The organism is Neobacillus rhizosphaerae, assembly GCF_050477885.1.
GTDB classification, from domain to species: domain Bacteria; phylum Bacillota; class Bacilli; order Bacillales; family Cytobacillaceae; genus Neobacillus; species Neobacillus rhizosphaerae_A.
Map to the genome: position 1 here is coordinate 1 of NZ_JBCNAC010000091.1, position 48781 is coordinate 48781.

Here is a 48781-nt window from a genome sequence, read left to right on the forward strand (position 1 = left end):
AAAGTCGCTCTTTGACTTTAATTGCAGTAGGTTATTTGACCCGAGGTGCTAGGCGCAGAGCTGGGCAATTCTCGAAGTCGAAGTCGAATTCATGCTTATCATGTAAGGAGAAATGCGGAGTCCATGGAAACTTTTAATCAAACGTTTGATTAGTTTTTTCAACCTTCGCGCACACTGGCCTCCAGCTTTTCAATTAAGCTCTTTTCATATACATTGTTGCTCACTATCAATTTTGTTCCTAATTTAAAAGTACTTCTGACAAAGTTGATGAATTTTAAGTCCACTCTGTCAGAACATGAATCTACTTCTGACAGGGTTATTGAATTTTAGGTCAACTCTGTCAGAACATGGGCTAACTTCTGACAGGGCTGATGAATTTTAGGTTAACTCTGTCAGAACATGGGCTAACTTCTGACAGGGTTGATAGATTCAAGAGAAACATGTCCGAAAATGTGCGACTACAATAAAAACTATAATGTGAATACCAACAAACTTTGCGAATATGGCCTTTTAATTAACGTTTGATTAGTTTTTCGACCCTTGTGTACATGGCCTATAGCATTTTTAATCAAACGTTTGATTAGTTTTTTCAACCCTTGTGTCCCAAGGTCTCTAGCTTTTTTAATCAAACGTTTGATTAGTTTTTCAACCCTTGTTCACATGGCCTCTAGCTTTTTTAATCAAACGTTTGATTAGTTTTTTCAGCCCTTGTGTACCAAGGACTCCAGCATTATAATCAAACGTTTGATTAGTTTTTCAACCCTTGTTCACATGGCCTCTAGCTTTTTTAATCAAACGTTTGATTAGTTTTTTCAACCCTTGTGTCCCAAGGTCTCCAGCGTTTTAATCAAACGTTTGATTAGTTTTTCAACCCTTGTTCACATGGCCTCTAGCTTTTTTAATCAAACGTTTGATTAGTTTTTTTACCGAATCTTTAATGGGTCTCCGAAGACAGATACCCAAAAGTTAGGAAGCAAAGAAATGAAACAATGCGGCTGTACTTTACGTCTTAATTAAGAAGCCATTTTTATATACGAGAGGAATATAGTTTTGAAGTTAAAACGAATAGGAAGTTTATTGTTTATCATTTCTTTTGCTCTTATTATCATCCTTCTCTTTATGGAAGAAAATCCTATATCCGATTTGAATACAAAGCAGTCTGTTTCTTTTCCAACTGAACTCCATCCAATTGTGAAGGAACGCAGCGATCAATTAATCCAACAATCCGCAAGTAAAGGAATTAGGGTCATGATTACGGATGGCTTCCGCAGTGCGGAAGATCAGGATCGGCTATATGAGAAAGGTCGATCGACTGAAGGAACGATTGTAACGTATGCAAAAGGAGGAGAGTCTTATCACAATTTTGGTCTTGCCGTTGATTTTGCGCTAAAGGATCCTTCAGGAAATGTCATTTGGGATATGAACTTTGATGGAAATAAAAATGGGAAATCCGATTGGACTGAGGTTGTAGTAATGGCAAAAGCTTTAGGGTTTGAATGGGGCGGTGATTGGGCTCAATTTAAAGATTATCCTCATTTACAAATGGATTTTGGCTTGACTGTTGCCGACTTACAGAATGGAGAGAGACCTGCTGACTCATCCATGACAGTAGATACAAATCTCGGCAAACCATGATTAACCTAATACAATGCACCCCTAACGAAAGAGGTACGAATACGATTCTTATAAGCTTCCATTCGAAAAAACAATAAACGCTCAGAGAAAAATATTGCTCTGAGCGTTTCGTTTGTTAAATGGATATAAGGCTAAAAGTGTCAATTACACTGAATGAGAATCTTTACCGGAAAGCTCGTTAATTTTACCAATCCAATCCTTAAAGCTTCCGAATTCATGTGGATCGAAGCCGAAGTACTCCTTAATGATGCGGACAGATTCACTTTCTTGTTCATGAAATACTCCATCTGAATAAATCAATTGCAGGAGTTCTGTTAAAACGATGTTTTTAGCGCGTTCAGATTGAAATATCGCTAAAATATCCTCTATTGCCTGACCTTTTATCTGATAATCCTCTAGCTCAACTTCCTTTTTAAACTTTTTTAAAACAGTATGTTCATATATAGATAATTTGCCATCAATGGTTGATATCAGCGTAGCAAGTTCAAGAAACGCCTTTTTCTCCTCAGGCTGCAGTTCTTCTAAGAACAAAATTCCACAACTCCCTTTAATCTTTGTACTATTTATACGAATGAAAACAAAATAAGTTCCAACTTGGCCCAAAGAAGGTGCCTGTCCCCCAGCATATTAATGCGGTAACGCAGCGGGGGTCAGGCACCCTAAAATGGATGCTCCCATAATCCTAGTTTTCCCTTTGTCGGGATCCACTCATCCAGTAATTTCATATCTTTCACTTCCCACGCATATCCACCTACTCGAAAGTCCCCTAGAAAAAAGTCATTTCCTTCTACGATTCGTCCATCCTCTAGGACTGCCCAGGTTTGGTTATGTTCCGTTACTTTTATGCAATTGACAAGTTCACAAACAGCAATAATTTTCCCGGTTGGCAAATTTTCAGTTGTGTATCCATGTTTACCTAGCAACTTCTGAATGGCAATATGATTGGAGACAGCCTTATCAATTTTCAAACTAGTGTGAATGGCCATTGGGCCACGATAATTTGTCTTCCACGACCTGGTTTCGTATTGGTTCTCTCTAAGAACAAAGAGACTTGCCCATGGTTGGATCATCGATAAAACCTTCATACTTATTAGCCCCTAACAGTTGAATGTTGTTTTCTTTAGCGTATCCCTTTCAAAAGTTACTATGACTAGTTACTTTAACCTAATGGGATCTGTAGAGATTTATACACCAAAAGCAGTGGCTTATTTGAGAAAGCTTTAAAAATATATTAGCGGCTATGCTGTAAACAAGTTCTCTAACAAGCTTTCAAATGAATATAAATGGGTATATAGAGATAAAAACTTTCACTTGAAAGGAGATATGCCGATGGATATGGATGTTTGTATTTCATGTGGAAAGGAATTGTCTAAATTTGAGAGGAACAGATGTGAATGTTGGGAATGCATGGACACGACCACTGAAGCCTATACAGAAGATGATTAAATATGACAAAAGGTGCCTGACCCCCAGCGTGGTAATGCGTTAACGCGGCGGGGGTCAGGCACCTTTTTTATTTCAGCGGTTGTCCTTCGAATGCTTTTACATCTAGTGGTGCAGTGAGAAATTTTTTTGCCGTTGCTACAAATGTGGTGAACGGCTCACTTGCGTTGTGGCTTGCAACAGCATCTTTATCCCGCCAAATTTCCACCATGGTAAAGATGTTTTCACTTTCTACATCCTTTTGAAGACGGTAGGAGATGTTTCCCTCTTCTGCTCTTGATGCAGCAATCAAGGGTTGAATACCTTCTAAAAATTGATCCTGCATGGTTGGATTAATATGAAATGTAGCATGAATAATAATCATCGTTAAGTCATCCTCTCTCATTTATCAATGATTTAGGCTCTTTCCTTACTTCCATTGTGCGACTTGAGCAACTGGGAGACGTACAGATGGATACCCACTATCCGCTGATTTTCCGATGGAAATAAGCATAATTGGAACATATCGATCTTTATCTAAACCGAATGCTTCTGCAATTTGGTCTTTTTCATAACCGCCAATAGGGTTTGTATCATATCCAAACGCACGAGCTGCCAGCATTAATTGCATAGACACAAGTCCACCATCGACTAACACCACGTCTTTCATTTCCTCACGTGAAATGTTCTCGTAGTAGCCTGCGAAAGAAGTGAGGATTCGCTCCTTAACATCTTGAGGCATATAACCTTTCTCTACGGCAGAACCATAGATTTCTTCCGCTTTCTCAAAATTGTTCAAATCACCAAATACCGCAATAACTGCAGATGAAGTATCCACTTGGTTTTGGTTAAATTTAGCAAGTGGCGCCAGTGTCGCTTTTGCTTCAGGACTTTCAATAACAAGAAAACGCCATGGCTGCATGTTAACGGATGATGGCGCCAGTGTCGCTAACGTTAGGATTTCAGTCATTTCCTCACGGCTGATTTTTACAGATTTATCATAATTTTTAATAGACCGGCGACCTTTAAGAATTTGATTAAAGTCATTTATGAGTTGTCTTGATGATGTAGCTGTTGTCATAGGTGTATTCTCCTCTTCTCTTCTTGTGAATGTAATGTAATCTATTCTTATTTTGCCCAAGCTCTCTAACTTCATGGGGTTAAAGTGTATTACTGATTTTATTTTAGACAAAATAATCATATAATGTCCAAAGTGTTAACAATGGATTACTTTACTCCTCTTTTTCATCTTTGTAAACTAAAAAAACTTGGCGTTGATGTAAAGAAATTCCCAATTGGTTTATGTTATAATTTTTGATGGAAAGAGAGTGTGGACTATGAGAAAAATATCAACTGAAGATCGATTACTGATGAGACAATCCCATATTAAGAAGATCATAAAAGTGATTCGGACTCAGGGATTCTTGTCTTTATCTATCCAAGAAATTGCTCAGTTAATGAACATGAGTCGAGCCTCTCTGTATAACTATTTCTCTTCAAAAGAAGACATCCTTATGGAGTTAAATGATTTTTGCATTTCCTATATTTATGAAGCAGGTCAAATGATTTCCAATACAGAGCTTTCCTATTCCCAACGTCTTCAAAAGGTCTTCGAACATGCCGTTTTTTCGGCTGCCTATTCCTCTGAAGTTTTCTTAAAAGACCTTCAAATCAGCTGCTTATCACTTTATGAAAAAAAGAAGCAGGCACGAAAAGAACAAATGGCAGCCATTCATTCGTTTTATCAAACTGGAATGGAATCAGGCTCCTTTAATGAATTAAATCCGGCACTTCTCATAATGCAAGACGAAGCCGTCTTAAATAAACTAATCAATACCTCTTTTTTAATGGATGAGGAACTGACATTAGAACGTGCTCTATATGATTACTACTTGGCTAAATGCTTCCAAGTGCTACGACCCGAATTACTACCAAATTTAGACTACGATGAAATTAAATCCATGGTAAAAGAAATATTTCAAAAACTCTCACCCATACTATAAAAAGGTGCCTGTCCCCCAACGCTTTAAAGCGTTGGGGGACAGGCACCTTTTTATTTGCTTAACGGAAAGACAATTGTAACGGTTGTACCTTTGCTGATTTCACTTTTGTACTCAATGGAGCCATTCATTTCACGGATCAGTTTGTTGGTTACCATACTACCTAGTCCTGTTCCCTTCGACTTAGTTGTGTAAAAAGGGAGACCGATGTTTCTTAACTCTTCAGGGGTCATTCCTCTTCCATTATCTTGGATGCTAATTTCCACCTGTCGTTTTATGTAGTCTGCTTGCAGCTCAATCTTGATCTTCCCATGATAAACTATGGACTCAATCCCATTTTTCATAACATTCATGAGTGCTTGCTTTAAATGTGGCTCATCCCCATTGATATAGTATGGTTGGGTATTATCATATTCGATGACAACATTCGAATATGTCGCAAGCGGTCTCAATAGTTGGACACAATCACTTAAGACATCATGTAAGGAGACAACAGTTAATTGAAATGGTTCGGGCTTCGCCACTTTCAAATAATTAGTAATAATACTGTTCGTCCGGTCTAGTTCTTCAAGAATTAATGGGGAGTATTTCTTCAATTGCTCATCCTTTGTATCTGTACTTAAAAATTGAATAAAGCCTCTAACGGTTGCCAGTGGATTTCGAATTTCGTGCGCAATCGAAGCCGTAAGCTGCCCAACCATTGTCAGCTTATCCATATACACCATTTCTTCAAACTGCTTATTAATTTTTATCAAACTTTCAATCACAAAGATTAGGGCTATGGTGGTTAAATAAAAAGCAATAAAGTAAGTTAAATAAAAGTGTAATTCTAAAAAACGAACTCTAAAATACAGAATGGTAATATAAAGAACAAGATAGCAACCAACGACAATTGATCCCGCCGCAAGCCTAGCGTTTGCTTTTAAAAATGGCCGCCTCCATGCTAACGCACATAAAAAAGCGACAACGCAAACTAGGATACCCGTTAAAAGAAACTTTCCACCAATGAAATATCGAATTAAACATGTGCTAACTAAAATAATGCTACCGGGGATCCAGCCACCATACAAAGTAAGGATGATGATAGCAACCATCCTTAAATCAAAATGCGTCTCTCCTAAGGTCCGAATAGGATAAATCATGCAGAAAAGTGCACCTAGAGCTCCTACTAACCCATAAATGACTTTTTGTTTTAATAATATAGGAGCTTTAGATTGAAACGGTAAAAACAAATTCATATTAAAAGTAAAAGATAATAATATCGTAATATTTACAATCAGTGGTTTGATGAGAGTAATCAAGAAAAATCCTCCACATAAAATAGGGTGTACTCATATTTATCCTTGCCTTAGGCACAGACAAACTTGCATCATTATTGCGTCTATGTAAAATCATATCATAAAAAAAGGGGACAGTCCCCCACTGCGGTAACGCAGCGGGGGACTGTCCCCAAAATGCTCCAAAATGCTTATTACCAAACGAATAATCCAACAATCATTGCGCTTAGTAAGGATACTCCTACACCGCTTACTAGTAGCTTCCACACATTCTTCCCGATGATATTTGATTTATCTTCACCCAAAATAGAGTTAAACGTACCATAAATCATACCGACTGTGCTAAAGTTAGCAAATGAGGTTAGGAACGTGACCGCCACCGCAACCGTATGCGGAGCCAACCCACTGAGCTTACCTTTTAAGTCCATCATTGCAACAAACTCATTGGTGGCAAGCTTGATTCCCATTAACTGTGCCACATACATCGCATCATCTCCCCCTAAGCCAAGCAAAAAGGCAAATGGACTAAAGATAACAGAGAAAATCTTTTGAATGGTTAAGCCTTTCACAATGAATCCTAAGATTCCGTTTACACCAGCAGTTAAAGCTACATATCCAATGACCATCGCCATAATAACAATGACCATTTTGATTCCGACAAGCATACTGTTAGATATCGTTGAAAAGAAATCTTTTCTTTCTTCCTTAGAAGGAACATACACGATGTCTTCCTCTTTACTCACCTCAACAGGATTTAGCATGTTTGCTATCAAGAGGGCATTAAAACAATTCAACGGAATCGCCACAAATACATACGTCGCTGGTACCATCGTTAAGTACGCCCCAATAATAGAGCCGCTGATACTGCTCATACTCATGATTCCAAACGTTAACAGTCGATGTTCTTTTAGAACGATCATTTGCTGACGGATAACAGCGAGTGCTTCCGTATTGCCAAGAAACATCATCTGAATAGAGAAGAAACTCTCCAGCTTTGGCAAGCCGGATAATTTTGAAATGACCCAGCCCACCTTATCAATAATCCAGGTTAAAATTCCAAAATAGGTTAAGATATCGAAGAACGTAATAATGAAAATAATCGGCATTAGCGCACTAAAAAAGAAATCTACATGTTCATTCGCCATGACAGATGGGAAAACAAATGAAATCCCTTCGTTGGCACAGGCAATTAACCAGGTAAAGAAAGAAGCTATTTTATTAATAATCCATGACCCAATTTTCGTCGATAACATAAACCAAGTAATCCCAAACTCAGCTACCAACAATGTCAAAATGGACTTCCATTTTACGTTTCTTTTATTAGGTGAGCATAAATAAACGAGGCCCATAACAACTAGTACTCCAACTACATTCAACAAAAAATACACGCTACTCACTCCTTTTGTTTATCATTTCCTAAAACGTTTATTTCAAATAGAAAAAGTCCTTCCCTTTTCAGACCTTCCGCCACCAGACAGAAAGCATGAAAAAGTAAGGACTGTTTTTTTAAAACAGAATTAATTCATCTAAGTCAACCTGACAAAAGACTACGTTTCTTCATACTTCCTTGTAGTCCGGCATTTTACGGCTGCCAGGTAGAAACTATCAGACCAACGACACTGATATTATACAAGGATAATAATGTTATAAATATTTAAGGAATAGATACCATTCTAATTCAGGTTGTGCTTTGCTTCAATAGGTTTTATTAATGTTGTAATTATTATACTTATAACAATCTTAAGGCAACTTTATCTACTCTAAAATGATAACAAACAATTCCTAAAAGTATACAAGCCTCTTTTTGGTGTTCTAATAAACAAGCACTTCATGTCACGCATATTATATTGTTGAACAACCATGACAGGAGGTGAATCTCTATGGGACAGGATCATGGTAAATGTCATTCTCACTGTAGTATTTTTGGTGTTTTCCTTGGATTTTTAACTGGTGTGATATGGTTGCTACTTGCAGTTTTAGGGGTCATTTCTGATTTCTTCAACTTACTTGAACTAGGATATCTTGGTCATATTTTAAATATTCTTATTGCGTTAATCGGCTTCCTAGCTTTTCTTCTCTTTGGGTTATGCGTATTTAAGAAAGCTGCGCGCTATTGCCGGTAAAAAACAGGTAAAACCTTACCTACTTTGAAAGAGTTCACCGTAATGCATCAGTATGATGTTCTTTTAATACGCACTCCCTTTTAAATAAGATGCCTTGTCCTGAATCGAGGATCCAGCAAGAGTAAAATAAGCGGAGATTTTCCGGTTAAATGCAGAATGGAGCTCATTTTTGGGTTATATAAGCGGAATTTTTCCGGTTATGCAAAGGAAAATCTCCCATTTTCGCATTTTTCGAGTCAATAGGCGGAATTTCTCCGTCTATTTTAGCTTTTTTTACTAAAATTTATTAAATAAGCGGAATTTTTCCGTCTATTTATCAGATTGGGTAAAGTGAATGAAGTTTCGTAGAAAAATAAATGAAGAAAAAGACAGACGTCAATTCTTGGGCCTTTAAATTAAGAAAGCACTCGAAAACGGAATCCTTTAGAATTCAAGCACACTGCTTTTCTAGTTTTTAATATTCACTTTTTCCTTTGCGAATCTATCCCCTCACCTTTTCATAATCCGGCTCTACATGGACATGAACATCATAGACACCATAGTCTCTCATCAATACTTTTTCTACACGGGTGGCAATGTCATGCGCAGCTCGGACATCTAATGTGGAATGAACGAGAATCACCACATCGATGACTTCATTATTTCCGTAGTTTCTCCCTTTCAATTCTTTAATGCCTTTCACACCATCTAGCATTGTAATGACCTCTTGGTAGAGCTGAATCTTATGTTCATCGAATCCATCTGAAAGTTCATGAGAAGTTTCCAAAAAGATATCCCAAGCTGTTTTACAGATCAAAACTCCTACGATAATTGCCGTTAATGTATCAAGCCAAGGCATATGTAATTGTGATCCAATGATTCCCACAGCCGTTCCTATACTTACCCATGCATCAGAAAGATTATCTTTGGCAGCGGCCATCACGGCTTTGCTATTAATTTTTATCGCTAATTTTTTGTTATAAAGATAAACACCTATCATAACGACCGCTGAAGCTATCCCTACATAGGCAGCAAGCATATCAGGAGACTCATTCCTCCCCCGAAACATAGCGGGAATGGCATCCGTCAACACCTGGATACCAACGGCAATCATAATAAACGAAGCCACCATAGAGGCGATGGTTTCACTCTTCCAATGGCCATACCCATGATCGTTATCAGGCGGTCGTTGCGATATTTTTAACCCGATAAGGACAGCAATCGATGCAATAATGTCTGTTGTATTATTTAGTCCATCAGCTCTTAAGGCAGCTGAATCACTCATATATCCGATAACTAGTTTTACAGCTGATAAAATAAGATAGGCAACAATACTTATCATTGCGCCTCGTTCCCCTAATCTAAGGTCTTTATATTTCTGGTCATCCATTCTCCTGACCTCCCCACAAATTCCTTCCATATCATAACAACCAACAGTCGGGTGGGTCTAGAGCAACCTTTTTGCGCCGCTTTATATAAGTAGGCTTTAGATAATAATGTTTCACAAGGGAAAGATTTCTAGTGAGGTTCGAACAATCTCTTCTTTTTGCTATAATTGAAAGAAATCTCTTCAAGAAAGGTCTTTTTAATGAAAAAAAGAAGAATAATACTTATAATAACGTTGATTATACTTGTTTTGTTTTTACTTTTCGGTACCTATAAATTAATGAATATGCGAACATTCCAATTGTTTGGCGGACTTACGGATAAAGTGGAGACCAACCAAAAGGTAGTTGCTTTAACCTTTGACGATGGACCGTCTAAAAATGTAAATTCTATTCTTCCATTATTAGAACAATACAAGGCAAAGGCTACTTTTTTCCTCATTGGTCACGATATGGAACAGTACCCTGTGGAAGCGGGGAAAATAGCTACAGCTGGTCACCAGCTAGGAAATCACACATATTCGCATAATCGAATGGTATTCAAAACACCGTCATATATAAAGAAAGAAATAGAAAAAACGGATCAGCTAATCCGTGAAGCAGGCTATAAGGGTGAAATTGATGTCCGTCCACCTAATGGTAAAAAACTAATCGGATTCCCATATTACCTCTATACACATCATCGAGATACAATTATGTGGAGTTTGGAACCCGATAGCTATTACTCATCCACAACTGATAAAATTAATTATGTGAAGAAAAATATAAAACCTGGATCAATTATCTTGATGCATCCGATGTATGACCAAACTGGCGAAGAGCTAAAAGCGATTGAAGGGATACTAAAGGCACTAACGGAGCAGGGATATACATTTGTTACTGTAAACGAGTTACAAGAACATTAATTCCATTTTGATAATTTTCATTAAAAAGATCTTCTATTCTTTGTTTGAAATAGAAGATCTTTTTTAAAGTTAATTTTCTTAATACTACTTACTTTACAACGTTGCGTTTAACTCAATCATCTTTCTTGCTTCCGCCTGAAGGACTGAATAGACTTCCAAAAGAGGTACATTGAATGCAATTGCTGCTTCTTTTATTTCTTCATATTCGGGTGTTATTTTATAAATCTTGCCACCCTCGTATCCAATTTTAACTGTTAAATTTCCATAAATAGTTTCTATCTTTTCAAATCGACGTGATAGGATTCTTCGTGACCATTCAGACTTACGAACACCAAAAGTACTGGTTTCTTTAAGCAATAGATCTTCCATTGCTAGACTATCCTGTGGCTTTGTATGAACAGTAATAAGAGAACCTGGTCTACTTTTTTTCATTGTTATTGGAGTAAAAAAAACATCTAGTGCTCCGTTTTTTATAACCTTTTCCATGACATAACCCAAGGTTTCCCCTGTTATATCATCTAACTGACATTCTAATATAGATATAGTTTCCCTTTGAGGTTCATCCTTTGCCTGAAAAAGAAGAACCCGCAATACATTCGGGTGTTCGAAATTCTTTTTTCCAGCCCCATATCCAATACGCTCTATAGACATGGCAGGCATATGGCCATAGTCATCAACTAGAGCTTTTAAAAATCCAGCTCCTGTTGGGGTCGTTAATTCTCCCTTTACATGAAAATCGGCTAAAGGAACACCTCGTAGAATTTCAGCAGTAGCTGGCGCAGGAATAGGGTATAGACCATGTGCCATCATGACTTTTCCATATCCAGTTGGAACTGGTGAAGCAATAATCTTATTAATATCTAAATTCTCTAGGGCCAAACATACCCCAATTACATCTATAATCGAGTCCATTGCCCCTACCTCATGAAAGTGGACATCTCTTGGATCCATGCCATGTATTTTTCCCTCTGCCTCAGCTATCACTTGAAAAACAGCACTGCTTCTCTCCTTAACTCTAAGAGGTAACTCGCTTTCGTTTATCATATTTAGAATGGTTGAAGCTTTTCTATGTGAATGATGATGGTGCTCACTATGTGAGTGTTCATGTCCTCCGTGATGGTGATGGTGTTCGCCATGTGTGTGACTATGGTCTACATGATGATGATGGTGCCCGCTATGTGAATGGCTATGATCTTCATGATGGTGATGGTGTCCATGGTCATGCAAATGCGCATCATGAACATGTACTTCTTCTTTAAAGTGAAGGTCAAGCTGTTTTGCAGACATTCCTTTCTTGTCTACTTGCTTCACATTTAAAGAAAAAGGATCGATTGGCAGCTTCATCAATTGTTCTCTAATATAAGTTATATCCGCTCCTAAATCGATCAATGCTGATAATGTCATATCTCCAGAAATTCCAGATTGGCAATCAAGATATAGTATGTTCATTGTTTACCCCCTCTGAAGCGAGCTGAAGGATGAGTGCTGCCTGATATGCTGCTCCGAATCCATTATCAATATTTACCACACTCATTCCTGAAGCACAGGATGTCAACATCCCCAAAAGAGGAGTTAATCCTTGGAGGTGTGCTCCATATCCAACAGAAGTAGGTACAGCAATAACTGGGCGCTTGACCAATCCACCCACAACACTAGGCAATGCGCCTTCCATCCCTGCAACCACAATTAGAACACTAGCTTTGGTAATCTCATCGCGATAGGCTAGTAAACGATCAATACCTGCTACACCGACATCATAAAGTCGTTTTACTTTACATCCCATCCACTCTGCAGTAATCGCGGCTTCTTCTGCAACAGGTAAATCAGAAGTACCTGCACACATTACCATCACTTCACCGTGATATTGCCTGGAAGCTGAACCGTAAAGCAAGATTCGAGATACTGCATCATAGTGTGCGGAAGGATAATTATCTAACAGTAAAGCGGCCTTCTCTTCTGATAAACGTGTAACCATTACTTTACCGTGAGATTCAATCAGCTTCTCCATGATAAGATTAATTTGTTCCGCGGTTTTCCCTTCTCCATAAATCACTTCAGGATATCCGGTACGTCTTTCTCGATCAATATCTACTTTACTAAATCCTAAATCTTCAAATTTCCTCATGATTTCACCTGCTGTCTTAAAGTTTCGTATTAAATAAAGAAGCCTTCTTGATATCCCATTAAATAGATATAGTAAATTCCGTAACAAATACTAATGATTGCTGCAGAACCTGTTAATATACGGTCCAGCTTTTGCGTTTTGCCTGAAAAAACAAATGGTAGGCTGATAACAAAGGTAAACAGAAGCATCCCAAGTATGGTACCAGCACCGAACACCCCAATATAAAGAACCGCACTTCTAATGGAATCAACTGCCGATACAACTAGCAATGTCATTGCAGCACTTCCTGCTAGTCCATGGATTTGACCAATGAACATAGATTTTAAGAAAAATTGTTTGTTTTCTTTAGTAGGTTTCTTTATATGATTCTTTTTTAACGTTAGAAAAGAAAGAATTCCTAGGTAAATGAGCATAACACCTACGCCCATTTCGAATGCCATGCCCCACTTTTGAGGGATACTTCCTTTTGTAAGTGCTAAAATAAGAAATACGCCTAGTAAGGTCAAGGTATGTCCTAGCCCCCAAAAAACACCTAAAAAACTGGAATGAAAAAGTGATTTCTGCTTGCCTGCTATTGTAGATACCGCAATAATATGGTCAGGTTCTAAAGCATGCTTAAGTCCCAATAAAAATCCTATTCCTAAAACTCCCAAAAGACTTCCCATCTCGTTTTCTACCTCTCAACCTCTTGCAAAACTTTGTTCATACTGCCACTTTTATAACCAATAAGATCCATCGTGACATACGTATATCCAAATTCTTGAAGTTTCGTTGTGATTTCTTGATGATGTTCCATTAAGTGTTGCATTTCTTGTGGTTCTACTTCAATTCTAGCAATCTCACCATGGGTACGTACCCGCACTTGCCGAATTCCAAGGGCTCGAATAGCTTGTTCAGATTTATCTATCTTTTTTAATTTTTCTATCGTAATGTGCTCTCCATAAGCAATCCTTGATGATAGGCAAGCAAAGGAAGGCTTATCCCAGGTAGGTAGACTCATTTGTTGTGACAGCTCACGAATTTCACTTTTATAGAGATCTGCTTCTTGAAGTGGTCCCCTTACATTGTATTCTCTCGCCGCCTTTGTTCCTGGCCTATGTTCCCCAAGATCGTCTGCGATTAGCCCGAAAGCTACATTATTGTAGTTATTTTCTACCATAATTGGTACAAGATGCTCAAACAAGCTTTTTTTACAAAAATAACAGCGGTTTGATGTATTCTCAGAATAACCTGGAATATTTAATTCCGATGTCTGAATTACCTCATGTTTTGCCCCCAGCTGTTCGGCAAGTTTAATAGCTTCTTGTAATTCCTCAAAAGGGTAGGTCTCACTATCTGCTGTTACAGCCAATACGTTTTCCCGGCCAAGAGTATCGAGTGCTGCCTTCAATAAAAAGGTACTGTCTACCCCGCCAGAAAAGGCGATGACTACTGTTTTCATTTCTCTTAATATTCCTTGAAGTTTGTTATATTTCATTTCTAGCAATTTAATCACCCTTTATCCATGTTTTGGGGCAAGCTCAACTGCCTGTCTTATTGCCTCCACTAGACTCTCTTCGCTTGCAATACCTTTACCCGCAATATCAAATGCTGTACCGTGATCCACACTTGTTCGAATGATTGGCAGTCCTACTGTAATATTGACGCCTGATTCCAGGCCTAATACTTTTATCGGCCCATGGCCTTGATCATGATACATGGCGACAATCATGTCAAAATCGCCTCGAGTTGCCCTAAAGAAAAGTGTATCAGCCGGAAGTGGTCCTACTACTTCAATCCCTTCCAATACTGCCTTTTGCACAGCAGGAGTAATTTTTTCCTCCTCTTCCCCATTTCCAAATAATCCATTCTCACCCGCATGTGGATTGATTCCACAAACGGCGATTTTAGGAGAAGGAATTCCAGCTTTTTTCAACGTCTGGTCCGCTAGTTGAATAACATTATAAACCCGTGTCGGATTAATCATTTCCACTGCTTTTATTAAACCAACATGAGTTGTTACATGAATGACTCTTAATTTAGGTGCGGTTAGCATCATGGCAAAGTCTTCTGTTCCAGTCAATTCGGCCAGAATTTCTGTATGTCCTGGAAAAAGATGACCTGCAAGATGAAGTGCCTCTTTATTTAAAGGTGCCGTACATATGGCATCAATTTTTTGTTCCTTTGCTAGAGAAATGGCTTTTTCTAGGTATCGAAATGAGGCATTCCCTGCCTCTTTGGATACCTTTCCTACAGGCAGTTGGTCACTTAAAAGCTTTAAGTCAAGGCATTCCACCGTCCCTTGCTCATACCTTGCTTCTTCCGTTTCTGAAATAGAATTGATTTTAAGCTCAGACCCTACAAAATTTACTGCCCGGGTTAATATGGTGCTATCACCTATTACCACAGGGTTACACATGTCAAAAATAGCTTGATTTTCTAGTGCTTTAATTATTATTTCTGGGCCAACGCCGGCTGCATCACCCATTGTAATAGCAATAATTGGTTTCATTGATTACCTTCTCCTTTTAATTGTTGTAACGCGTTGTAAAGGGACATCTCCGATCCGAATGCACCAGCTTTTGTTACCGTAAGTAAACGGGGGCCACCAATCATTCGCGATAAGGGCAAGCCCCTCTCGACTTCATCAATTAACTCTATCCCCGTCACACCAAGTTCTCTAGAGATTGATTTTGCCGTATCTCCTCCAGTTAAAATGATTCCTTGAAGTTGAAATTGACTAACAGCTTTTTTAACTATTTTCCCTAATGCTTCGACAATTACATAGGGGAGGTTTGGGTGTTTTGATAAAGAAGTACGCTGTACCTTTTCGACATTAACAACGACATCCTGTTTATTTTTCAAATGGACTATCAATTCCTCTTGGCACTTTACTATTTCTAATTCTCTCTCCTCTTTTTCTAAGAGATTATCAGGAATTAAGCTTACTATATTTACAGATGACAATTCCTGTAACGTTTCAACCTGGCGTTTGGCCACACTAGAGCGACTACCAGAAACAATCAATACCGGTTGCTTATTATTAACTACTTCTCTCCCTACTGGTCTTTTATGTTCTCCATTATTTTTGGGTACAAGAAACTCTGCTAATCCTGCAGAGCCGACCCACAAAACTCTAAATGGTAAATCCTTAAAACCAGTAACAATTTGTTGAAGATCTCGTTTGTTTTCTGCATCAATAACAAATAAGGTCTTTTCTTCGTTAATAAGCTCTTTCGCTTTTTGATAGATTACCTGAATATCTTGATTTAATAAATCCTTTGGAAATAAAGATGCCTCTCTTTTGGACTGATTTGATAGTAGTCTGATTATATTTGATTCTGTAACGGGTGTCTTAGGATCCTGAGCAATTTCCGTTTTTTCTATCGGCTCTCCATTTAAATAATGGATTCCATTTTTTGTGATTCTGCCCATAGAAGGTAAGGCCGGTACGATAATTGCGACATCAAACGAAAGCCTATCCATCAATCCATCTATCTCACTACCAATATTTCCGCGTAAAGTCGAATCTATTTTTTTATATATCATACCGACAACTTCTTCACTCAAGGTTGCAGCCACACGATCAACTGCTTGATAAGCTTCCTGCTGACTCAAAGCTCTACTGTCCGTATCATAAATGATGACATCAGCTTCAACATCTCCTACAGCAGGCTCATCAAAGAAGACAGCCGCTTTTAAACCTTTTTGGGTAAATTGAACTCCGGAGTCACATGCACCTGTTATATCATCTGCAATTAAAATGATTTTTTCCATTGTCCATCAGCCTCACTTACTCTTCGACGTAAGGAATGGTTAGTGGACCTAGCGGTAAAACAGCAATCGACATATTTTCACCGTAAGTTTGTTTTAATTCCTCCAACGTTTGTTCAATATTATGGCTCGGTTTTAGCATGGTACCAAGCACTTGTTCATCAGATAGCTGAGAGAAAACATGGATATCTGCCCAAACTTGAGTGACGGCTTGCTTTTGAACTTGCCATTGATCAAACATCTTAAAATTCGGATCATTAATAAGATCCAATAAAGCCTGTGGGCTTTCAGCTAATTCGAATATTTTCGAATAATTACCATGACTCGGAAGTCCATCAGAACATTCTGAAGCCACAATAATCGCTCCACCCTTTTTTACGATTTTATGTGCAGCGCTCATTCCTTTAACAGCTTGATAAAGATTTTGATCAAGCGGGTATCCGGAATTGGATGTAATTACGACATCAAATCGCTCCTCACATCTAATCATTGCATGTTGTTTCACAAATGCACACCCTTTGTCATGTGCTTCATACAATTCACCAGCGAATACAGCCGTAATTTCTTTTTCACGATTTAACGTTACATTTAACATAAAACTTGGTTTACACATCCGATTGATTTCACGAGTCATGTCTTGAACGGGATTATCCACCATATTGCCCCAAGTTGAACGTGCATCCCCTATCATTCTAGCGTTATGAAAGGTCATAATCGTTTCAATTCCGGCTATCCCTGGCATAATTCCTTTTGGGCCCCCTGAGAATCCAGCAAAAAAATGCGGCTCAATAAAACCTGTGACAATTCGAAAGTCAGCTTCTACATATTCCTTATTTAAATATACATCACACCCAAACCTACTCTTACCAATATTAACTAATGTTTCTTTATCATGACATTGATTGTTAATGATGCGTACATTATCTACTACCCATTCCCCTAGCATCTGTACAAATTCTTCTTTTGTTTGGTCACGGTGAGTACCTGTTCCATTAATAATGACAAAGTTTTCCAAAGGGACATGATCAAGCGCTTGAATCAATAGCGGCACTAGCTTGTGATTCGGTGTAGGTCGGGTAATGTCACTAATTACAATAGCCACTGTATCTGTAGACTTTACCATTTCCCTTAAAGGTGGTGTACCAATAGGATCGTTTAAAGCAGCTTTTATCGCTTCCTCATCATGATCTAATCCTGGCAAGTGATTCGGTTCTACAATAAAGGCATGATCAGGTATATTAACGGTTAAACCGTTTTTTCCATATAGTAAGGTTGTTTCCATAACTAAATCCCTCTCTTTTTGTTATTTGTGCAGGTCTATTTTGAAATGATCTTATAGAGAAGTATTACATTTTTTCAATTTATTGAAAATTTATTCGATAAAATAATCTCACCCCTGAAAGAGTACTCAGGGGTGAAATTTTTATTTTGCAATTGATTGAGGAGTAGCTTGGCTGGTTGCAACAACCTCAACTTTACCATCAATCCCTTTTCTCTTTTGATACTTATCAACAAGGATAACAGCAATCGGACATAAAATAGCTGTTGTTAAAACAGAAATTGATATTTGAGCTGTTGCTAGGTTAGCAATTTCCGCATAGCTAGCTGCCTCAGCCTTACTCATCATCCCTGCCCCAGCTGCAACTGCTGCTGCAGCTGCAATTGCTGCTGGAGTACCAACCGCGTTACCAGCAGTAGAAGCTTCTGAGACTGGTGCAATCATACTTTTTTCTCTAAATAATTTAAATACTAATATTCCAGTAGTTGCTGTAAGACCAGTAGTAAGAATTCCTAGTGTTAGGCCTGCTGCTACAACAGAAGGATTAAAGAAACTAGCAAAGTTCATTCCTGCACCTAAAGCAAAGGCAAAGAACGGTACCGGTAAAATTTCTCCTGGCTTTAAAAAATCACGAATTTCAGGGTCTAAATTTCCTAGAATCATTCCAATTGCAATAGGTAATAAAACGGCTATAAATGCTATAACTGGAAATTTGGAACCTAATAAACCTAAAGACATTAGAGTAAAGAAAGGACCGTCATTAAGTGATAAAACCGCAACTGCTCCTACATCTGAACGGTTTCCATATTGACCAGTTAATGCCGCATACATTCCACCATTACCATTTGTCATTGCTGCAATAATAGCCACTGTTGAAAGACCAAAAAGTCCTGCCATTGGATCAAATAGATATCCGAATAAAACCCCAATCCCTAATCCTGTTAAATATTTAGAAGTAGTAAGTAAGACACCCTTTTTTAAGGCAGATCCCCCCACTCTTACATTCATTTGGCTTCCTGCACTAAATAGAAATAATGCAATTAAGACAAGTGCGCCATTTTTAAAAAGGGCTTCCGAGAATCCTCCTATTCTTAGAAACTCATAATTCCCTTCTGGTGTTTGAGAAACTCCTAGAGATTTTAAAAAGTCCATTACAACCGGTATATGCAATTGGTCAACAGTATTTAGTAGTGCCCCTAGCATTAACGGGACAACCATGAGACCTCCAGGAACTTTTTCGATCGTTTGTTTAATTTTCATTTACGTGGCCACCTTTCCAGATTTTAATGTTTGAGAGTAAAAAAAGGATCTTACAACTTGTTCTGCACATTGTACTAGTAAATCTGCCGCATTCTCGATGGCTTCACTCAACGTCATAGGCTTGTTTAAAATACTATTAACGCTTACAATTCCATGTTGATATAAAACATCTATACCTGTCCCGATAGATCCGGCAAGAATAACTGTAGGAATATTCTGTAATTTCGCAGCCTGAGCTACCCCCATCGGAGTCTTTCCTGAGGCCGTTTGAAAATCTACTTGTCCCTCTCCAGTAATGACAAGGTCTGCTCCCTCGAGGGCCGCTTGAAGTCCTGTATGTTCAATAACAACATCAATACCTCGTTTCATACTAGAAGGAAAAAATGCTTGAAATGCCCCTCCAATTCCACCTGCAGCACCTGCTCCCGGTAAATCATGAAGATGGATACCGGTTACTTTTTCGACTTCATCTGCCCAATGAGCTAGACAACTATCTAACAATTGAACCATGTCGGGAGTTGCTCCTTTTTGTGGACCAAACACATGGGATGCTCCATGTAGGCCAATTAAAGGATTTTCTACATCTGAGGCAATCAGAAACCTACATTCTTGAATTCTCTCGTCAAAATTGCTTAAATCAATACAATCGATTTTTTCAAGCTCAATACCACCAGGTGAAATGCTGTCACCCTTTTCATCTAATAGGGCCAAACCTAAGGCCTGGAGCATTCCCGCTCCCCCATCATTGGTTGCTGATCCTCCTATTGCTAGAATAAATGACTTAAAGCCATCATCTAAAGCCCGTTTAATAAGTTCTCCCGTTCCAAAGGTAGTGGATTTTAAAGGATTAAGTTCTTCTCGAGGTACTAAGGAAAGGCCAGAGGCCTTAGCCATTTCAATGATACAGGTTTTTCCATCACCTAATATACCGTATTCAGCTTCAACCTTTTGACCTAGAGGTCCGGTAACATAGACTGGTACTTTTTGTCCATTAGTGGCAGCAACTAAAGTATCTAGAGTTCCTTCTCCACCGTCAGCAACAGGAAGACATAGACTAACGGAATCTGGAAATGCCTTGCGAATGCCTTTTTCTATTGCTTTAGCTGCTTCAACTGCCGTTAAACTCCCCTTAAATGAGTCTGGGGCTATGACAATTTTCATATCACCGCTCCTTTCGAAAACGCTTTCATTATTGATTTTCATTATACTAAGCTTGATTATAGAAAACATCGGGTGTACCATATAAAAAAAAGAGTTTATTTTTAGAATTTTTCGTATAGTTTAACTAAATTTCCGGAGGAAAAAGATGTTAACAAGAGAAATTGCAAAAACTATTGTACTAGAAACCTCTCTTCGCCTAAATCGAAATATCAATATTATGGATGAAAAAGGGATTATAATTGCCTCGGGCGATACTTCTAGAATCGACGATATTCATGAGGGAGCACTGGAAGTTTTAAAAAGCGGTAAAACACTTATCATTCATTCCAATGAAAAAGGAGTTTGGAGAGGAGCTCAACCTGGCATTAACCTTCCTATTCTTTTTCAGGATAGAATTGTGGGAGTGATTGGGATTACGGGAAATCCTGAGGACATTAAAGAGCTTGGTGGTATCGTAAAAATGACTACTGAGCTCATGATTAAAGAGAAGTTTATTGCTTCTCAATTAGAATGGAAACAACGCACAAAAGAAATGATTATTGAAGAATTATTGAAAGGTTCTCCTTCCTATAGCAATATCGAACGTGGACTTAATCTAATTGGATTAAACCTTACGTCACCATTTATCACACATATCATTCAATTAACAGAACGGAACATAACGAATCAATCATTAACTGATAAAATTGAAGGAATCATTGGCGAAAAGCACGGGCTTGTTGGATTCATTAGTATTAATCGAATGTTTGTTGCATTTTCAGGATTAACCCAGCAAGAATCAGACAAAAAGCTTCGGAGTATTTACCTTGAGTTGAAGAAACTCCGGTTGAAATTCCGGCTCGCCTACTGTACTCCTTTCCAATCAATGAGTAAATTCAACCAATCCTATATTGATTGTGACCTCGCCCTTAAAATTACTGATGTTGAAGAAGATTTGATTTCATTCGCTGAAGTGGAAGCAAAAGCGTTAATTTATAAAATAGATCATGCCTGGGGTGAAAGGTTCTCCAATAGAATCGTGAATAAAACGTTAATTAAATTTGCAGATACTCTTGAAGCTTATTTTAAAAACAACTTAAATATCCAAAAGACTGCTAATGACCTATATCTTCACAGAAACACACTCATTTATCGCCTTAATAAAATAGAAGAAGAAACAGGTTACGACCCCAAAGTGTTCAAAGATGCTTTAACTATACAACTTGCCCTTTGGACAGATAAAAAATTAAAAAGCGAGGAATTCATTAAATAAGAATCACAATATATTAATTATGATAATATTGAAACTTTCTTTGGGCTTATACGTATATGATCTTAGATAGAGGTAAAAAATTTGATTATCTAAAAAAATAATAGATGGGTGATTTATAGTGGGTTCTACGATTTTACTTATAGGAAGTTATGCTTTTGAAGCATATTATTGGCTTATTCTCATATCGATCTTTGGTTCCTGGTTTCCTCAATTTCAAACTTCAAAAATTGGTGGATGGGTTTACAAGCTAGTTGAACCATATTTAGGTCTTTTCAGACGATTTATCCCGCCTCTAGGACCAATTGACTTTTCACCGATCATTGCCTTATTTGTTTATCGCTATATCGGGGGCTTTGCGATGGAGGGGCTACGCCTTTCCTTGGATACGATTGGAATATAAGACATTTGGCGAACAGTGCGGTACTGTTCGCTATTTTTTTGATTATATATCCTACGCAACCATTCTCTCATTCCATCTATCACTTTCATGCTCATAAATGATTGAAAAATAAAATAGACCTTCAGTTATTGAAGGTCTATCACACTACTTTAACCTTGTTTTTGTGTCTTTACTCCGCTTTTGCGTTTATACATATTTCGATCCGCAATAATCAACAGTTCCTTCATTTCACAAGCATCACTAGGATAGACAGCTGTTCCGATGGAAACAGAAATATCCATTCCCATTTCATTTGACAACTGATATAAACCTGATTCAATCTTTTTCGTGATGGCTCTCGTTCTTTTCTGGTCAGAGTATGGTGAGACAATCAGGAACTCATCCCCACCCCATCTAGCTACAATATCTTGCTCACTCGTGCTCGTTAAAAGCACCTCTGTAATCTTCGTTAGTACCAAATCCCCTAGTTTATGGCCATACTTGTCATTTATTTGTTTAAAGTTATCGCAATCTATGACTGAGATCGTTAATTCCCCTATTTTTTTATCCATTTTTGCTAAAAGTTTTGGCGCACTCTGTGAAATAAAACGCCGGTTATACAGCCCCGTCAAAGCGTCTTTTTGCGAAAGAAACTTTGCTTTATCATATTGCAATCCTAACCACCAGAAAAACGGAGAAAGCAACGGAATAAATAGTAAGTCCCATTTATATTGACCATTCTCAATCATAAAGACGTATGAACCTTCATAGTCTATTAAAAAATAAAAAGAATGCCAGCCCAAAACTATGGTTATGTAAATAATAACTATACTAATTCTACCTAAATAGCTCATCTGACACCCCCATTTTTCATATGCTAATTTTACTATAAAACAGGAAATTTGTTACACATTTTACAAAATTAAAGAAAAAATAATTCTACCTAAACCGACAAAAATGGACAGGGTAACCCTGCTGTGTAAAACTTATACATAAGAAAATCTTATACTAAAACATAAAAAAATGTAAATTTTATTAAACGACCATACAGGTTATGATTAAGACGAATTAGGAATGAAAAAAAAGAAGGTTTTCACATGAGAGACAGTAAGTACTGGAATATAATGATTTCTTCCACTCTATCCTCACTTGGCAGCTCCATGTATTTTATCGCCGTTGCCTGGATTTTATATAAGATGACGTCCAACGCGACCTATACAGGATTGATGGTCGGCATGGGGTTCCTTCCCGGAGTGGTGCTCAATTTAGCTTTCGGAGTAATAGTAGATAAACAAAATCGTAAGAAGTTGACGGTGATTTCACTTGGGTTTGTCACACTAGCCATGATCATGCTTCTACTAGCTATGACTAGCAACATCCTCAAGCCTTGGATGATTATTCTTGTTCACATGATTGTTCAGACCTTTTCATCCCTGTTTAGAACGGCTCAACAAGCCTTTATCACGGAGCTTTATAAGAAAGAGGACATCCCTCGTATTTTCAGCGAAACCGGTTCGGCTGTATCTGTGGGCGGTTTAATCGGAACCTCATTATGCGGCGGTATGTTAACTATTTTTCCAACAAGTATTGTGATGTTATTTGTTTGTCTTACTTTTGCCATTGGCACGGTTTGTATGATGCTAATTAAATATGTTCCTAGAGTACGAACTTCAAACAGTAGTTTAAAATCAGGGATACTCGATTTAAAGGACTGTTTTGTATATGTTCATAAAAATCGGCTCATGTATTCGTTATTATTAATTATGTTTGTTGGCCAGTTGGTCGTTCATACTAGTGCTGGTATGTTATCCGTGTACACGAGTTCTTACTTACACGGCACAAGTACCTTATATGGAATTTTAGAATGTGCGACTTCCGTTGGAGCCATTATTGCAGGTGTAACAGCAACCTCCATTTTGTACAAAAGCAAAAACTATGTTTCTGGCTTGTCTTTCGGTATCACATCTATTGGTTTGTTGTTAATGACGTTGACCCGAAATAATATTGCTGCTTTTATCGCGATTCTCTTGATTGGATTAGGTACCACTTGGGTTCGAGTATTAATGCAATCTGTTCAACAGGTGTATACCGAACCTGGCTATTACGGACGGATGGCTGCCATGAGACAAACCATTAATCAAGGGGCCGTTACCATCGGAGCCCCCGTTCTAGGATGGATTGCAGAACATCATGGGGTTAATAATGCTTACGGTTCTCTATTAATTCCAGTGTTAGCCTTAATGGGATTCTCTCTGTTTTTTGCCACCCAGCAGACATTTAAAAATGTCATAGGGTCGATGATTCCACAAAGTCAGAGCATGAAATAGACTTTTTTCTTCAAGAGTATCGATCGTCGGATTTTTTTAATTCGCTGATAACCTGCTCAATTTCGCCGATAAACCATAAAATTAAAAGAGACAGTCGGGATCGAACCTCCCTGCTGCCTCTAATTTTTATGAAGGAATGATAATCTCCAGTTTCCCTTCTTTATTGGTCACCTCGACCACCTTGTCCACAAACAAATAAGGCGTATCGAACCTATCTTGCTTTTTGATATCTGCATAGCTATTATTAGCAGTCATCACGGGGAAAACGGCGTTAGTCTTTTTAAATAGATTTTGAGTAACCTCGATTTCAGCCATTAGAATGACTTGTTTATTGGAAATCGCAAAAAATAGTTTGCCAATCTCTCGTTCATTTTCATCCATAATAGATATCTGTTGCAGTATCGAAATCAAACAAGTAAGAAAATCATTTATTTTATCATTAGACAATCCCTCAAACTGACAATCTGCTAAAACTTTATTCAATCCCGCTTTGATCTCCTTGAAGGAAAACACATCTTCGATCCTTAGCGCAGCTTTCGTCCTACCAAGACTTTCAAACTTTTTCCTCGTCTCATAAAGGTATTCCTTTATAACCCCATTATACTTGCCACGGGTTAAAACAAAATCCGTAACCTCATTAACCCAGCGCAACTCCTTGCCTTGATTTCGGAGCAAAGGTAAAAATCCATAGATATCTTTCTCATCAAACGTACCTTCTGTCAGTTTTCCATAGTAATAATTCAGTAATGATTGCTCTTTCATATCCATTTCGTATTCTCCTAGATGTCTTGATACTAACTATTGTACATCAGTTTGAATAACAAACAATGAATTTCATAGATAAAAGATTTTGTACCCCAAAAATCGTTTGGCCATCCAATAAATGGGGTATCGAGAGCAGTAGGTAGATAGCTTTTACATAGGAGGGAAACGTATGGAAAATAAGAAGATGGCGCAATTACAGCAATCAATCATAGACAACGGGCAAAAGGCTGGTTTAACTACTAACCAAGGATTGAAAATGGCGGAAGATGAGTTTTCTTTAAAAGCTGGACTACGGGGTCCTACTCTTATGGAGGATTTTCACTTTCGAGAAAAAATGACGCATTTTGACCACGAACGGATTCCTGAACGTATTGTTCATGCACGCGGCACAGGGGCACATGGTGTTTTTCAGCTCTATGAATCTTTACAGGAATATACAAAAGCTGATTTTCTAACTGACACCACAAAAACAACACCAGTATTTGCCCGCTTCTCCACCGTACAAGGTTCGCGAGGATCAAGTGATACCGTTCGCGATGTCCGAGGATTTGCGACCAAATTTTATACAGATGAAGGAAACTTCGATTTAGTTGGAAACAATATGCCTGTATTCTTTATCCAGGATGCGATTAAATTCCCTGATTTTGTTCATGCTTTGAAACCTGAACCACATAATGAAATTCCACAAGGAGCCAGCGCTCACGATACATTCTGGGATTTTATCGGCCAAAATCCTGAATCAGCCCATATGATCATGTGGGTCATGAGTGACCGTGCGATTCCTCGAAGTCTACGTATGATGGAGGGCTTTGGTGTACATACCTTCCGTCTTGTCAATGCACATGGTAAAGCACATTTTGTAAAATTCCACTGGAAACCTGTCCTTGGTATTCATTCTCTTGTTTGGGATGAAGCACAAAGGGCTGCAGGTAAAAATCCTGACTACCATCGTCAAGATTTATATGAAGCGATCGAAAAAGGTGATTATCCTGAATGGGAACTGGGTGTACAGTTAATTTCCGAAGAGGACGAATTTAAGTTTGATTTTGATGTTTTAGACCCAACTAAATTATGGCCTGAAGAAGTGGTACCTGTAAAAATCATCGGTAAAATGACTTTGAATCGCAATGTTGACAACTTCTTTGCCGAAACAGAACAAGTTGCTTTTCACCCTGGCCATGTGGTACCAGGAATAGATTTTTCCAATGACCCACTTTTACAAGGACGATTATTTTCCTATACAGATACCCAACTTTCTCGATTAGGCGGTCCTAACTTCCATCAAATACCGATTAATAAACCGGTGTGTCCTTTCCATAACAATCAGCGTGATGGCATGCACCAAATGGCGATTCACCGCGGTCAGACAAGCTATCATCCCAACGGTCTCAATGCCAATCAACCAGAGCCGGTGCCAGTCGAACAAGGAGGATTTGAGCATTATCAAGAAAAGGTGGATGGACGTAAAATTAGAGGGCGGAGTGAAAGTTTCTTAGACTTTTACTCTCAGGCGAAATTATTTTATAACAGTCAGGCTCCTTATGAACAGCAGCATATAATGGACGCTCTTAGCTTTGAACTTGGCAAGTGTTATTCCGATCTGGTTAAAAATAATGCGGTTACGCTTCTTAACCATATTGATCGAAACATGGCCCAAGAAGTGGCTGAGAAAATAGGGGCGGTCCTGCCAGAAGAGAATCTCGAAGTCAAATCTGATAAAAAATCTCCTGCACTAAGCATGGCCAACACCATCAAGAAAACAGATACAAGAAGTGTAGCTATTCTAGTGACTGGCAATCCTGATACCTACCAATTAACAGAATGGATTAAAACGTTAGCCCAGAATAACTTGAATTATAGTATCGTCGCTAACAAGATTCAGCCGTTAAATGCTGTCTTAAAAGTGACGGATACCTTTGATACCGTTGATTCCAGTCTATTCGATGCAGCCATCTTAATAAGCAACGAAGCAAAACTTTCAGCACCTGCTTTGGAGTTTATTGAGACGACCTACAAACACTTTAAACCATTAGCAATTGCGGTAAGCGAACGTAATGCATTAGATTATAGCCGTGTACAGTTAGAAGAAGCCGGTGTCTTTGATTTAACCAAAACTGAGATCCAATCCTTTATTGAAGGGATTGCACAGGCTCGTTTCTGGGAACGTAAAATTTAATTTTTAGACTCTGTTATAACTGAATGATAATTTCACTGTATTTGAAAAATAAACGGAAAAATTCCGCTTAAATTGGGAAATACCCTTATTTCCTTAAAAATAAGGGAAGTTTTTCCGCTTATTTGATCAAAATCGTTGGATTTTGTCTTATTTAGAGCAGTTAACCGGAATATTTCCGCTTATTTCTGCTTCTTAGGCTTCCTCTTTATACAATAGCCGGAAATTCTCCGCTTATGAATTCTCATACCTATACGAAAATTAGCAAAGAATGATAACAGAACCAATTTAGCCCTAACCTTTTACTGGTTAGGGCTTTTCCTATTCTTTTGAATAGGACTCCGTCTTAAAGATAAAGCTAAAACTAATATATATCCGTTAAAACGAGGTCTTTATGATAACCGTTTCACTATTCTTTTCTGTCACCTTAATCGTGATTATTTCATTTTTTTCTATCAAAAAAGCAAATCACGCACTCACGCTTATTTTTCTATTGATGGTGATTGAGTTCTTCTTCACCAGTTTTATCTCTGTTATTGTCGACAATGCTAAGTTATGGACTGTCACTAAGAGTACAAGATACTTTATTATGTTCCGTGTCACAGAAGTAGTTGTTTTTCCCTTATTACTTCTTTTTTACATAGAAACTGTTAAAAGAATGACCACCCCCTTAAAGAAGCTGATTATAAGTATGCTTTGGGTTGGTATTCTAGTGGGAGTGGAGACGATTTTAATACATATTCATATCTTCACTTATGAAAAATGGAAGATATGGGGTTCCATCATAGTATGGTCCACATTTCTGCTGTTCCTCTATATACTGCGAGGTATATTTACCAAAATCCTTTATAAAGAAGGGATTAGGAAATGACGATTCTGCCTTTGCCACAAAAGTTCGATCAAAATGAATGGTTTATTCTCTTTACTATCATTGTTTTAGTGTGCTTATTGAATAAATTACCAAGAAGGTTTCCAACCTCCATTACTATTCTTTTACTGATGTTCACGATCTCTGTAGCAAGGGGTGTTGATCATGTGATTGCCGGCCCACATGTTGATTTATACGACATCATGGACTCGGGAGACTTTGAACTTTTTGATCTATTATGTTATGTACCATACGCCCCTTTCGGATATGTCTTTATTTATCTCTATGACAAATTTCAACTAAAAGGGATAAGCCTTATTTTATATATAGTCATATTTTCAGTTGGAAGTATTGGCTTCGAATGGATGACAGGTTCAAACTATATTAGCTATTTAAAATATAGCAGCTGGAAGCCTATATACTCCTTGCCTATCTACTTAGTTATCCAGCCCTGCACGATATTATTTTTCCACTTAATAACATCAATCCATGAAAAATCACTAACCGCAGTAGAGTGAACAGGAGGTTATATTTGTGAATCTAGATGATATCATCATTGCTCGTGAAAAAATGAAAGGAATTGTTCATACCACACCACTTGATTATTCCAAAACATTTAGCAGACTCTCGCATAATGAGGTCTATTTAAAGCTAGAAAATCTTCAAAAAACAGGCTCCTTTAAAGTCAGAGGCTCTTACAATAAGCTGACCTCCCTTTCAAAAAATGAATTAAAAAAAGGGGTCGTCGCAGCGTCCGCTGGGAACCATGCACAGGGAGTTGCCTATTCTAGTCAAATGCTCGGTGTTCCTTGTAAAATTGTCATGCCTAAAGGGGCTCCACTTAGTAAGATAGAAGCCACAAAGCAATATGGGGCTGAGGTTATCTTAGAAGGTGCAGTTTTTGATGACGCCCTCGCCTATGCATTACAACTGAAAGATCAACTTAATAGCACATTTATTCATGCCTTTGATGATGAAGCGATCATTACCGGACAAGGTACCGTCGGATTAGATATCCTCGACCAACTGCCCGAGGTGGAAGCAATTATCTGCCCTATTGGCGGAGGTGGACTCATCGCTGGAGTAGCGATGGCCGTAAAGGAGAAGAATCCTCATGTTTCTGTATATGGTGTTCAAACGGTAGCCTGTCCGAGTATGAAAGAGTCACTGTTAGAAGGTAAGCCCGTGATGGTTCAATCATCACCCACGATGGCAGACGGCATTGCTGTTAAAAGACCAGGAGAGATAACCTTTGACATTGTTCAAAAGTACGTAGACGATATTTTTTGTGTCGATGAAATGGAGATTTCCCGAACGATGCTGATGCTTTTAGAGAGAAACAAGTTGCTGGTGGAGGGTTCCGGAGCTACTTCCCTCTCCTCCCTGCTTTTTGAAAAAGTAAAACTGAAAGAGAAAAAAGTGGTCGCCATTTTGAGCGGCGGAAATGTGGATATGAGTTTAATTTCTAGAATCATTGAACGCGGCATGGTGGAAGCCGGCCGCTATGCTGATTTTACCATTACCTTAAAAGATAAACCTGGTGAGCTTCAAAGAGTTTTAAGCACAATCACCGATTTGGACGCGAACGTTCAATCCGTTAATCTTCACCGAATGGGAAAAAATATCTATCCTGGCTTTGCCCAAATCGAGATTTCGGTAGAAACAAAAAATCACGAACATATTGAACAGCTGTATCACGCACTTTTAGGAAAAAGCTACAATGTAATGATGGGGCAATACTAATTAAAAAGGAAGAACTACGTCTGTACGTTGTTCTTCCTTTCATTTTGTTGTTAAATCTTTTTTACAAATTCCGATTTTAATTTCATAGCACCAAAACCTTCAATTTTGCAATCGATATCATGATCCCCATCAACCAAACGAATATTTTTAACTCTTGTCCCCATTTTTAATACAGATGAGCTTCCTTTTACTTTCAGGTCCTTAATGACAGACACGGTATCTCCATCATTTAGCACATTTCCATTTGCGTCTTTAAAGATCTTTTGGTCATCATTATTCTCTTTGCCTGATTCTACGCTCCACTCATGCGCACATTCGGGGCAAACAAAGAGGCTTCCATCCTCATATGTGTATTCTGAATTACACTTTGGGCAATTTGGTAAATTAGACAAAAGTTTATTTCCTCCATTCACCCTAGTCCATTGCAAACATAAAACTTACTAGGGAGTTTTTCATATGCTTATATATTGTCACAGTCTTCTTCTATAGACAAGGAACCCTCGGAATTTCTATTATTAGTCGCTTCCTAAAAAAAGAAATCCCTAAACATGAAGGGATTACTTAACCAAAAATTTTTTAAAATGCGTCAAATTACATGACTTGCTTTTCTTTCCTAATAGCAGGAGGAGCAACGGTGATTCCCGTTGTTTCCTCAAAATTAAATAGACTTGAAGGCAGGTCGGTAAAACGCTCTAATTCATTGTAAGCAGGAATACCATGGTAAGACATATCTAGCCCCTCGTCTTCTTCCTGTATAGTTGCTCGGAAACCGACTGTCATTTGGCATACCCTTGCTATAATAGTACCCCCAATGAGACCCCAGACAATTACAACTGCTGCACCTAAAAGCTGTACCTTTAAGAGTGAGAGATCACCAGTTGTTAACAATCCTTGTGACTTATCAAGTAAGCCAACAGCAATCGTTCCAAACACACCACCAAAACCATGTACTGCCACAGCACCTACTGGATCATCCACTTTTAAGAAATCAACAAACAGAGTAGCATAAATTACTATCAACCCACTAATAGCTCCAATTAAAATAGCACTCCACTCAGAAACATAGGCACAGCCAGCTGTTATAGAAACCAAGCCAGCTAATACACCATTGATCGTCATACTTGGATCTGCTTTTCCAAATTTTTTCATCGTTAAAAACAAAGCAACAGAACCACCGCTCGCTGCAGCTAACATCGTATTGATGGCAATGGGCGCTAGCGCAGAGCTTGACGCATCTAAAGTACTTCCCGCATTAAATGCAAACCACCCGAACCATAAAATAAAGGCACCCGCTGATGCTAGTGGAATATTACTCGGTGCAAACACATTCACACTACCATCTGAATTGAATCTACCCCTTCTTGGCCCTAACAGTTTGGCCATTGCAAAAGCTGCAAAGCCACCAACGGCATGAATGGCTGCTGACCCAGCAAAATCCTTCATCCCTAATTTTGCTAACCAACCATCGCTATTCCATATCCAATGACCAGAAAGCGGATAGATAATCATACTGATTAATGTCGCCGTAACCACGTAGGCTTTAAAGTTCATTCGTTCAGCAACTGCCCCAGAAATAATGGAGATACAAGCTACGGCAAATCCCATTTGAAAAAGAACAAATGCAACGCTTGGCAATTGCATTGAAAGTTCAATTTTATCCGGGCTTCCAAAAAGCGTCGTTCCTATAAATCCAAAGGTATCCTTCCCAAACATAATCCCAAATCCAATCAACCAAAATGCTAAAGCACCAATGGTTAAGTCCACGAATATCTTCATTGTCACATTCACTGCATTTTTCGTACGGACAAACCCGGCTTCTAATAAACTAAATCCACCTTCCATAAACAGCACCATCGCTGCAGCAAGGACAACCCAAACTGTATTGATATACATTAACTCCAAAAGATCACCCCTTTTCGCCCGCTAAGTCATCGATATCATAGTCAATTGTCCCAGTTCGAATGTTATAAGCTTCTAGAATAGGATAAACATATATTTTCCCATCCCCATCAACACCTGTCTGAGCAGCAGTAACAATAGTCTTGATCGTAGACTCGACCAAATAATCCGATAGAACAATTTCCAATTTCACTTTTGGATGAAGGGTCACCTGATAATTTTTCCCCCGGTAGACTCCTTGCGTATCTTTTTGTTTCCCTCTTCCAACCACCTGAGAAACGGTAAATCCAGTAATCCCTATTTTCTTTAATCCTTTAATCGTATCCGTGAGCCTCTCCGGTCGAATGATTGCCTCAATCTTTTTCAAAGAAACAGCCCCTTATGTTATATTTCCTAACATGAATATGTTACAATATATAACATAAATAAATTAGCCGTCAATGTATTTTCTTGCCAGTTTAAAAATTCTGATATTTAAGTTGAACGTAATCGTGAGAAGAATCAAATAACCTACTCGAAAGCTACATAAGAATACTACAAAAAAACCGCACCCATTTATGGTCCGGTTCTTTGGCTTTTAGCTAGACTACTTCAGGTCCTCTTACACAGTAAAGAACGAAATCGTAAAAACAGTTCCTTTGTTCCTTTCACTTGCAACAGTGATGCTTCCACCATGCGCTTCAACAAATCCTTTGGCGATGGAAAGCCCTAGACCCGTGCCACCCTCATGACGAGATCTCGATGAATCCCGTTTATAAAAACGGTCAAATATGAACGGAAGAACATCTTCTGGTATTCCATGCCCCGTGTCACGCACTTGAATAAGATGGGCTTGATCTCGTTCTACAACTGATATTTCCACCATTCCCTTCTCCGGGGTGTGGCGAAGGGCATTACCAATGAGATTGACAATAACTTGAGTCATTCGATCAGCATCCATTTGTAGCAGGCATGCTGTTGGAATTCGGTCGTGTTTAAGGGTGATTTCTTTTTCATCTGCAAGCCACTGCAACGTGCTACATATCCGATCAATCAATCGTTTTACATCAACATTTTTCTTATTTAACGGAAGCTTACCCGCTTCAGCAAGGCTTAATTGTTGTAAATCACTCACCAAACGGTTCAGACGATAGACTTCATCCGTAAGTTCTAGTACAACCTCTTCTGACGCTTCGATTGCCCCCTCTTGTATCGATTCCAATTTCCCTTGAAGAATCGTAAGTGGCGTTCGTAACTCATGGGCAACATCAGCAACAAGGGATCTTCGTACCTCTTCATTTCGTTCCAGCTTATGGGACATGTCATTAAACGCTTCTCCAAGCTCACTAAATTCATCTCGCGTCGAAATCGCAACTTGATCTACTTTTTCCCCACTCGCAATCTTTTTAATAGCTACCATTAGATTGGTTAATGGCTTTGATATCTTTCGCGCAATCCATATACTAAACAGGACCGACATAGCTGCCGCAATCAAACCGCTAATGAAAATAGCCGTATTGGATGAACGCAGGAACTCTTTTTCTAAATCCTGAAGTATATGCTGCTGGATGACTAATGTCCCTCTTTTTTCCCCATTTACCATCAATGATAGTGAATTTCCTTTCAATTCACTACCAACCATTCCGATTCTAGTACCTTGCGTATCGGCGATAACTATCCCCTTAGTATTTAAAAGAAGATAGTCCACATTGGACATGGTCATATTCATGGACAAGCCCCGCATCATCATTCCATGACCTTGAACCCCAGAAGATTCACCCTCAAAAAATAACTCCTGGGCATGTTCCCATGAACCGGTTTCCTGATAATAAAGCTCGAGAGATTGTTTCATTCGTTCCATAAACCCGATGTTATGTTGTTCCAAGTAATTTTGGAAAGTGGACTGAATTCTTGATTGCAAAAAGACAGACTGACTTATGCCCATTAATAGCACAATGACACTAAAGGCGACAATTAACTTTGCTTGAAGCTTCATTTTTTCTCACCGAAACGATAGCCTATTCCATAGACTGTGTGAATATACCTTGGGTGCGCCGGGTCTTTCTCCACTTTTTTCCGCAAATTACTGACATGAGTGTCGATTGAACGTTCATAGTTAATGAACGCTTCCCCCATCACACTGTCCATCAACTGTAAACGGCTATACACGCGGCCGGGTTTTTGGGCAAGGGTAACCAGTATTTTATATTCAGTAGGCGTTAGATTTAACGGTTCATCACTCACTCTTACTTCATATGTGCTTAGGTTTATTTCAATCTCACCTCTAATTAGTAATTCGTCACTCTCAACATCTATTTCATCTGGTGTAGTTCGTCTCAAAACAGCTCGCATTCTTGCAGCAAGCTCCCTCATGCTAAAGGGTTTGGTGATATAATCATCTGCTCCCATTTCAAGCCCCAAAAGCTTGTCTATTTCTTCCGATTTCGCGGTTAGCATGATGACTGGAATTTTCCTCTTAATTATCCTGATCTCTCTTAATGCTTGAAACCCATCCATTTTAGGCATCATGACATCCAGTAGCACAAGATCGACCTTATGGGTTTCGATTAAATGAACTGCAGATACTCCATCTCCTGCTTCAACCGTTTCAAATCCTTCGTTATGCAAATAAGATTGAATCATCTCACGTATTTTAACCTCATCATCTACAACCGCTATGACCTGCCCCATGTGTTCGTCCTCCTCGTTCCTCTTCCTGTCTATTATTATATCAAGGGAATCTCTTCTATCTGACAAACAAATTTGACCGGTTGGTTAAGGATTTCCCTTTTTTGTTGCTAAAAAACTCTGAAGCAAGGCTCCAGAGTTTTCCTGAGTTTACTATTCAAGTCAAGGGTCCTCTACTAGATTTCTTGGCTTGTATTAGTGGTATTGTTTTGACCATGACCCATTCCTTGACCCTTGCCCATTCCTTTGCCATGACCGTTCATTGGTCCAAAAGTATCTCGTTGGATCGCTATTTTCATCATACTTTCCATGTTTTTCAACATCTGATCCATTTGCTCTTGAGTCATAGTTCCGTCCTTCACAAGCTTTTCAAGCTCTGCCTTTCTTGACTGCATCATTGAAGTGAGCAGGTCTTTTTCCTTCACACCCTTATCAACTGCGATGTCAGCCACAGATTTTCCATCCTGGCGAGCTGCCTGAAGCTCATCCACTGTCATCCCAAGTGCATCCGCAATAACCGCAGGCATGGTCCCGGCAAAAGATTGACCCATCATTCCGCCGCCACTTCCCATCGCACCTCCAGTCATTGGGCAATTATACGTATCTGTGTCTGCTTTGGGTGCCGCATTCTCATTGGCTGTTTGCATCACCGCTAACCGGTTGCTAGTTGTATTTGTATTCGTATTAGCAAAAGATTTACCAATGGGAGAAAATAAGGCTCCCAATGAGAATACACCTACAAAAGCACCGGCTACTAAAAGATTTGTTTTTTTCATCTCATCCAACTCCTTTTTTGCTTGCATGACTGCTCTACATTTACATCCTACCTAACAACTTTTCAGAACTTCATTTGAAAATGTCAAGATTATGTTAAGATGTATCAGAGCGCGTTGAGGTAAATGTTCTACAAAACTAATCAAACGTTTGATTAGTTTTTTTATGTAAAAAGGGGTACCCTCTTTTAATGGGTACCCCTTTCTTTCTAGTTCTGACTATTTGATTCAAGGATTTCCTTTATTGTTTGTAAGTCTTTCTTGTTAGCCTTTTTCATCATGGGAGCCATAAACGGTGCAAAGATTTTGGAAAAGCCAGTTGGATTTCCCTTGTTCCTTAATGTCATTCGTGTTCGATTACCCTCTAGACCCTCCCAAGTATAGGTGGTCTCCATTGGAAATGGGCCCTGTGCCGTTCTCATTACCAGCTTTTTTTCCGGCTCAAGCTCTATAATTTCATATACATAGGCAAGCTCTCGCCCAAGAAATTGTGCCTTAAAAGCCACTCTTGAACCCAATGCCAACGGTTTTTCTGTTTTCCATTCAGCCGACAGGATATTAACGTACCATTCGGGGGCATTGTCAGGATTCTCTGCATACGTTGAAACCTGATCAACGGGACGGTCGATTATAATATCTGTAAATACATCTACCAAAATATGATACCTCCCTGGATATTTCTCAGGATTACCTCCCTTGAGAGTATTCCTTCCGAATGATCGTAAGGTTGTCCTTATGACATTGCTTCGTAAAATTAGATGGAAAAGGCATTTCCTCTTCTAAGGCTGTCAATGCCGCTACATCTTCTTTCGTCACAGCATAAATCAATCGCTCGAGGTAATCTTGTGATAATTGAATCCGGCGGTGGATCTCTTCTTGACTGGTTGTCGTTTGACCATGACCTGGAACCAAAACTGAAACATGATGCTTCTTAAGAATCTGTTCTGCCTTTTGAAGTGTTTGTTCGTACGCTTTGGCACTGTCGTAGATAAACGGCAGCTCGAAATCAGAGAGATAATCCCCTGCAATCCAAATTCCGAGCGGTTCGATAACTGTAAATAACCCATCATGCGTATGTCCCTGTGCCAGATAGCAGGTGAGCGTTGACTCTCCAATTTCAAGCTTCTGTCCGTCTTCATTAATTACGATATCCACTTCTGGAAAAGCAATCGGGTAAGGACGGTGTATGTAATAGTCATTGTAGAACTGACGTATCATGTCTACCTTTTTCTCCTTATCTGGATGCTCCTGCAGTCCTTTGCTTCCGATGACCTTTGCACCTGGAAACGCAAGATAGCCGATAACATGGTCAAAATCTCCGTGTGTAAATAGAAGGTATAACTCTTTTTCCCCTTGAATCCTTGCTACATGTCTTTGGATTTCTTCTATTTCATGAGGCAGCCAGTTTGGGTCTACCACAAGAACGTAATCCTTCGTATCAACTACTGTACATGTTGTTTGATACAGGGCACTTTGATACACAGTAACGTGTTCATTTTGAAATTGAATCATTGCTTCTCCTCTTTCCCTAAGGGATTAAAACAATTTTGCCGGTGCTCTTTCGGCTCTCTAAATAGCGGTGTGCTTCTTGCCCATCACGAAGTGCAAAGGTTGTTGGCTCTGCTAATCGAACTTTTTCTTCCTGCATCCAACGGAACAGTTCACCTGAACGTGCTACTCGCTCATCACGAGAAGTAAGAACATTCCATAGATCTCCACCGGTCAAAGTTTTGGACGTATCCATTAACATTCTTGGGTCAACCAGCGCTGGGTCTCCCCCTGCCATTCCGTAAAATACTACCGTTCCCCCAATACGTGTCACTTCAAAACTATCTTGAAGCGTCGATCCGACTGATTCATAGACTACATCTACACCTTTACCATTTGTTGCCTCAAGTATTTGCTTCTTCCAATCATCCTTATACAAGAAGACATCAGAAGCTCCTGCTTCCTTTGCTACAGTTGCCTTTTCAGCAGAAGAAGTTAAGCCAATGACCTTTCCACCGAGCAACTTAACCATTTGTACCAACAGCTGGCCTACCCCACCAGCAGCTGCATGAACGAGAACCACATCATTCTTTTTCACCGCATAGCTATCGCGGGTTAAATAATGTGCGGTTAGGCCTTGCAGCATGACGGATGCTGCCTCATTAAATGAGATTGTTTCTGGAACGGGTATGGCTTTTTCAAACGGAACAGCTACATATTCTGCATTCGCAAAAGGCACATCCGCAAAAGCAATTCGGTCCCCAACTTTTAGGCCTTGTACATTTGCCCCGATTTCCTCAATGATCCCTGCTCCTTCATACCCAAGAATATAAGGTGGTTCTCCCACAAGATGGTAATTTCCTTTTCTTCTATATATATCAGCAAAGTTCAGACCAATGGCTTTTATTCTTAACAGTATTTCATCTGGACCGATGACAGGATTAGGGATTTCTACATACTCCAGTACTTCAGGTCCTCCAAATGTATTAAACACAAGTGCTTTCAATTGTATACCCTCATTCTGTGGAATTTTCAATACGCATCTATTAAATAGAATAATGAAAAGAATTGCAACTAATTATCATTTTGAAGCGGAAGCTCCAAAAGTTTCTTTTTTGTATAACGAAAAAGAAGAATTAAGAGTACAGCGGTTGTTGGATAGAATGGAATGGAATAATAGAGCTTCCAACCAGTATAAGTCAAGGCATGATTTTTAACAGTAATCCATTCAAATAATAGTGAAAATCCAGTCCAACCTAGCATATACACAACTGTCTTCTTTCCATAGAGTTGAAATTTATCATAGCCATATAAAAAGATTAATGAGGCACATGGATACATAAAAAGATGAAACAGTGCACCTGATGCCTCATAGGTAGGATTATCACCATAAATATATAGTTTGAAAGGAGTAGCTAAAAGGAAATAGTCAATGGTTGATACAAAGCCAATATTGAATACCCAAATAATAATGATAATAACAGGAGGAAAGTATTTACGAATAGGTAAAAATAAAGCAATAATAGCAGCTGTGGTTAAAATGAAATACCATTCATTCCAATCGAAGGTAAAATTCATAGATGGTTACCCCCTTTATAAAGAATCCTGCGAAAGACCTTCATACAAACAAGTAACACCGATAGAGTTGCCACCCAATAAGCAAATGACCACCAAACCCGCCAGTTCTTATGAATCAGAACACCCAATAGGTCTGATAAGTATTCCAATCCTGTTAAAAAGAAGACGAAGCTACCGAATAACAGAAACTTTTTCCAATATGTTGTTAAAAAAAGAAAGTAGTGAAGAAAGATGACCATGAGTAGAGGAAAAAGAACTGTACGGTTAATAAAATGAGAAAACTCCAGGCTCTGTTTTTCAGGGACAATCAATGTTTTAAAATTCATATAACAAATCGCGGAGAAATTTTGATAGAGATAGGTGCTAATCATCCAATAAACGATGATTTCGAGTATATGGAGCATCTTCTTTTTCTTGATAAAAAGAAATAAAGCAAGCACATTTAAGACGATATAAAAGAATAAAACCATTCAAGATGACCCCTTCGATGTTTGCCTATTTGCTTTACTCTTTACTTATCAATTATCTTGTTCTATTCAATGGGGATTTATTATACATTGTATTTTCTTACACTATGAACGAAAAATAGATAAGATTTCTTTGCTTTGCAAAATATATGTTTCAATCTCTTATATATAAAATGACAAAAAACATAATTTGTCATTTGATTATTGTCACTACTCTTGTTAGAATATAGTCATCTTTTAATTGGAGGATTGTAATTTATGCAATATAAAAAGCTTGGTCATAACGAATCATCCGTATCTACTATCGGTCTTGGATGCATGGGAATGTCTGACCTTTATGGGAAGGCTGACCGTAAAGAAAGTATCGCTACCATTCATGCTGCATTAGAAGCAGGTGTCTCTTTATTTGATACTGGAGATTTCTATGGGGTGGGGCACAACGAGTTGCTTTTAAATGAAGCACTAAAAGGAACAAAGCGCGATAATGCCTTTATTGCAGTTAAGTTTGGTGCTATGCGTTCTCCTGATGGAGGCTGGGTTGGCGTTGATACCCGTCCGCAGGCAGTAAAGAACTTCTTATCCTATACGTTACAACGTTTAGGCGTGGATTATATTGACTTGTATCAACCAGCGCGTGTCGATCCGAATGTGCCAATTGAAGAAACTGTGGGTGCAATTGCCGACATGGTGAAAGCGGGTTATGTGAGAAACATTGGTCTTTCAGAGGCAAATGCAGACACCATCCGTCGTGCACATGCCGTTCATCCGATTAGCTGGCTGCAAATTGAATATTCCTTATTTAGCCGTGGAATCGAAAAAGAAATTTTACCAACCTTACGTGAACTAGGAGTCAGTCTTTCCGCATATGGTGTCCTTTCACGCGGATTATTAAGTGGAAAGTGGTCAAAGGATCGTCAAGGAGCACCTGATTTTCGTTCTTTTGCTCCACGCTTTATGGGTGAAAATTTAGATAAGAATCTAGCACTAGTTGAGGCATTGCGTGAAATTGCTGAGGAAAAACAAACCAATGTGGCACAGCTTGCAATCGCTTGGGTTCTATCACGAGGCGAAGATGTTATCCCATTAATTGGTGCGCGCAAACAGTCTCAGCTTCAAGATGCACTTGATGCGGTGAACTTAAAGTTAAGCCCTGCTGACCTCGAAAGAATTGAAGCGGCCGTTCCACCGGAAGCAGTTGCTGGCACACGTTATGCTGCTGAACAAATGAGCACACTGGGAGTAGAATAAGATGGCTGATCAGGTTTTAACGAAAGAAACAATTTTAGATACGGCGGAGGAAGTCCTTCGCCGTTTTGGCCCTGAAAAAACAAGTGTTGTCGATGTTGCACGGGCTCTAAATGTCAGTCATGGCACCATCTATCGCCATTATGCTAGTAAAGCTGCATTAAGAGAAGCCGTTGCCGAAAGATGGCTTCATAGCATTTCTAAACCATTAGCGTCTGTTTTTCAAAAGGATTGCTCTGCGACAGAGCGTTTACATTTATGGGTAAAAACGCTGATTCATATTAAACATTCCAAGGTAAAGGAAGACCCTGCGTTGTTTGCTATGTACTCGATGCTTGTGGAAGAGTCGGTTGAAGCGGTAGAAACACATATTCGTGAATTGATTGGACAAATCATCCCCATTGTTGAAGCTGGAATTGCTAGTGGAGAGTTTAAATCGACTGATGCTGTAGCAACAGCAAGTGGTGTCTTTATGGCAACCGCACGTTTTCATCATCCAGCCCTTGCAAAAGAATGGACCTCACCTACCATCGAGCAGGAGTTTGAGATCGTTTGGAGCTTGATTCTTTCTGGGATAGTAAAATAAAAAGGAAGTGCCATCGGGGTTTAATTCTCGATGCGCACTTCCTTTTTTACTTTTAGAGAATCCCCGGCTTAATTAAGCTCATACTAATATCCCACAATTTCCGTGCTGATTCCTGATCATTTGCAGCATCAGTGGTTTCTGCTTCTTTACAGTTAACAAAGAATTTACCACTTACAGCAACTACATTGGGTGAAGACGCAAGATAGACAGGTGTCACTGCACCTTTTTCAGCTCTAGCTGAAAGTGTTTTGAATACCGTGCGAAGAAGCCAAGGCATATCATGCATAAGATTGGATCGAATAATTCCAGGGTGCAGACTGTTGACCGTAACAGGCTTTCCTACAAGGCGCTTTGATAGCTCATTTGTAAACAAAATTAATCCTAACTTCGTTGGGCCAACCGCTCTGAAGAATGCATAGTTTTGCTTGGTCATGAGGTCATCAAAGTTCATTTTAATCCCATTATGTTTCGATGCCAAATTAATGATTCGCCCCTCGCCGCTTGCTTCAAGCGAATCCAATAACAAATGGGTGAGGATGAAATGGGACAAATAATTGGTGGCAAAGGTGGTTTCAATACCATCTTCCGTCTCAGAACGTTTTGATAAAAAGACCGCGGCATTGTTGATGAGTACATCTAACTTGGTATACTTTCTCTTAAACTCTTCTGCCGCTTGTTTAACTGAACGTTGAGATGATAAATCGGCAAGCAGCAACTCTACCTGGCTGTTACCTGTTTGGTCAATAATCTCTTGGCGCGCTTGTTGCCCCCGCTCTTTATTTCGGCACAACAGAACAACCGTTGCCCCTTTTTTTGCTAACTCTAGCGCTGTTGCTTTGCCTATCCCTGAGTTGCCGCCTGTTATTAAACAGATTTTCCCCTTCATTGATATCTCCCCTTAAAAATATCTAAATTAATAGTTTTTCTTTTCAATTTTTTCGTAGGTTTTGCCATGAATCGCATTTAGTACAGGCTCAGATGCTAGAAAGTCATGAGGAAAGCCAAGTTCAATTTTACTTGCTTCACTTAGTTGGCTAAGATGTTCATCTGAAAGCTGGAAAGTTAAACTTCCGAGATTGTCCTTCATTTGCTCTTCTCGTTTTGCGCCAATTAGTGGAATCACCGTACCCGATTGCTGTCGTACCCAATTTAGTGCTACTTGGGCAGGTGAAACGTTAAGTCCGTTTGCCACTTCTTCAACAACTGCAGCAATCGCTCGGTTTCTTTCATTTAATCGTGCACTTTGCGGAGATAATCTACCGTTTTCAGCGGAAGGGTTTTTATATTTTCCAGTTAATGCACCACCGGCCATCGGCGCCCACGCAGTCACACCTATATCAAGTGCTCGCGCCATAGGTAATAAATCTCTTTCTGTAGTCCGTTGCAATAAATTGTATTCCACCTGCAAGCCGATAAATGGAGTCCATCCACGTAAGGAGGCTAACATATTGGCTTGAGAAACAATCCAAGCAGGCGTATCTGAGATTCCGACATAAAGGATTTTTCCTGAACGAACTAAGTCATCAAGTGCTCTCATTACTTCTTCTACAGGGGTCATGAAATCCCAAGCATGAAGCCAAAGTAAATCAATGTAATCTGTCTGAAGCTGCTTTAAACTCTTTTCAACGGATTGGACAAGATTTTTCCGATGGTTTCCGCCGCCATTCGGATCGTTAGGGCGAGTGTTGAGTGTATATTTTGTTGCCACTACATATTGCTCTCGTTGTTCGCGAATAAACTCTCCCACATATTTCTCACTAGTCCCATTGGTATAATTTACTGCCGTATCGATAAAATTCCCGCCTGCTTCTACGAACGCTTGAAAGATTTTTTGGCTTTCTTCCTTTGATGCACCAAAACCCCAATCTTCCCCAAATGTCATTGTACCTAGTGCTAATTCAGATACTCTTAATCCGCTTTTTCCTAGTAATTTATACTTCATTAAACAGCCCTCTTTTCTTAAAAAATTAATATGATGCTTTTAACTGTTCTACTAATTTTTCCGCGCTTTCCCTAACTTGCTCTTTTGTTAGGAAACGAACTCCCTGTGCTGTATATGTTGGCAAAAAGCGCATTCCTGTCAGGTTTGCGGTGGCTTGGAATGGCTTCGTTAACTCACTCATGCTGTAGTGATTATAGCCGCCTGCTTGATAGGCTGCTTCCGGTCCACCAGTTGAAATCGCCAGCATAAATTCTTTTCCTCGTAAATTAGTTCCTTCTGAACCGTATGCCCATCCGTAAGTGAGAACAACATCCTGCCACTCCTTTAAAAGAGAAGGACTGCTGTACCAGTAGAATGGGAATTGAAAGACAATTCTGTCATGTCCAAGTAATAGTTTTTGTTCATGAGCGACGTCAATTTTTCCATCAGGATAGGCTACGTATAATTCATGCACCGTAATATCTTTTTCTTGATGTAATCGTTCAGCCCACATTTTATTTATGACTGAGTTTTTTAAGTTTGGATGTACAACAATTACTAATGTCTTCATGATGAATTCTCCTTTAAATTTGTATATACAAATGATTGATAAAAAAATATATGTAGAGGTATTTTCTTTCAAGACACCTCTATTAATGTTTAAGCATTAATCATTGACGGTTGAAGAACAAATTCAACGTAATCTTTAGTGCTTTGTGCCAGCTGTTCATCTGTAACATAGGCAACACCATTCAACACGAATAATGGCATAAATCGTGTCCCAATTAAATTGCTTGTTTGTTGTAAAGGTGTGGTTAATGTCTCCATGGTAAAATGGTTGTACCCTGTCGGCTGATAAGAATCTGCTGGACCAAAAGTTGAAATCGCAAGTCCTAGTTCTTTACCGTGGAGCTTGTCGCCGCCTTCCCCATATGCCCAGCCATAGGAAAGAACCTCATCCTGCCATTGCTTTAACAAAGGTGGTGTACTATACCAATAGAATGGGAATTGAAGAATAATACGGTCATGCGCCGCTAATAGCTTTTGCTCGTGTTCAACATTAATTTTTCCATCTGGATAGGCTTGATAAAGAGTATGAATGGTTAATTCTTCATGCTTTTTCAACTCTTCCATCCACGCTCGGTTAATTCTGGATTGCTCTAAATTAGGGTGAGTAATTATTACAAGTGTTTTCATCATTTTGTCTCCTTTATCATTCGAATAGTTTAGGTTTGTCTTGCCAACAATGTTTTACTCTAAAATTAGTAGTTAGAATCATATTTGTATATACAAATGATTAGCTAAAAAATATTACTTTTCTTCAAAAATAACTTCTACTTCTTTTTTTGTTTCATACATGTTATAAAAAGTTTCAGCAATATTCTCAGCAGAATAGTACGTTCCTTCTTTAACAAATCCTTTGATTGTTAGAGTTCCAACATAAATCCCTTTCGCACTTAACTCTTGATGTAGGCTATATGCTAAGCTGCGAATGCCTGCTTTTCCAATCGCTAAGGAAGCATAATCGACATATGGATACAAAGCTAGCCCGCCACCAGTTAAGAGAATTGTTCCATTTTCCATATAAGCAGTTACCTCTTTTACACTTGTAAGAGCACCAGCTACACTAATTTTGAAATCTTTGATTAGATCATCCATGCTTAATGTTGTTGGTTTGCCTGGTCTGCCTGCTGCCGCGTTGTATAAAAGAACATCGATTTTTCCATACTCTTTAATTACTGACTCAATTGCTGCTTTTAAGGACTCTTCTGATGAGACATCTCCTGGAAATCCTTTTGCAACAATTCCTTCACTCTGCAGCTCTTCTTCATATTTCTGTAACGCATCTATACGTCGTGATACAAGGGCAATTTTAAAGCCTTTCTTGCCAAATTTCTTTGCTGTACTCAAGCTAATCCCTGGCCCTGCACCGAGAATCAGCAATACATTTTCTTTCATAAAATAGCCTCCATATTTAAGTTTCTAAAACCACTTATATTTGTATATGCAAATGATAGGGTAAAAAAATTACAGTTCTTTTTCTAGCTTATTGCTTGCTTCATGAAGCATCTTGCTTAAATCCATACTGAATTCGCGTCCTAAAATGTCAGAATAACCCACGAACAATTCTTTTAATGAAACACGGAATTGATGGTATACCTTTTCTCCCTCATCAGTCAAAGAGATATGCGTTTGTTTTCCATCCATTTTTCGTGTTACCAGCTTAAGTTTTTCTAATTTATCTATAAACCGTGTACTGGTAGAAGGAGCAATGGAGAGCTTATGACATAATTCTTTTTGAGTGATTTCGGGATGGAATTTTACAATCATGATCATGTATAAATAAGAAGGTGCAAGTTCCCCGAAATCAAACGTCTTCTCAGCCAATTTTGAAATGTTGCGAGCAAAACGGCTTGCAGTAAAATATAAACAATGAATTAATACCTGTTCTTCTTCATTCATTATTGCTCAGTCCCTTTTTTCATTTGCATATACAAATTAACATGGTTTATCATTTTAGTCAACTAAGAAAAGTTCAGTTTTCTTGTGATTGTTTTCAACAGTATATATTATTAACTGTGTTGGAAAAAGTAGATTAACACTTTTTAACAAAGGATGATAAAAATGAAAGCATTGCTTTTACATGATAAAGGGCTTTGGAAAGAGATGAAGGTAGAAGAAATAGATATTCCAAAACCGATTCCAGGCGAGTTATTAATTGCGGTTCATGCAGTCGGACTCAATCCGGTTGATTATAAAACGGCAACAGGCGGTAATCCAAATTGGACATATCCTCATATTCTAGGATTAGACGTTGCTGGGGTAGTTGCAGAAGTAGGCGAAGGTGTAATTGGTTGGGAAAAAGGCGATCGAGTAGTTTATCATGGCGACCTTACGAAAAAAGGCGGTTTTGCTGAATACGCAGTGACAACTGCTCATACAGTTTCAAGGATACCAGATCAAGTAACATTCGAAGATGCTGCGGCTTTGCCGACAGCAGGATATACTGCTTATCAATCCTTATTCCGTAAGCTGCCAATGGACCACATTGATACCCTTCTCATTCACGGTGGCGCTGGTGGTGTAGGTAGGTTTGCTGTCCAATTAGCGAAGTGGGCCGGTAAAACAGTTATCTCTACGGCTTCTCGCCATAATCACGAGTATGTGCAATCTCTTGGTGCCGATTTTGTTATTGATTATCGAGAAGAAAATGTGAAGGCTAAGGTAATGGAGATTACTAATGGTCGTGGGGTAGATGCAGTTATTGATGCAGTTAGCCGTCAAAGTGCTACCGATTCACTGGACATGCTAGCCTTTTTAGGACACATCGTTCATATTTCTGGTGCCCCGGATTACACACAGGTGAAGCCTTTTACCAAAGCGGTTTCTTTCCATGAGATTGCGCTTGGGCCCGCCCATCAATCCGGTGATCGAAAGGCACAAGAGGATTTAGGTGTGATGGGGAACGAAATGCTCGCTTTAGTAGCAGAGGGGAAAATTACTTCTATGTTGAAAGAAGTTATTACACTTGAACAAGTACCTGAAGCCCTATCTCGTCTTTCTGAACGACATGTGAAGGGTAAGATTGTAGCTAAAGTAAAGTAAAAGCTGAGTGCAGGCGAACAGTTGAATTCTGTTCGCCTTTAAAATATGTAGCGGTGATTTATGATTCGCTGATAAAACCTGTAAATTCGCCGATAAACGCATGAAATTCGCTGATAAGGTATAAATTTACACCAAACAAGGTAGTCTAGCTATCCCCAAAACTACGCAAAACGCCTATTTTTTATTAAAGGGAACCGCAGATCGACTTTGATGATACATTTTCATAGCAAAATATGACTCTTCTGCTGTATCGCATTAGGTTACTGCTCTCTCCAAAATCCACCGAACAACTCAAACATACCAGTCTGATTTGTTCCCTCAAGATTTATTATGAAAGGAGTCTCCCCTTTTTCTTCTAATACCTCTTTCGCTCGCCCCTCTCCAAGCGGTGTACAGAACAATAAACTTGTGCCTGAGAGTTCTAGTTTTCGGCATCTGGCATTCATGACTGCATCAATAAATTCCTCACTTGGCTCAAGGTTTAATAATTCTCCCCACTTAGTTATGGTATTTTCTAAGTTTTGAACCACAAACCCTACACTTTGGAATATTGGATTTCCTATCCGGTGTGCTTCTATTAATCCTTGCTCCTTTAATTCTACAAGCCTCTCTTCATCTGACTTCTCCCACTCGATAAAAAATGGCATAGTAAGTTTGTTAGGTTCATTTTCTAGAAATAAAAGTGACCACCTAATGATTTGCCCATCTGCTCGAACTCGTTCTCCAGGAAATGGGCCATACACCGCATTCCCCTCTGCTTGAAGCCTTTTAGCTAATTGTTGAATCCCTCTTGTTCCAATCGCTATTTTAGCAGGCCCCTCGTGCCCTTGTTTTGAGAGTTGCTCCACAATTTCTGTAATCAATCGATTATTTCTTTGTTTCTCAGCAATTGATAAATCTTCAATTCCTAAAAATTCAATATAGCTTAACCCAAAGTAGGATAAAGAGTTATAGGTTCCCCACCATTGATGATGGCCCCCGTTAACGGCATGAAGGCCTTTTTCTTTTAAAGGAAGTATAACCTCCTCAGGCTTTTTTAAAAATATTACAAGATGATCAAAGGAAAATGACATGTTATAATGGCTCCTTTCTCCATATTTAATTTCTACTGAGTAAATGGGCAAATGGTATATGAATTGCATAAGATACGGTAAAAACAAATATGATTAAAATAAGAATCCTAAAAAAGGGGTCGGTTGAATGAATATTTTCAATAAAATTGCTTTATTTTTTGTCATTTTATACTCTGTTACCATTATCGTAAATACCTATTTAGGAGAAACTGAACGGGTACAGTCCAATGTTATTTACTTCTTAATGAATGGGTTTGCTTACATTGTATCAGCATTAGAAGTGGAAAGAGAAAAGGAACTACTTGAGGCAGCTTAAATTTCGGAATTAACATAAACACAAAAAAAGCGACTGCTTAATAGCAATCGCTTTTTCCTTTTCTAGTGGGCCTAAATGGACTCGAACCATCGACCTCACGCTTATCAGGCGTGCGCTCTAACCAGCTGAGCTATAGGCCCCTAAATGGAGCGGGTGATGGGAATCGAACCCACTACATCAGCTTGGAAGGCTGAGGTTTTACCAGTAAACTACACCCGCATATTTAGATTTAATATATCTAGAAAAAATGGCGGTCCGGACGGGACTCGAACCCGCGACCTCCTGCGTGACAGGCAGGCATTCTAACCAACTGAACTACCGGACCATATTGCGGGGACAGGATTTGAACCTGCGACCTTCGGGTTATGAGCCCGACGAGCTACCGGACTGCTCCACCCCGCGACAATAGAAATTAAGCTATTTTAAAAATAATATGGAGGAGGAAGAGGGATTCGAACCCCCGCGCGGTTTAACCCGCCTGTCGGTTTTCAAGACCGATCCCTTCAGCCGGACTTGGGTATTCCTCCGTACATATATGGTAGCGGCGGAGGGGATCGAACCCCCGACCTTACGGGTATGAACCGTACGCTCTAGCCAGCTGAGCTACACCGCCAAATAGTTAATTGAATTATGGTGGAGCCTAGCGGGATCGAACCGCTGACCTCCTGCGTGCAAAGCAGGCGCTCTCCCAGCTGAGCTAAGGCCCCATAATTTTAAAAAAGTTAGGACTGGTCGGGAAGACAGGATTCGAACCTGCGACCCCTTGGTCCCAAACCAAGTGCTCTACCAAGCTGAGCTACTTCCCGAAATATAATGGCGCGCCCGAAAGGAGTCGAACCCATAACCTTCTGATCCGTAGTCAGACGCTCTATCCAATTGAGCTACGGGCGCGTATAAATGAAAAGTAAAGTGGTGCCGGCGAGAGGACTTGAACCCCCAACCTACTGATTACAAGTCAGTTGCTCTACCAATTGAGCTACCCCGGCATGTATCTTAAGAAAAATATATGGTGGAGGATGACGGGATCGAACCGCCGACCCTCTGCTTGTAAGGCAGATGCTCTCCCAGCTGAGCTAATCCTCCAATAATGGTGACCCCTACGGGATTCGAACCCGTGTTACCGCCGTGAAAGGGCGGTGTCTTAACCGCTTGACCAAGGGGCCACTTTAAATCTTGACGCCTTAATCGCCAAAAAATAAAGTTTAGCCTGGCAACGTCCTACTCTCACAGGGACTTTCGTCCCAACTACCATCGGCGCTGAGAAGCTTAACTTCCGTGTTCGGTATGGGAACGGGTGTGACCTTCTCGCCATTGTTACCAGACTATTTTGTTTGAGAGATCGTTCTCTCAA

50 protein-coding genes, 12 tRNA genes, 1 rRNA gene and 1 riboswitch are annotated in these 48781 nt (G+C 39.2%); of the genes, 14 read left to right on the plus strand and 49 right to left on the minus strand.

Features of this window, described 5'->3' with window-relative positions; translation table 11 throughout:
* The first annotated feature begins 1119 nt into the window (after positions 1-1119).
* Entirely contained in the window at positions 1120-1635 is a 516-nt protein-coding gene (locus ABES03_RS12270; protein ID WP_430117615.1) for a M15 family metallopeptidase, read from the plus strand.
* 144 nt (positions 1636-1779) lie between these two features.
* Here ABES03_RS12270 and ABES03_RS12275 read toward each other — a convergent pair whose 3' ends face one another.
* The 4 genes from ABES03_RS12275 to ABES03_RS12290 all read right to left on the minus strand — a co-directional run bounded on the left by ABES03_RS12275 (position 1780) and on the right by ABES03_RS12290 (position 4138).
* Positions 1780-2166, minus strand: a complete 387-nt coding sequence (locus tag ABES03_RS12275; protein ID WP_430117571.1) for a TerB family tellurite resistance protein — start codon at positions 2164-2166, stop codon at positions 1780-1782.
* A gap of 128 nt (positions 2167-2294) precedes the next feature.
* On the minus strand, positions 2295-2720 hold the full coding sequence (locus ABES03_RS12280; protein ID WP_430117572.1) for a 2-oxoglutarate dehydrogenase E1: 426 nt from the start codon (positions 2718-2720) through the stop codon (positions 2295-2297).
* 428 nt (positions 2721-3148) lie between these two features.
* Positions 3149-3442: a putative quinol monooxygenase gene (locus ABES03_RS12285; RefSeq protein WP_430117573.1), complete on the minus strand. Its 294-nt coding sequence runs from the start codon at positions 3440-3442 to the stop codon at positions 3149-3151.
* A 45-nt stretch (positions 3443-3487) separates the two neighbouring features.
* Positions 3488-4138 carry a nitroreductase family protein gene (locus ABES03_RS12290; RefSeq protein ID WP_430117574.1) on the minus strand — a complete coding sequence of 217 codons (651 nt, stop codon included), beginning with the start codon at positions 4136-4138 and terminating at the stop codon, positions 3488-3490.
* 256 nt (positions 4139-4394) lie between these two features.
* Between ABES03_RS12290 and ABES03_RS12295 the strand changes: the two genes are divergently transcribed.
* On the plus strand, positions 4395-5060 hold the full coding sequence (locus tag ABES03_RS12295) for a TetR/AcrR family transcriptional regulator (protein ID WP_430117575.1): 666 nt from the start codon (positions 4395-4397) through the stop codon (positions 5058-5060).
* Positions 5061-5110: 50 nt separating this feature from the next.
* On the opposite strand, the gene ABES03_RS12300 is transcribed toward ABES03_RS12295, so the two are convergent.
* On the minus strand, positions 5111-6358 hold the full coding sequence (locus tag ABES03_RS12300) for an ATP-binding protein (RefSeq protein ID WP_430117576.1): 1248 nt from the start codon (positions 6356-6358) through the stop codon (positions 5111-5113).
* A gap of 170 nt (positions 6359-6528) precedes the next feature.
* On the minus strand, positions 6529-7722 hold the full coding sequence (locus ABES03_RS12305) for a nucleoside transporter C-terminal domain-containing protein (RefSeq protein ID WP_430117577.1): 1194 nt from the start codon (positions 7720-7722) through the stop codon (positions 6529-6531).
* Positions 7723-7884: 162 nt separating this feature from the next.
* Positions 7885-7987: riboswitch (purine riboswitch) on the minus strand.
* A gap of 227 nt (positions 7988-8214) precedes the next feature.
* On the opposite strand from ABES03_RS12305, the gene ABES03_RS12310 reads away from it, so the two are divergent.
* Entirely contained in the window at positions 8215-8457 is a 243-nt protein-coding gene (locus ABES03_RS12310; protein ID WP_430117578.1) for an ABC transporter, read from the plus strand.
* A 481-nt stretch (positions 8458-8938) separates the two neighbouring features.
* On the opposite strand, the gene ABES03_RS12315 is transcribed toward ABES03_RS12310, so the two are convergent.
* Positions 8939-9826 carry a cation diffusion facilitator family transporter gene (locus ABES03_RS12315; RefSeq protein WP_430117579.1) on the minus strand — a complete coding sequence of 296 codons (888 nt, stop codon included), beginning with the start codon at positions 9824-9826 and terminating at the stop codon, positions 8939-8941.
* A gap of 198 nt (positions 9827-10024) precedes the next feature.
* Between ABES03_RS12315 and ABES03_RS12320 the strand changes: the two genes are divergently transcribed.
* On the plus strand, positions 10025-10726 hold the full coding sequence (locus ABES03_RS12320) for a polysaccharide deacetylase family protein (RefSeq protein WP_430117580.1): 702 nt from the start codon (positions 10025-10027) through the stop codon (positions 10724-10726).
* Between the two features lie 93 nt (positions 10727-10819).
* Here the strand turns inward: ABES03_RS12320 and larC are convergent, their stop codons facing one another.
* The 9 genes from larC to ABES03_RS12365 all read right to left on the minus strand — a co-directional run bounded on the left by larC (position 10820) and on the right by ABES03_RS12365 (position 20304).
* On the minus strand, positions 10820-12175 hold the full coding sequence (gene larC / locus ABES03_RS12325) for a nickel pincer cofactor biosynthesis protein LarC (protein ID WP_430117581.1): 1356 nt from the start codon (positions 12173-12175) through the stop codon (positions 10820-10822).
* Positions 12156-12851, minus strand: a complete 696-nt coding sequence (gene larB / locus ABES03_RS12330; protein ID WP_430117582.1) for a nickel pincer cofactor biosynthesis protein LarB — start codon at positions 12849-12851, stop codon at positions 12156-12158. Before larB ends, larC begins: the two co-directional genes overlap by 20 nt.
* Before the next feature lie 29 nt (positions 12852-12880).
* Complete coding sequence (locus tag ABES03_RS12335) at positions 12881-13516, minus strand: urease accessory protein UreH (RefSeq protein ID WP_430117583.1); 636 nt, start codon at positions 13514-13516, stop codon at positions 12881-12883.
* A gap of 8 nt (positions 13517-13524) precedes the next feature.
* The gene (gene larE / locus ABES03_RS12340) at positions 13525-14328 is read right to left on the minus strand and encodes an ATP-dependent sacrificial sulfur transferase LarE (protein WP_430117616.1); all 804 of its coding nucleotides are present in this window, start codon (positions 14326-14328) and stop codon (positions 13525-13527) included.
* Positions 14329-14349: 21 nt separating this feature from the next.
* Positions 14350-15342 carry a 4-hydroxythreonine-4-phosphate dehydrogenase PdxA gene (pdxA, locus tag ABES03_RS12345; RefSeq protein WP_430117584.1) on the minus strand — a complete coding sequence of 331 codons (993 nt, stop codon included), beginning with the start codon at positions 15340-15342 and terminating at the stop codon, positions 14350-14352.
* Positions 15339-16607: a four-carbon acid sugar kinase family protein gene (locus ABES03_RS12350; protein ID WP_430117585.1), complete on the minus strand. Its 1269-nt coding sequence runs from the start codon at positions 16605-16607 to the stop codon at positions 15339-15341. The genes pdxA and ABES03_RS12350 overlap by 4 nt, the downstream gene beginning before the upstream one ends.
* A gap of 16 nt (positions 16608-16623) precedes the next feature.
* Positions 16624-17886 (minus strand): nickel-dependent lactate racemase, encoded by a 1263-nt coding sequence (larA, locus tag ABES03_RS12355; protein ID WP_430117586.1) that lies wholly within the window; start codon positions 17884-17886, stop codon positions 16624-16626.
* A gap of 141 nt (positions 17887-18027) precedes the next feature.
* Positions 18028-19143, minus strand: coding sequence for a 2-keto-3-deoxygluconate permease (locus tag ABES03_RS12360; RefSeq protein ID WP_430117587.1), 1116 nt, complete (start codon positions 19141-19143; stop codon positions 18028-18030).
* Positions 19144-20304, minus strand: a complete 1161-nt coding sequence (locus ABES03_RS12365; RefSeq protein WP_430117588.1) for a glycerate kinase — start codon at positions 20302-20304, stop codon at positions 19144-19146.
* 145 nt (positions 20305-20449) lie between these two features.
* Between ABES03_RS12365 and ABES03_RS12370 the strand changes: the two genes are divergently transcribed.
* Together ABES03_RS12370 and ABES03_RS12375 are read left to right on the plus strand one after the other, a co-directional pair.
* Positions 20450-21556: a CdaR family transcriptional regulator gene (locus ABES03_RS12370; protein ID WP_430117589.1), complete on the plus strand. Its 1107-nt coding sequence runs from the start codon at positions 20450-20452 to the stop codon at positions 21554-21556.
* Between the two features lie 118 nt (positions 21557-21674).
* Positions 21675-21956, plus strand: a complete 282-nt coding sequence (locus ABES03_RS12375; protein ID WP_308081254.1) for a YggT family protein — start codon at positions 21675-21677, stop codon at positions 21954-21956.
* A gap of 149 nt (positions 21957-22105) precedes the next feature.
* Here the strand turns inward: ABES03_RS12375 and ABES03_RS12380 are convergent, their stop codons facing one another.
* Positions 22106-22789: a GGDEF domain-containing protein gene (locus ABES03_RS12380; protein WP_430117590.1), complete on the minus strand. Its 684-nt coding sequence runs from the start codon at positions 22787-22789 to the stop codon at positions 22106-22108.
* 243 nt (positions 22790-23032) lie between these two features.
* Here ABES03_RS12380 and ABES03_RS12385 point away from each other — a divergent pair, with 243 nt between their 5' ends.
* Positions 23033-24262, plus strand: coding sequence for an MFS transporter (locus tag ABES03_RS12385; protein WP_430117591.1), 1230 nt, complete (start codon positions 23033-23035; stop codon positions 24260-24262).
* A gap of 126 nt (positions 24263-24388) precedes the next feature.
* Here the strand turns inward: ABES03_RS12385 and ABES03_RS12390 are convergent, their stop codons facing one another.
* On the minus strand, positions 24389-25030 hold the full coding sequence (locus tag ABES03_RS12390; RefSeq protein ID WP_430117592.1) for a hypothetical protein: 642 nt from the start codon (positions 25028-25030) through the stop codon (positions 24389-24391).
* A gap of 166 nt (positions 25031-25196) precedes the next feature.
* Between ABES03_RS12390 and ABES03_RS12395 the strand changes: the two genes are divergently transcribed.
* The 3 genes from ABES03_RS12395 to ilvA all read left to right on the plus strand — a co-directional run bounded on the left by ABES03_RS12395 (position 25197) and on the right by ilvA (position 29811).
* A complete protein-coding gene (locus tag ABES03_RS12395) occupies positions 25197-27203 on the plus strand; it encodes a catalase (protein ID WP_430117593.1) in 2007 nt (668 codons plus the stop codon).
* A gap of 864 nt (positions 27204-28067) precedes the next feature.
* On the plus strand, positions 28068-28586 hold the full coding sequence (locus tag ABES03_RS12400) for a hypothetical protein (protein ID WP_430117594.1): 519 nt from the start codon (positions 28068-28070) through the stop codon (positions 28584-28586).
* Between the two features lie 52 nt (positions 28587-28638).
* The gene (gene ilvA, locus ABES03_RS12405) at positions 28639-29811 is read left to right on the plus strand and encodes a threonine ammonia-lyase (protein WP_430117617.1); all 1173 of its coding nucleotides are present in this window, start codon (positions 28639-28641) and stop codon (positions 29809-29811) included.
* A 50-nt stretch (positions 29812-29861) separates the two neighbouring features.
* On the opposite strand, the gene ABES03_RS12410 is transcribed toward ilvA, so the two are convergent.
* The 11 genes from ABES03_RS12410 to ABES03_RS12460 form a co-directional block, all read right to left on the minus strand.
* Entirely contained in the window at positions 29862-30203 is a 342-nt protein-coding gene (locus ABES03_RS12410) for a zinc ribbon domain-containing protein YjdM (protein WP_430117595.1), read from the minus strand.
* 199 nt (positions 30204-30402) lie between these two features.
* The gene (locus tag ABES03_RS12415; RefSeq protein WP_430117596.1) at positions 30403-31713 is read right to left on the minus strand and encodes an ammonium transporter; all 1311 of its coding nucleotides are present in this window, start codon (positions 31711-31713) and stop codon (positions 30403-30405) included.
* A gap of 4 nt (positions 31714-31717) precedes the next feature.
* On the minus strand, positions 31718-32077 hold the full coding sequence (locus ABES03_RS12420; protein ID WP_430117597.1) for a P-II family nitrogen regulator: 360 nt from the start codon (positions 32075-32077) through the stop codon (positions 31718-31720).
* Between the two features lie 234 nt (positions 32078-32311).
* Positions 32312-33685: a sensor histidine kinase gene (locus ABES03_RS12425; protein ID WP_430117598.1), complete on the minus strand. Its 1374-nt coding sequence runs from the start codon at positions 33683-33685 to the stop codon at positions 32312-32314.
* Positions 33682-34380, minus strand: coding sequence for a response regulator transcription factor (locus tag ABES03_RS12430; protein WP_430117599.1), 699 nt, complete (start codon positions 34378-34380; stop codon positions 33682-33684). Before ABES03_RS12430 ends, ABES03_RS12425 begins: the two co-directional genes overlap by 4 nt.
* A 173-nt stretch (positions 34381-34553) precedes the next feature.
* Positions 34554-35153, minus strand: coding sequence for a DUF2680 domain-containing protein (locus ABES03_RS12435; RefSeq protein WP_430117600.1), 600 nt, complete (start codon positions 35151-35153; stop codon positions 34554-34556).
* A 206-nt stretch (positions 35154-35359) separates the two neighbouring features.
* A complete protein-coding gene (locus ABES03_RS12440) occupies positions 35360-35806 on the minus strand; it encodes an SRPBCC family protein (protein ID WP_430117601.1) in 447 nt (148 codons plus the stop codon).
* A 31-nt stretch (positions 35807-35837) separates the two neighbouring features.
* Positions 35838-36662, minus strand: coding sequence for an MBL fold metallo-hydrolase (locus ABES03_RS12445; RefSeq protein ID WP_430117602.1), 825 nt, complete (start codon positions 36660-36662; stop codon positions 35838-35840).
* Positions 36663-36678: 16 nt separating this feature from the next.
* The gene (locus tag ABES03_RS12450; RefSeq protein WP_430117603.1) at positions 36679-37644 is read right to left on the minus strand and encodes a quinone oxidoreductase family protein; all 966 of its coding nucleotides are present in this window, start codon (positions 37642-37644) and stop codon (positions 36679-36681) included.
* A 68-nt stretch (positions 37645-37712) separates the two neighbouring features.
* A complete protein-coding gene (locus tag ABES03_RS12455; RefSeq protein ID WP_430117604.1) occupies positions 37713-38216 on the minus strand; it encodes a hypothetical protein in 504 nt (167 codons plus the stop codon).
* Complete coding sequence (locus tag ABES03_RS12460) at positions 38213-38686, minus strand: hypothetical protein (RefSeq protein ID WP_430117605.1); 474 nt, start codon at positions 38684-38686, stop codon at positions 38213-38215. The genes ABES03_RS12455 and ABES03_RS12460 overlap by 4 nt, the downstream gene beginning before the upstream one ends.
* A 255-nt stretch (positions 38687-38941) precedes the next feature.
* On the opposite strand from ABES03_RS12460, the gene ABES03_RS12465 reads away from it, so the two are divergent.
* Both ABES03_RS12465 and ABES03_RS12470 read left to right on the plus strand, forming a co-directional pair.
* Complete coding sequence (locus ABES03_RS12465; RefSeq protein WP_430117606.1) at positions 38942-39931, plus strand: aldo/keto reductase; 990 nt, start codon at positions 38942-38944, stop codon at positions 39929-39931.
* A 1-nt stretch (position 39932) separates the two neighbouring features.
* On the plus strand, positions 39933-40514 hold the full coding sequence (locus ABES03_RS12470) for a TetR family transcriptional regulator (RefSeq protein ID WP_430117607.1): 582 nt from the start codon (positions 39933-39935) through the stop codon (positions 40512-40514).
* 52 nt (positions 40515-40566) lie between these two features.
* Here ABES03_RS12470 and ABES03_RS12475 read toward each other — a convergent pair whose 3' ends face one another.
* The 6 genes from ABES03_RS12475 to ABES03_RS12500 all read right to left on the minus strand — a co-directional run bounded on the left by ABES03_RS12475 (position 40567) and on the right by ABES03_RS12500 (position 44898).
* The gene (locus ABES03_RS12475; protein WP_430117608.1) at positions 40567-41400 is read right to left on the minus strand and encodes an SDR family oxidoreductase; all 834 of its coding nucleotides are present in this window, start codon (positions 41398-41400) and stop codon (positions 40567-40569) included.
* Between the two features lie 27 nt (positions 41401-41427).
* A complete protein-coding gene (locus ABES03_RS12480) occupies positions 41428-42456 on the minus strand; it encodes an aldo/keto reductase (RefSeq protein ID WP_430117609.1) in 1029 nt (342 codons plus the stop codon).
* Positions 42457-42481: 25 nt separating this feature from the next.
* Positions 42482-43006 carry an NAD(P)H-dependent oxidoreductase gene (locus tag ABES03_RS12485; protein ID WP_430117610.1) on the minus strand — a complete coding sequence of 175 codons (525 nt, stop codon included), beginning with the start codon at positions 43004-43006 and terminating at the stop codon, positions 42482-42484.
* An 89-nt stretch (positions 43007-43095) separates the two neighbouring features.
* Positions 43096-43632 carry an NAD(P)H-dependent oxidoreductase gene (locus ABES03_RS12490; protein WP_430117618.1) on the minus strand — a complete coding sequence of 179 codons (537 nt, stop codon included), beginning with the start codon at positions 43630-43632 and terminating at the stop codon, positions 43096-43098.
* Between the two features lie 114 nt (positions 43633-43746).
* The gene (locus ABES03_RS12495; RefSeq protein ID WP_430117611.1) at positions 43747-44394 is read right to left on the minus strand and encodes an SDR family NAD(P)-dependent oxidoreductase; all 648 of its coding nucleotides are present in this window, start codon (positions 44392-44394) and stop codon (positions 43747-43749) included.
* A gap of 69 nt (positions 44395-44463) precedes the next feature.
* Complete coding sequence (locus tag ABES03_RS12500) at positions 44464-44898, minus strand: MarR family winged helix-turn-helix transcriptional regulator (RefSeq protein WP_430117612.1); 435 nt, start codon at positions 44896-44898, stop codon at positions 44464-44466.
* Positions 44899-45060: 162 nt separating this feature from the next.
* Here ABES03_RS12500 and ABES03_RS12505 point away from each other — a divergent pair, with 162 nt between their 5' ends.
* Positions 45061-46041 (plus strand): zinc-binding dehydrogenase, encoded by a 981-nt coding sequence (locus ABES03_RS12505; protein ID WP_430117613.1) that lies wholly within the window; start codon positions 45061-45063, stop codon positions 46039-46041.
* Between the two features lie 260 nt (positions 46042-46301).
* Here ABES03_RS12505 and ABES03_RS12510 read toward each other — a convergent pair whose 3' ends face one another.
* Positions 46302-47114, minus strand: coding sequence for a VOC family protein (locus ABES03_RS12510; protein WP_430117614.1), 813 nt, complete (start codon positions 47112-47114; stop codon positions 46302-46304).
* A gap of 127 nt (positions 47115-47241) precedes the next feature.
* Here ABES03_RS12510 and ABES03_RS12515 point away from each other — a divergent pair, with 127 nt between their 5' ends.
* On the plus strand, positions 47242-47430 hold the full coding sequence (locus ABES03_RS12515) for a hypothetical protein (RefSeq protein WP_308081275.1): 189 nt from the start codon (positions 47242-47244) through the stop codon (positions 47428-47430).
* Positions 47431-47496: 66 nt separating this feature from the next.
* On the opposite strand, the gene ABES03_RS12520 is transcribed toward ABES03_RS12515, so the two are convergent.
* The 13 genes from ABES03_RS12520 to rrf all read right to left on the minus strand — a co-directional run bounded on the left by ABES03_RS12520 (position 47497) and on the right by rrf (position 48752).
* Positions 47497-47570: transfer RNA gene (locus tag ABES03_RS12520), tRNA-Ile, on the minus strand.
* Positions 47571-47575: 5 nt separating this feature from the next.
* Positions 47576-47649 (minus strand) — tRNA-Gly (locus ABES03_RS12525).
* Between the two features lie 29 nt (positions 47650-47678).
* A tRNA-Asp gene (locus tag ABES03_RS12530) sits at positions 47679-47755 on the minus strand.
* 3 nt (positions 47756-47758) lie between these two features.
* Positions 47759-47832: transfer RNA gene (locus ABES03_RS12535), tRNA-Met, on the minus strand.
* 32 nt (positions 47833-47864) lie between these two features.
* A tRNA-Ser gene (locus ABES03_RS12540) sits at positions 47865-47957 on the minus strand.
* A 9-nt stretch (positions 47958-47966) separates the two neighbouring features.
* A tRNA-Met gene (locus ABES03_RS12545) sits at positions 47967-48043 on the minus strand.
* Between the two features lie 18 nt (positions 48044-48061).
* Positions 48062-48137 (minus strand) — tRNA-Ala (locus ABES03_RS12550).
* 22 nt (positions 48138-48159) lie between these two features.
* A tRNA-Pro gene (locus tag ABES03_RS12555) sits at positions 48160-48236 on the minus strand.
* 8 nt (positions 48237-48244) lie between these two features.
* Positions 48245-48321 (minus strand) — tRNA-Arg (locus ABES03_RS12560).
* Between the two features lie 19 nt (positions 48322-48340).
* A tRNA-Thr gene (locus tag ABES03_RS12565) sits at positions 48341-48416 on the minus strand.
* A 21-nt stretch (positions 48417-48437) separates the two neighbouring features.
* Positions 48438-48513, minus strand: a tRNA-Val gene (locus ABES03_RS12570).
* Between the two features lie 5 nt (positions 48514-48518).
* Positions 48519-48593 (minus strand) — tRNA-Glu (locus tag ABES03_RS12575).
* A gap of 42 nt (positions 48594-48635) precedes the next feature.
* Positions 48636-48752 (minus strand): 5S ribosomal RNA (gene rrf / locus ABES03_RS12580).
* Positions 48753-48781: the final 29 nt, after the last annotated feature.

Excerpts from the sequence above, each read along its gene's own strand:
- ABES03_RS12270 (WP_430117615.1), top strand. The coding sequence starts at position 1,120 with ATGGAAGAAAATCCTATATCCGATTTGAATACAAAGCAGTCTGTTTCT.
- ABES03_RS12280 (WP_430117572.1), bottom strand. The coding sequence starts at position 2,720 with ATGAAGGTTTTATCGATGATCCAACCATGGGCAAGTCTCTTTGTTCTT.
- ABES03_RS12285 (WP_430117573.1), bottom strand. The coding sequence starts at position 3,442 with ATGATTATTATTCATGCTACATTTCATATTAATCCAACCATGCAGGAT.
- ABES03_RS12290 (WP_430117574.1), bottom strand. The coding sequence starts at position 4,138 with ATGACAACAGCTACATCATCAAGACAACTCATAAATGACTTTAATCAA.
- ABES03_RS12295 (WP_430117575.1), top strand. The coding sequence starts at position 4,395 with ATGAGAAAAATATCAACTGAAGATCGATTACTGATGAGACAATCCCAT.
- ABES03_RS12310 (WP_430117578.1), top strand. The coding sequence starts at position 8,215 with ATGGGACAGGATCATGGTAAATGTCATTCTCACTGTAGTATTTTTGGT.
- ABES03_RS12315 (WP_430117579.1), bottom strand. The coding sequence starts at position 9,826 with ATGGATGACCAGAAATATAAAGACCTTAGATTAGGGGAACGAGGCGCA.
- ABES03_RS12320 (WP_430117580.1), top strand. The coding sequence starts at position 10,025 with ATGAAAAAAAGAAGAATAATACTTATAATAACGTTGATTATACTTGTT.
- larC (WP_430117581.1), bottom strand. The coding sequence starts at position 12,175 with ATGAACATACTATATCTTGATTGCCAATCTGGAATTTCTGGAGATATG.
- larB (WP_430117582.1), bottom strand. The coding sequence starts at position 12,851 with ATGAGGAAATTTGAAGATTTAGGATTTAGTAAAGTAGATATTGATCGA.
- ABES03_RS12335 (WP_430117583.1), bottom strand. The coding sequence starts at position 13,516 with ATGGGAAGTCTTTTGGGAGTTTTAGGAATAGGATTTTTATTGGGACTT.
- larE (WP_430117616.1), bottom strand. The coding sequence starts at position 14,328 with ATGAAATATAACAAACTTCAAGGAATATTAAGAGAAATGAAAACAGTA.
- pdxA (WP_430117584.1), bottom strand. The coding sequence starts at position 15,342 with ATGAAACCAATTATTGCTATTACAATGGGTGATGCAGCCGGCGTTGGC.
- ABES03_RS12350 (WP_430117585.1), bottom strand. The coding sequence starts at position 16,607 with ATGGAAAAAATCATTTTAATTGCAGATGATATAACAGGTGCATGTGAC.
- larA (WP_430117586.1), bottom strand. The coding sequence starts at position 17,886 with ATGGAAACAACCTTACTATATGGAAAAAACGGTTTAACCGTTAATATA.
- ABES03_RS12360 (WP_430117587.1), bottom strand. The coding sequence starts at position 19,143 with ATGAAAATTAAACAAACGATCGAAAAAGTTCCTGGAGGTCTCATGGTT.
- ABES03_RS12365 (WP_430117588.1), bottom strand. The coding sequence starts at position 20,304 with ATGAAAATTGTCATAGCCCCAGACTCATTTAAGGGGAGTTTAACGGCA.
- ABES03_RS12370 (WP_430117589.1), top strand. The coding sequence starts at position 20,450 with ATGTTAACAAGAGAAATTGCAAAAACTATTGTACTAGAAACCTCTCTT.
- ABES03_RS12380 (WP_430117590.1), bottom strand. The coding sequence starts at position 22,789 with ATGAGCTATTTAGGTAGAATTAGTATAGTTATTATTTACATAACCATA.
- ABES03_RS12385 (WP_430117591.1), top strand. The coding sequence starts at position 23,033 with ATGAGAGACAGTAAGTACTGGAATATAATGATTTCTTCCACTCTATCC.
- ABES03_RS12390 (WP_430117592.1), bottom strand. The coding sequence starts at position 25,030 with ATGGATATGAAAGAGCAATCATTACTGAATTATTACTATGGAAAACTG.
- ABES03_RS12395 (WP_430117593.1), top strand. The coding sequence starts at position 25,197 with ATGGAAAATAAGAAGATGGCGCAATTACAGCAATCAATCATAGACAAC.
- ABES03_RS12400 (WP_430117594.1), top strand. The coding sequence starts at position 28,068 with ATGACGATTCTGCCTTTGCCACAAAAGTTCGATCAAAATGAATGGTTT.
- ilvA (WP_430117617.1), top strand. The coding sequence starts at position 28,639 with ATGAAAGGAATTGTTCATACCACACCACTTGATTATTCCAAAACATTT.
- ABES03_RS12425 (WP_430117598.1), bottom strand. The coding sequence starts at position 33,685 with ATGAAGCTTCAAGCAAAGTTAATTGTCGCCTTTAGTGTCATTGTGCTA.
- ABES03_RS12430 (WP_430117599.1), bottom strand. The coding sequence starts at position 34,380 with ATGGGGCAGGTCATAGCGGTTGTAGATGATGAGGTTAAAATACGTGAG.
- ABES03_RS12435 (WP_430117600.1), bottom strand. The coding sequence starts at position 35,153 with ATGAAAAAAACAAATCTTTTAGTAGCCGGTGCTTTTGTAGGTGTATTC.
- ABES03_RS12445 (WP_430117602.1), bottom strand. The coding sequence starts at position 36,662 with ATGATTCAATTTCAAAATGAACACGTTACTGTGTATCAAAGTGCCCTG.
- ABES03_RS12455 (WP_430117604.1), bottom strand. The coding sequence starts at position 38,216 with ATGAATTTTACCTTCGATTGGAATGAATGGTATTTCATTTTAACCACA.
- ABES03_RS12460 (WP_430117605.1), bottom strand. The coding sequence starts at position 38,686 with ATGGTTTTATTCTTTTATATCGTCTTAAATGTGCTTGCTTTATTTCTT.
- ABES03_RS12465 (WP_430117606.1), top strand. The coding sequence starts at position 38,942 with ATGCAATATAAAAAGCTTGGTCATAACGAATCATCCGTATCTACTATC.
- ABES03_RS12470 (WP_430117607.1), top strand. The coding sequence starts at position 39,933 with ATGGCTGATCAGGTTTTAACGAAAGAAACAATTTTAGATACGGCGGAG.
- ABES03_RS12475 (WP_430117608.1), bottom strand. The coding sequence starts at position 41,400 with ATGAAGGGGAAAATCTGTTTAATAACAGGCGGCAACTCAGGGATAGGC.
- ABES03_RS12480 (WP_430117609.1), bottom strand. The coding sequence starts at position 42,456 with ATGAAGTATAAATTACTAGGAAAAAGCGGATTAAGAGTATCTGAATTA.
- ABES03_RS12485 (WP_430117610.1), bottom strand. The coding sequence starts at position 43,006 with ATGAAGACATTAGTAATTGTTGTACATCCAAACTTAAAAAACTCAGTC.
- ABES03_RS12490 (WP_430117618.1), bottom strand. The coding sequence starts at position 43,632 with ATGAAAACACTTGTAATAATTACTCACCCTAATTTAGAGCAATCCAGA.
- ABES03_RS12495 (WP_430117611.1), bottom strand. The coding sequence starts at position 44,394 with ATGAAAGAAAATGTATTGCTGATTCTCGGTGCAGGGCCAGGGATTAGC.
- ABES03_RS12500 (WP_430117612.1), bottom strand. The coding sequence starts at position 44,898 with ATGAATGAAGAAGAACAGGTATTAATTCATTGTTTATATTTTACTGCA.
- ABES03_RS12505 (WP_430117613.1), top strand. The coding sequence starts at position 45,061 with ATGAAAGCATTGCTTTTACATGATAAAGGGCTTTGGAAAGAGATGAAG.
- ABES03_RS12510 (WP_430117614.1), bottom strand. The coding sequence starts at position 47,114 with ATGTCATTTTCCTTTGATCATCTTGTAATATTTTTAAAAAAGCCTGAG.
- ABES03_RS12515 (WP_308081275.1), top strand. The coding sequence starts at position 47,242 with ATGAATATTTTCAATAAAATTGCTTTATTTTTTGTCATTTTATACTCT.